The organism is Maritalea sp., from assembly GCF_047634455.1.
Lineage (GTDB): Bacteria > Pseudomonadota > Alphaproteobacteria > Rhizobiales > Devosiaceae > Maritalea.
In genome coordinates this window covers 1-57,671 of record NZ_JBLIAI010000003.1, presented here as the reverse complement: position 1 = coordinate 57,671, position 57,671 = coordinate 1, and the positions used below count along the sequence as shown (strand labels likewise).

At 51.4% G+C, this 57,671-nt stretch carries 51 protein-coding genes (1 of these 51 running past the window's edge); 26 read left to right on the top strand and 25 right to left on the bottom strand.

The annotated features are described in order from the left end of the window. Window positions 1-1,129: the 5' portion of a xanthine dehydrogenase small subunit gene (gene xdhA, locus ACJAZW_RS01885; protein ID WP_415155161.1), read on the bottom strand. 359 nt of this gene lie to the left of the window's left edge; only the first 1,129 of its 1,488 coding nucleotides appear in the window; it begins with the start codon at window positions 1,127-1,129; its stop codon lies beyond the left edge, outside the window. 3 nt (window positions 1,130-1,132) lie between these two features. After that, a complete protein-coding gene (gene uraH, locus ACJAZW_RS01880; protein ID WP_415155160.1) occupies window positions 1,133-1,504 on the bottom strand; it encodes a hydroxyisourate hydrolase in 372 nt (123 codons plus the stop codon). A 216-nt stretch (window positions 1,505-1,720) separates the two neighbouring features. Between uraH and puuE the strand changes: the two genes are divergently transcribed. From puuE to ACJAZW_RS01865, 3 genes are read left to right on the top strand one after another with little or no spacing between them, the layout of a single operon-like run. Then, a complete protein-coding gene (gene puuE / locus ACJAZW_RS01875) occupies window positions 1,721-3,136 on the top strand; it encodes an allantoinase PuuE (RefSeq protein WP_415155236.1) in 1,416 nt (471 codons plus the stop codon). A gap of 1 nt (window position 3,137) precedes the next feature. Further along, window positions 3,138-3,968, top strand: coding sequence for a bifunctional allantoicase/(S)-ureidoglycine aminohydrolase (locus tag ACJAZW_RS01870; protein WP_415155159.1), 831 nt, complete (start codon window positions 3,138-3,140; stop codon window positions 3,966-3,968). A 3-nt stretch (window positions 3,969-3,971) separates the two neighbouring features. Continuing rightward, window positions 3,972-4,466: an ureidoglycolate lyase gene (locus ACJAZW_RS01865; RefSeq protein WP_415155158.1), complete on the top strand. Its 495-nt coding sequence runs from the start codon at window positions 3,972-3,974 to the stop codon at window positions 4,464-4,466. On the opposite strand, the gene ACJAZW_RS01860 is transcribed toward ACJAZW_RS01865, so the two are convergent. Beyond that, window positions 4,467-4,913: an Lrp/AsnC family transcriptional regulator gene (locus tag ACJAZW_RS01860; protein ID WP_415155157.1), complete on the bottom strand. Its 447-nt coding sequence runs from the start codon at window positions 4,911-4,913 to the stop codon at window positions 4,467-4,469. Window positions 4,914-5,151: 238 nt separating this feature from the next. On the opposite strand from ACJAZW_RS01860, the gene ACJAZW_RS01855 reads away from it, so the two are divergent. The 6 genes from ACJAZW_RS01855 (at window position 5,152) to ACJAZW_RS01830 (ending at window position 11,982) form a co-directional block, all read left to right on the top strand. Then, a complete protein-coding gene (locus ACJAZW_RS01855; RefSeq protein ID WP_415155156.1) occupies window positions 5,152-6,267 on the top strand; it encodes a saccharopine dehydrogenase family protein in 1,116 nt (371 codons plus the stop codon). A 459-nt stretch (window positions 6,268-6,726) separates the two neighbouring features. Next, the gene (locus ACJAZW_RS01850) at window positions 6,727-7,506 is read left to right on the top strand and encodes an ABC transporter ATP-binding protein (protein ID WP_415155155.1); all 780 of its coding nucleotides are present in this window, start codon (window positions 6,727-6,729) and stop codon (window positions 7,504-7,506) included. Between the two features lie 52 nt (window positions 7,507-7,558). After that, on the top strand, window positions 7,559-8,284 hold the full coding sequence (locus tag ACJAZW_RS01845; RefSeq protein ID WP_415155154.1) for a transporter substrate-binding domain-containing protein: 726 nt from the start codon (window positions 7,559-7,561) through the stop codon (window positions 8,282-8,284). A gap of 67 nt (window positions 8,285-8,351) precedes the next feature. Continuing rightward, a complete protein-coding gene (locus ACJAZW_RS01840; RefSeq protein ID WP_415155153.1) occupies window positions 8,352-9,236 on the top strand; it encodes an ABC transporter permease in 885 nt (294 codons plus the stop codon). After that, window positions 9,233-10,075: an ABC transporter permease gene (locus ACJAZW_RS01835; protein WP_415155152.1), complete on the top strand. Its 843-nt coding sequence runs from the start codon at window positions 9,233-9,235 to the stop codon at window positions 10,073-10,075. The genes ACJAZW_RS01840 and ACJAZW_RS01835 overlap by 4 nt, the downstream gene beginning before the upstream one ends. A 1,274-nt stretch (window positions 10,076-11,349) precedes the next feature. After that, window positions 11,350-11,982 carry a hypothetical protein gene (locus ACJAZW_RS01830; RefSeq protein ID WP_415155151.1) on the top strand — a complete coding sequence of 211 codons (633 nt, stop codon included), beginning with the start codon at window positions 11,350-11,352 and terminating at the stop codon, window positions 11,980-11,982. 49 nt (window positions 11,983-12,031) lie between these two features. On the opposite strand, the gene ACJAZW_RS01825 is transcribed toward ACJAZW_RS01830, so the two are convergent. After that, on the bottom strand, window positions 12,032-13,261 hold the full coding sequence (locus tag ACJAZW_RS01825) for a pyridoxal phosphate-dependent aminotransferase (protein WP_415155150.1): 1,230 nt from the start codon (window positions 13,259-13,261) through the stop codon (window positions 12,032-12,034). A 32-nt stretch (window positions 13,262-13,293) separates the two neighbouring features. Next, window positions 13,294-14,805 carry an aldehyde dehydrogenase family protein gene (locus ACJAZW_RS01820; RefSeq protein ID WP_415155149.1) on the bottom strand — a complete coding sequence of 504 codons (1,512 nt, stop codon included), beginning with the start codon at window positions 14,803-14,805 and terminating at the stop codon, window positions 13,294-13,296. A gap of 206 nt (window positions 14,806-15,011) precedes the next feature. On the opposite strand from ACJAZW_RS01820, the gene ACJAZW_RS01815 reads away from it, so the two are divergent. Then, a complete protein-coding gene (locus tag ACJAZW_RS01815; protein ID WP_415155235.1) occupies window positions 15,012-15,929 on the top strand; it encodes a LysR family transcriptional regulator in 918 nt (305 codons plus the stop codon). A 22-nt stretch (window positions 15,930-15,951) separates the two neighbouring features. Here ACJAZW_RS01815 and ACJAZW_RS01810 read toward each other — a convergent pair whose 3' ends face one another. Together ACJAZW_RS01810 and ACJAZW_RS01805 are read right to left on the bottom strand one after the other, a co-directional pair. Beyond that, on the bottom strand, window positions 15,952-16,320 hold the full coding sequence (locus tag ACJAZW_RS01810) for a hypothetical protein (protein ID WP_415155148.1): 369 nt from the start codon (window positions 16,318-16,320) through the stop codon (window positions 15,952-15,954). A gap of 116 nt (window positions 16,321-16,436) precedes the next feature. Further along, window positions 16,437-17,003, bottom strand: a complete 567-nt coding sequence (locus tag ACJAZW_RS01805; RefSeq protein WP_415155147.1) for a LuxR C-terminal-related transcriptional regulator — start codon at window positions 17,001-17,003, stop codon at window positions 16,437-16,439. Window positions 17,004-17,112: 109 nt separating this feature from the next. Here ACJAZW_RS01805 and ACJAZW_RS01800 point away from each other — a divergent pair, with 109 nt between their 5' ends. Genes ACJAZW_RS01800 through ACJAZW_RS01790 form a run of 3 tightly spaced genes read left to right on the top strand, consistent with a single transcriptional unit; the run spans window position 17,113 to window position 19,647 of the window. Next, complete coding sequence (locus ACJAZW_RS01800) at window positions 17,113-18,291, top strand: acetyl-CoA C-acetyltransferase (protein ID WP_415155146.1); 1,179 nt, start codon at window positions 17,113-17,115, stop codon at window positions 18,289-18,291. Window positions 18,292-18,321: 30 nt separating this feature from the next. Next, the gene (locus ACJAZW_RS01795) at window positions 18,322-19,017 is read left to right on the top strand and encodes a CoA transferase subunit A (RefSeq protein WP_415155145.1); all 696 of its coding nucleotides are present in this window, start codon (window positions 18,322-18,324) and stop codon (window positions 19,015-19,017) included. Next, entirely contained in the window at window positions 19,018-19,647 is a 630-nt protein-coding gene (locus tag ACJAZW_RS01790; RefSeq protein WP_415155144.1) for a CoA transferase subunit B, read from the top strand. 749 nt (window positions 19,648-20,396) lie between these two features. Here the strand turns inward: ACJAZW_RS01790 and ACJAZW_RS01785 are convergent. The 9 genes from ACJAZW_RS01785 to hutI all read right to left on the bottom strand — a co-directional run bounded on the left by ACJAZW_RS01785 (window position 20,397) and on the right by hutI (window position 32,632). Next, window positions 20,397-21,491, bottom strand: coding sequence for a M24 family metallopeptidase (locus tag ACJAZW_RS01785; protein WP_415155143.1), 1,095 nt, complete (start codon window positions 21,489-21,491; stop codon window positions 20,397-20,399). Between the two features lie 130 nt (window positions 21,492-21,621). Continuing rightward, window positions 21,622-24,072, bottom strand: a complete 2,451-nt coding sequence (locus ACJAZW_RS01780; RefSeq protein ID WP_415155142.1) for a hypothetical protein — start codon at window positions 24,070-24,072, stop codon at window positions 21,622-21,624. Window positions 24,073-24,178: 106 nt separating this feature from the next. Continuing rightward, window positions 24,179-25,729, bottom strand: coding sequence for a TRAP transporter large permease (locus tag ACJAZW_RS01775; RefSeq protein ID WP_415155141.1), 1,551 nt, complete (start codon window positions 25,727-25,729; stop codon window positions 24,179-24,181). Then, window positions 25,730-26,227: a TRAP transporter small permease subunit gene (locus ACJAZW_RS01770; protein WP_415155140.1), complete on the bottom strand. Its 498-nt coding sequence runs from the start codon at window positions 26,225-26,227 to the stop codon at window positions 25,730-25,732. A gap of 65 nt (window positions 26,228-26,292) precedes the next feature. Then, window positions 26,293-27,378, bottom strand: a complete 1,086-nt coding sequence (locus ACJAZW_RS01765; protein WP_415155139.1) for a TRAP transporter substrate-binding protein — start codon at window positions 27,376-27,378, stop codon at window positions 26,293-26,295. A gap of 25 nt (window positions 27,379-27,403) precedes the next feature. Then, on the bottom strand, window positions 27,404-29,074 hold the full coding sequence (gene hutU, locus ACJAZW_RS01760) for a urocanate hydratase (protein ID WP_415155138.1): 1,671 nt from the start codon (window positions 29,072-29,074) through the stop codon (window positions 27,404-27,406). 11 nt (window positions 29,075-29,085) lie between these two features. Continuing rightward, the gene (gene hutG / locus ACJAZW_RS01755) at window positions 29,086-29,886 is read right to left on the bottom strand and encodes an N-formylglutamate deformylase (protein WP_415155137.1); all 801 of its coding nucleotides are present in this window, start codon (window positions 29,884-29,886) and stop codon (window positions 29,086-29,088) included. Continuing rightward, window positions 29,886-31,412: a histidine ammonia-lyase gene (gene hutH, locus ACJAZW_RS01750; RefSeq protein WP_415155136.1), complete on the bottom strand. Its 1,527-nt coding sequence runs from the start codon at window positions 31,410-31,412 to the stop codon at window positions 29,886-29,888. Before hutH ends, hutG begins: the two co-directional genes overlap by 1 nt. Then, entirely contained in the window at window positions 31,412-32,632 is a 1,221-nt protein-coding gene (hutI, locus tag ACJAZW_RS01745; RefSeq protein WP_415155135.1) for an imidazolonepropionase, read from the bottom strand. Before hutI ends, hutH begins: the two co-directional genes overlap by 1 nt. A gap of 118 nt (window positions 32,633-32,750) precedes the next feature. Here hutI and ACJAZW_RS01740 point away from each other — a divergent pair, with 118 nt between their 5' ends. The 6 genes from ACJAZW_RS01740 to ACJAZW_RS01715 all read left to right on the top strand — a co-directional run bounded on the left by ACJAZW_RS01740 (window position 32,751) and on the right by ACJAZW_RS01715 (window position 39,591). Further along, a complete protein-coding gene (locus ACJAZW_RS01740; protein ID WP_415155134.1) occupies window positions 32,751-34,121 on the top strand; it encodes a formimidoylglutamate deiminase in 1,371 nt (456 codons plus the stop codon). Window positions 34,122-34,124: 3 nt separating this feature from the next. Beyond that, window positions 34,125-34,850, top strand: a complete 726-nt coding sequence (locus ACJAZW_RS01735; RefSeq protein ID WP_415155133.1) for a UTRA domain-containing protein — start codon at window positions 34,125-34,127, stop codon at window positions 34,848-34,850. Window positions 34,851-34,942: 92 nt separating this feature from the next. Further along, complete coding sequence (locus ACJAZW_RS01730) at window positions 34,943-35,560, top strand: hypothetical protein (RefSeq protein WP_415155132.1); 618 nt, start codon at window positions 34,943-34,945, stop codon at window positions 35,558-35,560. A 107-nt stretch (window positions 35,561-35,667) separates the two neighbouring features. After that, the gene (locus ACJAZW_RS01725) at window positions 35,668-37,818 is read left to right on the top strand and encodes a methyl-accepting chemotaxis protein (protein WP_415155131.1); all 2,151 of its coding nucleotides are present in this window, start codon (window positions 35,668-35,670) and stop codon (window positions 37,816-37,818) included. Window positions 37,819-37,942: 124 nt separating this feature from the next. After that, the gene (locus ACJAZW_RS01720; RefSeq protein ID WP_415155130.1) at window positions 37,943-39,115 is read left to right on the top strand and encodes an MFS transporter; all 1,173 of its coding nucleotides are present in this window, start codon (window positions 37,943-37,945) and stop codon (window positions 39,113-39,115) included. Continuing rightward, window positions 39,112-39,591 (top strand): MmcB family DNA repair protein, encoded by a 480-nt coding sequence (locus tag ACJAZW_RS01715; protein WP_415155129.1) that lies wholly within the window; start codon window positions 39,112-39,114, stop codon window positions 39,589-39,591. The genes ACJAZW_RS01720 and ACJAZW_RS01715 overlap by 4 nt, the downstream gene beginning before the upstream one ends. 25 nt (window positions 39,592-39,616) lie before the next feature. Here the strand turns inward: ACJAZW_RS01715 and ACJAZW_RS01710 are convergent, their stop codons facing one another. The 3 genes from ACJAZW_RS01710 to ACJAZW_RS01700 form a co-directional block, all read right to left on the bottom strand. Further along, a complete protein-coding gene (locus tag ACJAZW_RS01710; protein WP_415155128.1) occupies window positions 39,617-40,585 on the bottom strand; it encodes a hypothetical protein in 969 nt (322 codons plus the stop codon). Between the two features lie 153 nt (window positions 40,586-40,738). Continuing rightward, complete coding sequence (locus ACJAZW_RS01705) at window positions 40,739-41,293, bottom strand: ActR/PrrA/RegA family redox response regulator transcription factor (RefSeq protein ID WP_415155127.1); 555 nt, start codon at window positions 41,291-41,293, stop codon at window positions 40,739-40,741. Window positions 41,294-41,348: 55 nt separating this feature from the next. Next, window positions 41,349-42,683: an ActS/PrrB/RegB family redox-sensitive histidine kinase gene (locus ACJAZW_RS01700; protein ID WP_415155126.1), complete on the bottom strand. Its 1,335-nt coding sequence runs from the start codon at window positions 42,681-42,683 to the stop codon at window positions 41,349-41,351. Between the two features lie 191 nt (window positions 42,684-42,874). Here ACJAZW_RS01700 and ACJAZW_RS01695 point away from each other — a divergent pair, with 191 nt between their 5' ends. Beyond that, on the top strand, window positions 42,875-43,327 hold the full coding sequence (locus tag ACJAZW_RS01695; RefSeq protein WP_415155125.1) for a DUF2852 domain-containing protein: 453 nt from the start codon (window positions 42,875-42,877) through the stop codon (window positions 43,325-43,327). Window positions 43,328-43,492: 165 nt separating this feature from the next. Continuing rightward, window positions 43,493-44,224, top strand: a complete 732-nt coding sequence (locus ACJAZW_RS01690) for a M48 family metallopeptidase (protein ID WP_415155124.1) — start codon at window positions 43,493-43,495, stop codon at window positions 44,222-44,224. A gap of 6 nt (window positions 44,225-44,230) precedes the next feature. Here the strand turns inward: ACJAZW_RS01690 and ACJAZW_RS01685 are convergent, their stop codons facing one another. Continuing rightward, window positions 44,231-44,767 (bottom strand): peroxiredoxin-like family protein, encoded by a 537-nt coding sequence (locus ACJAZW_RS01685; protein ID WP_415155123.1) that lies wholly within the window; start codon window positions 44,765-44,767, stop codon window positions 44,231-44,233. Window positions 44,768-44,854: 87 nt separating this feature from the next. On the opposite strand from ACJAZW_RS01685, the gene ACJAZW_RS01680 reads away from it, so the two are divergent. The 3 genes from ACJAZW_RS01680 to ACJAZW_RS01670 all read left to right on the top strand — a co-directional run bounded on the left by ACJAZW_RS01680 (window position 44,855) and on the right by ACJAZW_RS01670 (window position 47,188). Next, window positions 44,855-45,598 (top strand): AraC family transcriptional regulator, encoded by a 744-nt coding sequence (locus ACJAZW_RS01680; RefSeq protein ID WP_415155122.1) that lies wholly within the window; start codon window positions 44,855-44,857, stop codon window positions 45,596-45,598. Between the two features lie 348 nt (window positions 45,599-45,946). After that, window positions 45,947-46,495, top strand: a complete 549-nt coding sequence (locus tag ACJAZW_RS01675) for a TetR/AcrR family transcriptional regulator (protein ID WP_415155121.1) — start codon at window positions 45,947-45,949, stop codon at window positions 46,493-46,495. Next, window positions 46,496-47,188 (top strand): DUF1295 domain-containing protein, encoded by a 693-nt coding sequence (locus tag ACJAZW_RS01670; RefSeq protein WP_415155120.1) that lies wholly within the window; start codon window positions 46,496-46,498, stop codon window positions 47,186-47,188. Between the two features lie 2 nt (window positions 47,189-47,190). On the opposite strand, the gene ACJAZW_RS01665 is transcribed toward ACJAZW_RS01670, so the two are convergent. From ACJAZW_RS01665 to dnaN, 4 genes are all read right to left on the bottom strand, one after another. After that, window positions 47,191-49,260 (bottom strand): transglycosylase domain-containing protein, encoded by a 2,070-nt coding sequence (locus ACJAZW_RS01665; RefSeq protein WP_415155119.1) that lies wholly within the window; start codon window positions 49,258-49,260, stop codon window positions 47,191-47,193. A gap of 2,029 nt (window positions 49,261-51,289) precedes the next feature. Beyond that, window positions 51,290-53,719, bottom strand: a complete 2,430-nt coding sequence (gene gyrB, locus ACJAZW_RS01660; protein WP_415155118.1) for a DNA topoisomerase (ATP-hydrolyzing) subunit B — start codon at window positions 53,717-53,719, stop codon at window positions 51,290-51,292. Window positions 53,720-53,838: 119 nt separating this feature from the next. Continuing rightward, window positions 53,839-54,978: a DNA replication/repair protein RecF gene (recF, locus tag ACJAZW_RS01655; protein ID WP_415155117.1), complete on the bottom strand. Its 1,140-nt coding sequence runs from the start codon at window positions 54,976-54,978 to the stop codon at window positions 53,839-53,841. 33 nt (window positions 54,979-55,011) lie between these two features. Beyond that, on the bottom strand, window positions 55,012-56,133 hold the full coding sequence (dnaN, locus tag ACJAZW_RS01650; RefSeq protein WP_415155116.1) for a DNA polymerase III subunit beta: 1,122 nt from the start codon (window positions 56,131-56,133) through the stop codon (window positions 55,012-55,014). A 226-nt stretch (window positions 56,134-56,359) separates the two neighbouring features. On the opposite strand from dnaN, the gene ACJAZW_RS01645 reads away from it, so the two are divergent. Beyond that, window positions 56,360-57,241, top strand: coding sequence for an SPFH domain-containing protein (locus ACJAZW_RS01645; protein WP_415155115.1), 882 nt, complete (start codon window positions 56,360-56,362; stop codon window positions 57,239-57,241). A 9-nt stretch (window positions 57,242-57,250) separates the two neighbouring features. Continuing rightward, window positions 57,251-57,445, top strand: coding sequence for an Arc family DNA-binding protein (locus ACJAZW_RS01640; protein ID WP_415155114.1), 195 nt, complete (start codon window positions 57,251-57,253; stop codon window positions 57,443-57,445). Between the two features lie 78 nt (window positions 57,446-57,523). Here ACJAZW_RS01640 and ACJAZW_RS01635 read toward each other — a convergent pair. After that, on the bottom strand, window positions 57,524-57,671 hold a 148-nt coding region (locus ACJAZW_RS01635), incomplete at its 5' end, for a helix-turn-helix domain-containing protein (protein WP_415155234.1).

Below are 57,671 nucleotides of genomic sequence, written 5' to 3'. Positions count from 1 at the left end.
TCTTGTAGGTGGCAAATATTTGATCGTCTGGGGGCAATGGGATGTGAATCTGTTCAACGAATTCACCCTGCGCTCGGTCTTGTTTGCCATAAGCAACAAAATATTTTTCAAGCTCGATTGTCCGGCGCTCATTGGCTTTGCGCAATGTTATTGTTGCTTTAAGCGCAATCAGCGGCGGAGGCGTATCGCCGATTGGAGAACCATTGGCGATGTTGCCGCCAACCGTCCCCATATTGCGCACCTGTTCGCCGCCAATGCGCCGCCAGAACTGGGAGAGCTGGGGCAGATAATTATCAATTGTCGCCAGCATGTCGGTGTAACTCGCGCCGCCGTAGACAATAATCGCGTCGTCGGTAACTTTGATTTTGCGGAAATCGTTGAGGCGGGAAGTAAAGATCACCGGTGAAATATCGCGCATAAATTTGGTCACCCACAGCCCCACATCGGTGGAGCCAGCGACGATTGTCGCCTTAGGATTTTTCGCATAGAGCATAGCGAACTGATCAAGCGTGGCTGGCGCGTAAAACATTTCGCTACCGCTTTCAACTTCCAACATTTGATCGTCTTGCAGATTGGACAGTTGCTCAATTATTTGGTCACGCTCTGCAATCAGATAATCTTCGTGCAGTTTGCCGTGCGCGCCAATATCCCGCGCCGCTTTGATGATTGGCTCGTAGCCAGTGCAACGGCATAGGTTGCCCTGCAAATAGCGTTCGATGGTGGCCACATCTGGCTCAAATTCGCTCATCCACATGGCATAAAGCGACATCACAAACCCGGGTGTGCAAAAACCGCATTGGGAGCCGTGATGTTCAACCATCGCTTGTTGGATTGGGTGCGGCGCACCGTCTTTGCCTTTTAAGTGCTCAATCGTGATCACATGACAGCCATCAAGCGATCCGACAAATCGGATGCATGAATTTACGCTCTCATATGTCAGCTCGTCGCCAGCAAGCCGCCCAACCAGCACAGTGCATGCCCCACAATCGCCTTCCGCACAGCCTTCTTTGGTGCCGCGCAAGGTTTGATTGAGCCGCAAGAAATCCAACAGGGTTTCAGTGGCGAGCACATCATTTGTTTCAATCAATTGATCGTTGAGCAGAAATTTTAGCGTGTGGCGCGTGGTCACGAATTAGCTCCCGCGGTAAGTTGAATAGCTGTAGGGCGAAACCAGCAGCGGCACATGATAATGAGCGGTATCATCTGCTACGACGAATTGGATCGGCACGACATCCAGAAACTGGCCGTTTTCAAGGACCGTGTTTTGCGCTGTGAAATAGTCTGAAACGTGAAAGCGCAATTCATAGCGCCCTTTGCGTAGCGTGTTCGCGTCTCGCATGGGCGCTTCGCATCGGCCATCTGCATTAGTGACAGTGCTCACAAGTGGAACATCACTAGCGACATCAAGATCAAACAGTTCGATTTTCATACCTGCCGCCGGACAGCCACGGGCTGTGTCCAAAACGTGCGTTGTCAGCTTCCCGCTGGAATTATTGTTGGCCATCAACTCCCCCTGTTGTTCGCTATTTCCTTCAAATGATGGGTCAAAGTCAAGAAATTTTAACAAATGGTCAAAAATTTGAAAGTGTAATATGTTCGTATCCGCGTAGTTGCGCGATTGACCAAATCAGGCGCGCACTACATCTTAGCAAATAGATTTCACTTTGGCGCACATTTCGCCAAGGCACAGAATAGCAGGCAGACCATTGTGACAAAATCAATTCGATATGACCGCGACATGCTGGGCTATGGCGCCAATCCGCCAGCAGCCAATTGGCCAAATGACGCGAAAATTGCCGTGCAATTTGTCGTAAACTACGAAGAAGGCGGCGAGAACTGCGTGCTGCATGGTGATGCGGCATCGGAAGCCTTTTTGTCAGAAATCGTTGGCGCGCAGCAATGGGTTGGGCAACGCCACTGGAACATGGAAAGCATATATGAATATGGATCGCGCGCTGGGTTTTGGCGACTGCATCGCCTGTTCACGGCGCTAGACGTCCCGGTCACCGTCTATGGTGTCGCGACAGCCCTTGCCCGGTCGCCCGAACAAGTCGCCGCCATGCAAGATGCGAATTGGGAAATTGCTTCACATGGGTTGAAATGGATTGAATATAAAGACTTCTCTCGCGACGATGAGGCTGCGCATATGCGCGACGCCATCCAGCTCCATTATGAAGTGACGGGTGATTATCCAAAAGGATGGTACACGGGACGATGCTCGGCCAACACGGTTGATCTGGCCAGTGAAATTGGCGAATTCGCCTATGTGTCCGACAGCTATGCCGATGATTTACCCTATTGGTATGATGGGGGCGACAAAGCCCAGCTGGTCATTCCCTATACGCTGGATACCAACGATATGCGGTTTGCCGCTATCCAAGGGTTTAACTCTGGCGATCAGTTCTATTGCTATTTGAAAGACAGTTTTGACAGTCTTTATGCTGAGGGTGTGGCGGACGCGCCCAAAATGCTCAATATCGGATTGCACTGTCGGCTGGTCGGTCGCCCCGGACGAATCGCTGCGCTAAAGCGTTTCATCGAATATGTGCAAAGCCATGATGATGTGTGGATCGCCAAACGGATTGAAATTGCTGACCATTGGGCGAAGACCAATCCGTTTGAAAAATTTGAAGGGCGTCCATCCACCCTGACCAAACCGCTGTTTGTGGAAAAATTTGGTGGAGTGTTCGAGCATTCACCGTGGATCGCCAAACGCGCCTATGAACGAGAATTCGGCGCGGCGCACGATACAGCGATTGGCGTGCATTCTTTGCTGGCGGCTGAGTTTCGCAAGGCGAGCAACGATGAGCGATTAAGCGTTTTGCGCGCCCACCCAGACCTCGCTGGCAAGCTGGCAACGGCGAAAAGACTGACCGCAGAATCAACGTCCGAACAGGCTTCGGCTGGCTTAGACGCGCTAACCGACAACGAGCGTGCGCGGTTTAGCGAACTCAATTCTGCTTATGTTGACAAGCACGGATTTCCCTTCATCATCGCAGTAAAGGGCCTAAACAAAGCCGACATCCTTGCGCAGTTTGAAAAGCGCATCCACAATGACAGTGAAACCGAATTCTTGACCGCCTGCAAACAGGTGGAGCGGATTGCATTGCTGCGATTAAAGGACATGTTGACTTAAAATGAGCCATTCGAAGTATTACGCCCCCACCGGCGGCTTGCCGCCACAAAGTCAATTGATGACGGGACGCGCGATTTTTACCGACGCCTATGCGATGATCCCAAAAGGGGTGATGAGTGACATCGTAACGTCATATTTGCCACATTGGGACGATAGTCGCGCGTGGATTATCGCTCGACCTTTGTCTGGTTTTGCCGAAACCTTTGCGCAATATATTGTTGAAGTGGCCCCCGGCGGTGGTTCAAACCGACCTGAACCCGACCCAAAAGCTGAGGCGGTTTTGTTTGTGGTTGAAGGCGAATTGGACCTTGAAATTGATGGTGCCAAGCACCGCATGGCCGAGGGTGGCTATGCTTACATTCCCCCATCTGCTGATTGGTCCGTCTTTAATCACACAGATCACCCGACAAAATTCCATTGGATCCGCAAACAATATGAGGCGGTGGAAGGGATCGACCACCCAGTCGCCTTTGTGACCAATGAAAAGCTTACCCCCGCCAATCCAATGCCTGACACCAATGGTGCCTGGGCAACCACACGTTTTGTTCAGCCAGACGATTTGCGGCACGACATGCATGTGAACATTGTCACGTTTGAGCCGGGTGGCGTGATCCCGTTTGAAGAAACCCACGTGATGGAACACGGGCTTTATGTCTTAGAGGGCAAAGCGGTCTATAAACTCAATTCAGATTGGGTTGAGGTTGAAGCGGGTGATTTTATGTGGCTACGCGCTTTTTGCCCACAAGCCTGCTATGCGGGCGGACCCGGTAAATTCCGCTATTTGCTGTATAAAGACGTCAATCGACATCCCAAGCTCAGCTTGGGGGGCTAGGCTATGGAACGCATTGAAATTATCCCGTTGACCGAAGAGCTGTTCGCGCCATTTGGCGAAGTTATCGATTTGAACAAAGCCGAGAACTACCCAATCAACAATGGCATGTGCACCCGGTTCAACGATTTAGCCACCATCGAATTGGGCGGCAAAGACGCCCGTCCGCTTGTGAATGTTTTTCGCGGCAAGCCATATGACTTACCACTGCACTTGAAAATGGTGGAACGGCATCCGCTAGGTTCCCAAGCTTTTATCCCGATGACCAAACGGCCATTTTTGGTCATTGTGGCTCCGGACACCGACGGTGTGCCTGGTAAACCCCTGGCGTTTCTCACCAAACCCGGACATGGCGTCAATATTGGGCAAAATGTCTGGCATGGTGTGTTGACCCCTTTGGGCGAACAGAGTGATTTCGTGGTGATCGATCGCGGTGGACGTGGCGAAAACTTAGAAGAGCATTTCTTCGAAAATGGCTTTATTGTTGACTTTGCGGAGTAGTTAGCGCCGATCCAATTTCCGGCCCAACACAAGCGAGCTTTGGGTGCGGCGCACGCCGGGGATCAAGGCAATTTCGTCAATCACTTCGTCGATATCTTCGAGTTGTGGCGCTTCGATGGAAACCAAAAGGTCAAATTCACCACTGATCGCCAAACTCAATTTCACTTCGGGGAAACTGGCGAGTTTTTGATTGATCTGCTTGTTTTGTTGCTGCAGCACTTCGATCAATACAAAGGCCTCGACCATTTGTTGACCCGGGTCTTGGGCAAGTTTGACGGTGTAGCCGGTGATATAGCCTAAGCGCTCGAGCCTTGTAATCCGCTCATGCACCGTGGTGCGGGCAATGCCGAGTTTTTTGGCAATGTCCGAGGTTTTGGCGCGCGCATTGGCTTGCAGCAACGCCACAAGTTCACGATCCAAATCATCCCGCAACGCCTTATAGCCCAAAACATCCTCCTTGGTATTTTGGCGATTATCCGACAAAATGACGAAATAGTCCAATATTATTTTGTGCCGACATTTCAAGAGGTTTAAGGTTAATCAAATCCTAATGACTGACAAAATGTCGGAATTTCGATGAAATATCCGTCATTATAACGGGGTTTTGGCTTTTGCGCTTCTGTTATCCGACATTCAAATCCGGCACAATTGTCCTCAATACAGTTTTCCAACTTGAGGAATAGATATGAATTGGGAAGTTTTGATTGTTGGCGGCGGAAATATCGGCCGTATGGTGGCAGTAATTTTGCAGAGCGCGCCTGAGTTTAACGTTACCATTGCCGACGCAGATGACAAGATGCTTGAGCAAGTTGCTGCGTTGGGCATTGCCACAAAAAAGGTCGATGTGGGTAACGAGGCCGAACTTTTAGCGGCATTAGCAGGCAAAAACGCAGTTTTAAGCGCTGCGCCCTATTTCTTGACGCCTGCAATCGCAACGGCGGCTAAAAAAGCTGGTGCGAATTATTTCGACCTCACCGAGGATGTGAAATCCACCAAATTTGTGATGGATTTGGCCAAAGACGCCAAATCAGCCTTTATGCCACAATGCGGTTTGGCCCCCGGATTTGTCGGCATTGCGGGCTACCACCTCGCCAAACAGTTTGACACAATTGAAGACCTTTCCATGCGTGTTGGCGCGCTACCGCGTTACCCAACAAATGCGCTGAAATACAATCTGACCTGGTCAACCGAAGGCTTAGTCAATGAATATTGCAACCCGTGCGAAGCCTTGGTTGATGGTCAACTCAAAGAAGTGGCCCCGCTTGAAAACCTTGAGAACTTCTCCCTGGATGGCATTGACTACGAGGCGTTCAACACATCGGGCGGTTTGGGCACCTTGTGCGATACGCTGGCGGGCCGCGCGCAGAACGTTTCCTACCGTTCGATCCGCTATCCGGGTCACCGCGATATTCTCAACATTCTATTGAATGATTTGAAATTGAATAAGCGCCAAGACTTGATGTGCGAAATTTTCGAGAACGGGCTGCCACGCACCCGTCAGGACCAAGTGACCGTGTTTTGCACGGCAACGGGCATGGTTGATGGGCAATTTGAAGAGCGCTCGTTCGTCAACGTTTCAACAGCCATGGATGTGGCTGGCCACAATTGGAGCGCCATTCAAATCACCACCGCTGCCGGCGTTACCGCGGCAATGGATTTGATGCGTCTTGGCCGTTTGCCACAAGCGGGCTTTGTGCGGCAAGAACAAATTGACCTGGACGCATTTTTGGCCAACCGTTTCGGGGCGCTTTATCTGGGTAAACCGTTCGAAACGGAACATACAACATCAAAAGCGGCGTAAACCGCAGCCCCAGACGATATGTGCATTATGTAAAATCTACATGCACAATATGTAACAAGGAGGGTCACTTTTGAGCAATTATTTGACTATTCAAACGATTGCTGACCCTTCATAATCAGAATTCGCAATGTCGGCCAAGCGCTGACATTGCGATGGTCACGCAAAAGGGTGATCAGTTTTTGGTTGGAGGGCCAAAAACAAATGCACTTGGTTCTTTGGGTATAGAATCTGTGCAAATGGAGGGAGGAAGATGGCAAGCTTTTCAAGCCAGTTGTGGGCACACCACATATTGGACGCCATGCATTTTGTTGCGTGCCGCGCTTATGTACGTCTTGTACACAACCAAAAAACCAGACTGAACAAAGATATGGACGATTTTGTTCAATTGCGGGCAGTTACGCCTTTGCAGTTGCGTTAAAATATGCCTAATCTTTGATCAAACAGTTTAAGAAAGTAAGCATGGCAGAAAACCAAATACCGGTCATCGAAATACGCGATCTACACAAGAGTTATGGTGATCTTGAAGTCTTGAAGGGCGTTGATATCGTCGCCAACAAAGGCGACGTGGTGAGCCTAATTGGTTCATCCGGTTCAGGCAAATCCACTTTGCTGCGGTGTGCAAACTTGCTCGAAGACAGCCAGCAAGGTGAAATTTTGTTTGATGGTACCCCCATCCAGTGGAAGGGGAAAAGCCATAACCGGCATCCGTCTGACAAAGCGCAAGTGATCGCGGTGCGCACCAACCTGTCGATGGTGTTCCAACAGTTCAATCTTTGGTCGCATATGACGATTTTACAAAATGTCATGGAGGCACCGCTGACCGTTTTGCGACAGCCGGTTGAAGAGGTTGAGGCGCGGGCTCGTATGCTGCTCGACAAGGTTGGTATTGGCGACAAATGCGATGTGTTCCCGGCAATGCTTTCGGGCGGTCAACAACAACGCGCAGCGATTGCGCGCGCCTTGGCGATGGAACCTGAAGCCTTATTGTTCGACGAACCCACTTCCGCGCTTGACCCTGAACTTGAGCAAGAAGTGGTGAAAGTTATCAAGGATTTGGCCAAGGAAGGGCGCACCATGCTGTTGGTCACCCATGATATGAAGTTGGCCGCCGATGTTTCTGACCATGTTGTATTTTTGCATCTGGGTAAGATTGAAGAACAAGGACCACCAATCGAGCTATTTGGCAATCCAAAAACCAAGCGGTTACAACAATTCCTCAGCGCGGGTACTGCTGATTAAGTGCTGAGGCAATAACAAAACAAATAATATTAGCTTTATAAGGGAGAACAAAATGAAGAAAATCATCATCGCAGTCGCCGCATTGGCGATGGGCACAAGCTTTGCAATGGCGCAGACAGTTCGCATGGGTACTGAGGGCGCATATCCGCCCTATAACTTTATCAACGACGCTGGCGAAGTTGACGGTTTTGAGCGCGAGTTGGGCGATGAGCTTTGCAAGCGCGCAGAATTGACCTGCGAGTGGGTAACCAACGAATGGGATTCAATCATCCCGAACTTGGTTTCTGGCAACTATGATACCATCGTTGCGGGCATGTCGATCACAGACGAGCGGGATGAAGTTATCGACTTCACGCAAGACTATATTCCGCCGAGCCCATCAGCGATTGTTGCCATGTCAGATGACATAGATTTGGCGACAGGCATCATAGCTGCCCAAACCGGTACGATTCAAGCGGCATATGTTGCAGAATCTGGCGCGACTTTGGTTGAGTTTGCAACACCAGACGAAACCATTGCAGCGGTTCGAAACGGCGAAGCAGATGCCGTTCTTGCGGACAAAGATTTCCTTGTTCCAATCGTTGCCGAATCAAATGGCGAACTGATGTTTACCGGTCCAAACGTTTCTATTGGCGGTGGCGTTGGCATGGGTGTTCGTGAATCTGACGGCGAAATGCGCACAAAGTTCAACACAGCGATTTCTTCAATGAAAGCTGACGGTACGTTGAACACAATGCTTAAAAAGTGGTTCGGCGACGAAATCGCAACTTACGAGTAAGCAAATCTGAAAATATTAATGGGGCCGCTTGTTGTCGGCCCCATTAATGCCAACACATTGAGTATCCATGTTTTCTTTTTGCGCAGAACCAAAGACACTTGAAGGAGCAACTTGGCTCGCCTGTTATCTCACCACGGGAAAACAATTCGCGTTCTACGGCTCTTTCATCACCGTCATGGTATTAATTACCATAACTGCGCCAATCGCATTGCTTTTTGGGTTTGGTGGGGCGACAGCGGCACGCTCTACAATCGCCCCATTGCGATGGTTCGGCAAAGGTTACACCGCAATTGTGCGCGGCATTCCTGACATTGCGTTCTTTTTGTTTTTTGTGATCGCACTTGATCAAGCCTTTGAATATGTGCGCCAAAAAGTTCTCTGTCCCGAATGGACTGAGCCCATTCGTCAGGGCAATGACTTTGTTGTCTGTGCGGCAGCAAAATTACCTTTATCTTCATCGCCGCAATGGATCCACGAAACGTACGGGTTTTTGTTGGCGGTGTTGACCTTTTCTATCGTTTTTGGCGCCTTTGCGGCCAATGTTCTATATGGCGGCATGGGTGCCGTGCCGCGCGGCCAGCTGGAAACAGCCGAGGCTTATGGCATGTCGCGCCGACAAACATTCTGGCGCATTTTGGTGCCGCAAATGTGGGTTTATGCACTGCCGGGCCTCTCCAATCTTTGGATGATTTTGATTAAGGCGACACCGCTTTTGTTTCTGCTTGGCGTCGAGGACATTGTTTATTGGGCCCGCGAGCTTGGCGGTTCTAAGACACAAATATTCGACTATCCGCACGGCGACTGGCGCTTGTATTATTTCCTTGGGCTACTGGTTTTTTACTTATCGCTGACAAAAGTGAGCGAAATTGCGCTTGGCAAATTGATGGCTAAACTGACAAACGGGCAAGCCACACTGGGTGGTGAATCCCAACGCAAGGCGGTCGCATCATGAACGATTGCCTTCAAACCATCTCCGATTATGGGTTACGCTCTATTGGTATTGGCGCACGCCTGTTGCCTAAAACAGACTTTACCCTTTGCCAACAATTCACTTTGATTGGTTCTGGGATGATCTGGAATATCTATTTCGGATTGATCGCGCTGGTCACAGGCTTCTTTTTGGCCACCGCGGTTGCAGTCGCTAAAAACTCAAATAGTTATTGGGTCCGCAAGCCTGCGGAATGGTTCATATTTTTGTTCCGCGGCTCGCCATTATTTATCCAGTTTTTCTTGGCCTATGAAATCTTTGTGCAACTCCCTAAGCTGGGGATCGACATCAATCTTGGTTTCGCGGAAATTACCGCCGAAACCCGCTGGCTAACCAAAGCGTGGATGGGAGCGGCAATTGTTTTGTTCCTCAACACCGCTGCATATTCGGGCGAAATCTTTTATGGCGCGCTCCGGTCCGTCCCCAGAGGCGACGTGGAGGCGGCAGATGCCTACGGGTTAAGCGGTTGGCCACGCTTTAAGCGGGTGATTTGGCCGACGATGCTGCGTTTGGCTTGGCCCGCTTACACCAACGAAGCCATCTTTTTGTTCCACGCAACAACCTTGGTGTTTTTCTCCGGCTTCCCCGCCTGGCAACAACGCGGCGACGCGCTTTATTACGCCAGCTATTTTGCGGACAAAACCTTCAACCCGTTTGTGCCCTATCCAATTTTGGGAATGTATTTCATCATCCTCACGCTTTGCGTGATCGGGGTCTATGCACTGATCAACAAACGGCTTAACAGGCACCTGCCGGCAAACCAGCGGCAACGCATTAAGTTCAAACCGCAAATTATTCGCTAAGTCACCCCACCCTTAATCCCTCCCCATCAAGGGGAGGGAGATAGTTCTTTGGTAACATCTTAGTATGGGCTTCCCCGGACTTGATCCGAGGCCATACTTTCTTTCGCTCCGCCCTTGGTTTCTATCCAAAGCCCTCGCCACACTCCCTCCTCATCCTGAACTTGTCGAAGGACCGTGGGTTGTGCGCTACACTCACGGTTCGCCCTTCGACAAGCTCAGGGTGAGGTTCACCATAAGGGACGTAGACTTATTGTTTCGCCCGATTGATCCTGGATCAGCCTGCGTGGCGTGAGCGCCACTTCTTTGTCCGGGAATGCCTCGTGGGGAAAAATCAACCTCTCTTCATGGCCTCCCCGGACTTGATCCGGAGCGCTTAACTTTATTGCAAAGGTCGCCCCCCACCTTAATCCCTCCCCACTTGGGGGAGGGAAATGTTTTTTGCGCCGCCGTTGGTCGTTCCGGTCGCATTTTGTTGCGCTCGCGCCGCAAAGGCTGGCCCGGCACCCCCGGGCATTTTTCATGCCGCCGGTTGGTGCCGAACATAGCGACATTCTCTGCTGTCATCCTCGCGAAAGCGGGGATCCAGTGCAACACAGGCAAGAGCCGCAAGCGCTAGCATTTTTGGACATTCCGGCCTGGATCCCTGCCTGCGCAGGGATGACAATGGTGGATATGCGGCAAGACATTTCAACTCAGCGTTTCCCTCCCCCTTGTGGGGAGGGAGCAAGGGTGGGGGGATGTGCATATCTCCCCTACTCCTCATCCTGGGCCTGCCGAAGGGTAAAAGCTCATGCACTTCATTCATGGAGTCACAGGCTCCCCATAAGGTGGGTGAATGTTGCTCGCACAGTTTAGACCCCGCATCACGTGCGGGCGGCCACAGGATATGTGGTCCAGCACCGTTGCGGCATTCCCGGACAACTGGATGGCGCTCGCGCCGTCACCCCGGACTACATACGGGGTGACGGTAGGGGTTTATGGCATAGCAATTGCGCACCATCGTCGCCCTCGCGCTTGACCCGAGCACTCATGAGAAAAATCATAACAATCGCGAACGCCAAAATCAGAGATAGCAACTGCAAAATGCAACAGAGTTGATGACGAGAGATGAAAGCAGCCTCATGCTGAACGTGTCGAACCAAAATGGTTGCGTCCACCCTTCGACAAGCTCAGGGTGACGCTTGCTCCAATGGTAGACGTAACAATAATTTGGATTATTGACAGAAATCGCTATTCAGTATATTACTGAGATAATCTACTGAAGGACTTTTATTATGCTTCTTACATTCTCTATGGTCAACTCACTCGGATCAGGCACCTGGATTGCGCCACTTTCTCCTTTTGAAGCGAGACGTTTTGGACAAAATCCACTTGTGAAAGGTGGGCGAAGCATAATCGCTGTAAGCTCCCCTGAATACGATGTCGAAACTAGGACACTTACCGTCAATTACGATGGAGTGCTTACGCTAAACATAGGTGAAATCGAGGAAGCGGTGCTTGTTGATCTGAACCCACAAGATGTCCTCAAAGCGCAGCGGCAAGACACTGACGTATTGCATCCATCGGCAGCAGATATTGATTTTATCGCGGCCTGCAAATCTCATCTCGATGAGGGTATGACTAGAATAATCCAGCAAGTCTTGAGCGGGGTGAGAAAACACCACGATGATACACTAATCGAAGGCGAAGGGCGGAAGTGGATCGCTAGTCCACACAATTTCATGGCAATTACAATTCAAAACCGGAACAAACAATTTCTAGTTTCCGTAAAAGCTAGACCTGAACAAAAGTCGTTCAGGCACATTCACTTGAAGCAAAGCCGTCCGCCATACTGGGAATTTCACTTGAACTCGCCATCGCAAATTGAAGAAACGATACAGGCCATCTTAGATTCGGCTAATTATTGATAGACACCAAACAAAACATATTTGTCGTCCAGTCGCCTTTTAACAACCCCTATCCCAATTCCCCACAAGCCTGCTGAATCCGCGTAATCGCTTCTTCCAGCTCAGGCTTCGCCGCCGCGTAGGATATCCGGAAATAGGGTGACAACCCGAACGCAGAACCTGGCACAATGGCCACATGGGCGGTCTCCAAAATGTAGCGGCAGAAGTCGCTGTCAGTGTTGATTTTGGTGCCGTCGGGGGCGGTCTTGCCAATCAGGTCTTCGCAGGACGAAAACGTGTAAAACGCGCCTTCTGGGGTGCGGCAGTGAACGCCGTCAATGGCGTTCAGGCCGGCGACGACCAGATCCCGGCGCTCTTGGAAAGAGGCGGCGCGGGCTTTGAGGAAGGTTTCGTCACCATCCAGCGCTTCAATGGCGGCGGCTTGGGAAATTGACGAAGGGCAAGAGGTGGCTTGGCTTTGAATGACCGCCATGGCACGGATCAATTCTTCAGGGCCCGCACCAAAGCCGAGCCGCCAACCCGTCATGGCATGAGATTTAGAAACCCCATTAATGACCAAGGCACGGTCTTTAAGGCGCGGTTCCACTTGCACGGGCGTGACGAATTGAAAATCATCATAAATGATGTGTTCGTAAATATCGTCGCTCATCAACCACACATGGGGATGTTTGAGCAACACGTCGGTGAGGGCTTGCAGCTCATCGGCTTTGTAGGCCGCGCCCGTGGGGTTTGATGGAGAATTCAACAAAAGCCATCGGGTTTTGTCGGTGATCGCTTCTTCGAGCTGCTCGGGTTGTAGTTTAAAACCCGCCTCGCCCGGGCATTGCACCAGCACTGGCACACCACCGCAAATGCGCACGATATCGGCATAAGTGGTCCAAAATGGTGTCGGGATCACCACCTCATCACCGTGGTTCAGCGTGGCCATGAAGGCGTTATAGAGAACTTGTTTCGCGCCCGCAGAAACCGAAATGTTTTTTGGCTCATATTTGAGGCCATTGCCGCGGGCCAATTTGCGGCACACGGCAAGTTTGAGTTCAGGCGTACCATCGAGCGGGGTATATTTGGTCATCCCCGCATCGATGGCTTTGTGGGCTGCATCTTTAACATGGTCTGGCGTGTCAAAATCTGGCTCGCCAGCGCCCAAAATAATCACCGGATAACCTTGTGCCTTCAACTCGCGGGCGCGGGTTGAAATTTTGATGATCTCTGACACCGAAATGTCAGAAATCCGGTTGGCGCGTCGAAAGACAGACGGTGAGTTGGCTGGGGCGTTCATATCAAGATGCTCGTTTGAAGTTGGTTTGCTCTTTAAATATCGAAAGATACGCCCTGGGCCAATGGCAATTCAGTGCCATAATTCACGGTGTTGGTTGCGCGGCGCATATAGGCTTTCCACGCATCCGATCCACTTTCGCGGCCGCCGCCGGTTTCTTTTTCACCGCCGAATGCGCCGCCGATTTCAGCGCCTGATGTGCCGATATTGACGTTAGCGATGCCGCAATCTGAACCTGAGGCTGACAAGAAGTTTTCCGCTTCGCGCACATTCAACGTAAAGATCATAGACGACAGACCCGCACCAACAGCGTTTTGCATGTCGATGGCATCATCAAAGTCTGTATATTTTACCACATACAGAATTGGCGCGAATGTTTCTTCAAACATCGGGCCAGATTGCTCAGCCATCTCAACAATCGCAGGGCGGTAATAGTAAGCGTCTTGGTTGCCTTCCACGTCCACGCGTTCACCACCAACCACTTTGCCGCCAGAAGCTTTGGCCGCAACCAAAGCATTTTCCATGTTGGAGGCTGCGTCTTTATCGATCAACGGGCCAACCAGGGCGTTTGAGGTCAATGGATTGCCGATAGACACGCCTGCATAGGCTTTTTTGAGTTGAGGCACGAGTGTGTCGTAAACGCTTTCATGCACAAACAAGCGACGTGTTGACGTGCAACGTTGACCGGCTGTACCCATGGCGCCAAACGCAATGGCGCGAACCGCCATATCCAAATCAGCAGAGGGGCAAACGATACCCGCATTGTTGCCGCCAAGTTCGAGAATTGAACGGGCGAAACGTTTGGCCAAACGCGGACCAACTTCACGGCCCATGCGGGTTGAACCAGTTGCTGAAACCAGCGCGATTTTTTCGTGATCAACCATCACTTCGCCACCGATCCGGTCAGCCACAAACATTGTGGATAGACCTTCTGGCGCATCGCCGAATTTGGCCAATGCTTTGTTCATGATCGCTTGGCAAGCCAAACCTGTAAGTGGTGTTTTTTCGGAAGGCTTCCAAATCGTGGCGTTGCCGCATACAAGCGCGATTGCAGCATTCCATGACCAAACAGCAACGGGGAAGTTAAACGCTGAAATGATGCCAACAACACCGATTGGGTGCCAGGTTTCCATCATCCGGTGATCGGCGCGTTCTGTCGCAATCGTCAAGCCGTACAATTGACGCGAAAGACCAACCGCGAAATCGCAAATGTCGATCATTTCTTGGACTTCGCCCAACCCTTCGGAAGGGATTTTGCCCGCTTCAATGGAGACCAAACGGCCAAGCTCGGTTTTGTGGGTGCGCAACTCTTCACCCAGCAAACGCACCAATTCGCCACGACGCGGGGCAGGCACTTTGCGCCAAGCTTTGAACGCCAAATGGGCTTTATCAATTTGGGCAGAGATTTGATCGGCGCTGGCCAATTTCACATTGGCGATTGTTTCGCCAGTTGTGGGCGTGCGCACTGCCAACTCGCCGCCTGCAAGGGCAGACACATCCACACCCAGTTTTTGCAACAGGTCTTTGGTTTGATCTTTGACGCTCATGATTGGCTCCAAAACTTTTTCAAATACACCACCCGTCAAAAATTCCTGTCCGGATCGCGTTTATGGTTGAGATTAAGTGACCTTTTGCCTTTTCACCCGTAAGTCGGATGTGCATGGCTCAGCCTTTTAAATTCGTATTTCTCATGATAAAGCAATGAAAGGCCCTAAAGAAGCAATGATTTTTCATTACTTGATGAGGAAAAATGATGCATACTAGCCGTCGCAACTTCCCCTCGATCAACACATTGAGTGCTTTTGAGTGCGCCGCGCGGCATCTCAATTTCACCCGAGCGGCCGAGGAAATGAACCTCACACAAAGCGCAATATCACGGCAAATCCGGGATTTGGAGTTGCAGCTTGGGGTGACATTGTTTGAACGGATCCGCAAGCGGGTGGTTTTAACCGAGGCCGGGGCGCGATTTCTGGTAGATGCCAAATATCTGATTGAACAAACCGAGGGGCTTGTCTACCGCACCATGGCGTCGGCTAAAGCAGACGCGACGTTGTCGGTTGCGACTTTGCCCACGTTCGGGTCGCACTGGCTTGCGCCACGCTTGCCCGAATTTTTGGACAAACATCCAAAATTGGCCGTCAATCTTGAAAGCCGCTGGTCGCCTTTTTCCTTGCAAGAACAATTCTTTGACGTGGCGATCCATTTTGGGCGGCCTATTTGGGCTGGTGCTTCATGTCAGCCGCTTTGCGCTGAATATATGCTGCCCGTAGCTTCTCCCGGTCTGATAGGGGCGCACAAGATACAGCGGGCAGAAAACCTGCCACACGCGCCATTGCTGCATTTGCAATCACGTCCCACCGCATGGCGCGACTGGTTTGAACAGCAAAAAATTGAAAATGATGAACCGTTTCGCGGCCATCGATTTGATCAATTTTCAATGATCATCGAGGCCTGTATAGCCGGACTGGGCGTGGGGTTGTTGCCACAATATCTAATTGAAAGGCAAATCGAATTGGGACGATTGCACGTGATTGATCCTCGGCCGTTGCAAACCGATGATGCCTATTTTTTGGCCATTCCAGACGACAAGGCAGAAAAACCCGGTGTCGTGGAGTTCACAAACTGGATCCGCGCGCAAATAAGCCACCCGGTGGTTGAAACGGCTGATTAAGAGCCGTTTCAATACGTTCGATTTAATCGAATTTGATCTCGTTATCACCAAGATAAACGTTGGATGCCTGACAAACATCAATCGAAATTGGTTCGTCCATCACTTCAGAGCCGTCACCTCCAAGCCAACCCACCTGGAACAATTGATCACAAGCGCCAGTTTCAGCAAAGAATTCAGCGCTGGCCGATTCACCTGGCGACATTTGATCAGCCAGCCAATTTGCACTCCAGCCATTGCCGTCATTGGTATAAAATCCGACCACAACATTGCCTGCTGTGTCGTTAAAAAGTGTAAATTCTCCGCCTGAGCCCGATTGCGCATATGCCGTGGTGCCCAATAGGCTAGCAGCGACAAATCCAGCTACGGCAAAACTGCGTGTTATGATGTTCATATAATTTCTCCCTCAACATGAGAGAAATTACGTAACTTTGCAGGTTTTGGCAAGCGCTTGAATTGCGCTAAGCATTTTGAACAATTGGTAAATTCTTTTTGAACCGTTCATTCACGTTATTCTTGGCTTTGTAAATCAACCGTTGAAAACCACGCCACCAATTCCGCAGAATTTTTCACCCCGATTGCCTTCATGGTGCGGGCTCGATGCGCCTCGATTGTTCGTTTCGAAAGGCCTATTTCTTGTGCGATATCTGTATTGGTTTTGCCCTGCGCCACCAAGGTGATCACTTGCTTTTGCCTGTCCGTCAAATGCTCACTGTTTGGCCGCAATGGCCTGTGCAACGGTTCAAAACAATAAAGCGCGCGCGCAAAAGGATCGTCAGGGCTCATGGACCGTCCACGTACTTTGCACCAAAACTCAGTTTTGTCGGCCCTAAGCATAATGCGCTCATCATAATAACTCACCCCACCGGCAAAATTGGACTTCCACATTTCGCCCGTGCGCACAAAATCGGTGAATTTTGGATAGAGCAAATGAAAGCTGGTGTTGCGCAATTCATCAGGCCTAAAGCCAAATATTGCGGCAAACTCAAAATTGCACTCTTTGATGATCCGGTGTTGAGCAAACACCATTGGCACTGGCATTTCTGCCAATTCAAAGCGGTTTGGCACAGCACTCACTTGGGCTTTTTCAATAGCATTCATTGCGTATAAATACGACTAAACAAATGCAAGGCGCAAGCCTTAACCTTTGCTTTGAGCACAAGATTGCTTTTGTGGAGGAAGCCAAATGTCGATCCAAGATGTTGTTCTGCTTAGCGCCAAGCGCACCCCGATTGGGGTCTTGGCGGGTACATTGTCCACCCACAGCGCGGCCCAATTGGGCACCATTGCGATTAGGGCGGCGGTTGAACAATCTGGTGTGTCAGCGGACCAAATTGATGAGACAATTATGGGGCAAGTGTTAACCGCTGGCGTGGGCATGAACCCTGCCCGCCAAGCCGCCCGCAATGCGGGGTTACCCGACCACTCCCCTGCTATGACCATCAACCAAGTGTGTGGATCGGGCCTAAGGGCTGTGATGCTGGGCGCGCAGCAAATTCAAACTGGTATGGCAAGCTTTGTGGTTGCTGGCGGGCAAGAAAGCATGACCAATGCGCCGCACGTGGCCAACATCCGGCAGGGCAAGAAAGCGGGCAGTCTCGAATTTGTCGACAGCATGATGTTTGATGCCCTAACGGATGCATTTTTCGGCTATCCAATGGGTCAAACGGCGGAAAATGTCGCCAACAAATATAATCTAAGTCGACAAGAACAGGATGAATTCGCGTGTCTTTCGCAGGCCAATGCGGCAGCTGCGCAGGGTGCTGGTTTTTTTGCCAAGGAGATCGTGCCTGTTGAAATTAAAACCCGCAAATCTACGTCCATGTTTGAGGCGGACGAAGCGGTGCGCGCCGACAGCCAGATGGACGTTTTGGGCAAGTTGAGGCCGATTTTTGACGCCGAAGGCTCAGTGACCGCCGCCAACTCCTCGGGCATTAACGACGGCGCGGCAGCGCTGGTGTTGGCGAACGCTGAGCAAGCAAAGAGCAATGGATTATCGCCACTGGCGCGCATCGTTGCTTATGCTCATACCGGACTTGACCCCCACTTCATGGGGCTTGGCCCGATCTCAGCTTCCCGACTGGCCGCCAAACGCGCCGGGTGGTCACTTGATCAGGTGGACCTGTTTGAATTCAACGAAGCGTTTGCGGCGCAAAGTCTGGCCGTGGTGAAAGAGTTGGCGGTGGATGCGAAAAAGGTCAATATTCATGGTGGAGCGATTGCGCTTGGACATCCGGTCGGCATGTCCGGCGCGCGCGTGTTGGGCACATTGGTCTATGCGCTGGAACAACGTGGCGGTGGGCGCGGCATTGCCAGCCTGTGCATTGGTGGCGGCATGGGCATTGCCATGGCGATAGAAGTTTAGAAGCCGCAAAGCGGTTTTAGGGAGAAAAGCATGAACAAAATTTATAGCTCACCAGAAGAGGCCCTGAAAGGCCTTCTGCATGACGATATGTTAATCGCTGCGGGCGGCTTTGGTCTTTGTGGCATTCCTGAGTTGCTGCTCAGCGCGATCCGAACCGACGGCAGCAAAGGTCTTACCTTTGCTTCAAATAATGCCGGTGTGGATGATTTCGGTATTGGCATTTTGCTCCACACAAGACAAGTCAAAAAAATGATCTCGTCTTACGTCGGGGAAAACGCTGAATTTATGCGCCAATATCTGTCTGGTGAACTTGAACTTGAGTTCAATCCGCAAGGCACATTGGCTGAACGCATGCGGGCTGGCGGTGCTGGCATTCCCGGTTTTTATACAAAGACAGGCGTGGGCACCATCATTGCCGAAGGCAAAGATCACCGTGATTTCAATGGTGAAACCTACATTATGGAAGAAGGTATTTTTGCCGATCTGTCGATCGTAAAGGCTTGGAAAGCTGATGAAACGGGGAATGCCATTTTTAGGAAAACCGCGCGCAACTTCAACCCACCCGCAGCGATGTGCGGCAAAGTGTGTGTGATGGAAGTCGAGGAAATCGTGCCCGTTGGGTCTCTGGACCCAGATCAAATTCATCTGCCCGGAATTTATGTGCACCGTATCGTTGAGGGTAGCCACGAAAAACGGATTGAGCAACGTACAGTTAGGGAGGCTTAAATGAGCTGGACAAGAGATCAGATGGCTGCCCGAGCAGCCTTGGAATTGCAAGACGGTACGTATGTTAACCTTGGTATCGGCATTCCAACGATGGTTGCCAATTATATTCCCGATGGGATCAATGTCACTCTTCAATCAGAAAATGGCATGCTGGGTATGGGCCCATTCCCCACCGAAGATCAAATCGACGCTGACTTAATCAACGCAGGCAAGCAGACGATCACCGAACTGCCCCAAACCGCCTATTTTGATAGCGCGACATCTTTTGGCATGATCCGTGGCGGCAAAATTGCGATGGCCATTTTGGGCGCGATGGAAGTTGCCGAGAACGGCGATCTTGCCAATTGGATGATTCCAGGCAAACTCGTCAAAGGGATGGGCGGTGCGATGGACTTGGTTGCGGGTGTTGGCCGAGTTGTGGTTGTTATGGATCATACCAATAAACATGGTGAATCAAAAATACTGAAGCAGTGCTCTCTGCCGCTGACAGGAAAAGCCGTTGTGGACCGGATCATCACCGACTTAGGCGTATTTGATGTCAAACCGGGCGGCTTGGAAATCGTTGAGACAGCCCCGGATGTCACACGAGAAGACATACGAGCAGCAACAGAAGCAAAAATCATAAACTGATCCAGAACTGCTTTGGCCCGGTGCGGGTCGTTCGCTAAGCACCCCACCCTTAATCCCTCCCCATCAAGGGGAGGGAAATATTGTGGCAGGCCCTGTCATCCTATTGTTTGCGCCACAAACTTGTGGCAACCGCTTTCATGAGCCAAGGAGAACCGTGCTGCCCTACCAGGCTCACGACCTGATAAATGGGGGTTGTTACTCTGTCTCCCTCCCCTTGATGGGGAGGGATTAAGGGTGGGGTGGGGCCACAACTCAAAGCCGATGCCCAATTGGTTTATTACACAACAACCAAATCGCGCGGGCGCTCTGACAGAATTTCAGGGCCGTCTGCGCGCAAGATCACGATCTCTTCAAGGCGCACGGCTTGATAAAGAAGTGACGCTAGCCCTCAATTCCCTCCCAGCAAGGGGGGGGAAATATTGTGGCGGGCCCAGTCATCCTATTGTTTGCGCCACAAACTTGTGGCAACCGCTTTCATGAACCAAAGCGAACAGCGTCGCCATAGCGGTCGAACAGCCAATTTTGGCTTGGCCTCCCTCCCCTTAATGGGGAGGAAAAATCTATAGACAGGCTCCAATCGCCACATCCTTTTGGGGGAGAACTTGTGACAATCCGCCTTCATGAGCCAAAGCGAGCATTGCTGCTATAGCGGCCGGACAGCCAGATTTGGCTTGCTCTCCCTCCCCTTGATGGGGAGGGATTAAGGGTGGGGTGGGGCCACAACGCAAAGCCGATGACCAATTGGTTTATTACACAACAACCAAATCGCGCGGGCGCTCTGACAGAATTTCAGGGCCGTCTGCGCGCAAGATCACGATCTCTTCAAGGCGCACGCCAAATTTGCCGGGCAAGTAAATGCCTGGCTCAATTGAAAACACCATACCTTCATCCAGCACCACCTCAGAAGAGGCTGAGATATAGGGTGGCTCGTGGATTTCTATGCCCAGCCCGTGCCCGGCCCGGTGGGTGAAATAGTCCCCATAACCCGCCTTCGCAATGACTGAGCGCGCCGCATCGTCTACGTGCTTTGCTATCACGCCCGGCTTCGCGGCCTTAAGCGCTGCCTGCACCGCAGCATCGACAATCGCGTGCACTTTTTTGTATTCTTCGCTCGGCTCGCCGATTGACACCATACGCGTGATGTCGCTTGGATAACCTTGCTTAAAGCCACCAATATCTACCACGATCGTGTCGCCCTGTTTGAGCGCGCGGTCGCTTGTGTGATGATGCGGAAACGCACCATTTTCGCTCGCGCCAACAATGTCAAAAGCAGGTTTTGCGCCGTGTGAAATGAAGTAGTTCTTTACCACTTCGGCCACATCGTTTTCGGTCACGCCAACTTTTACGGCGTCAGCTGCTGCTTGTTGTGCGCCATCTGCGATTATCGCGTTCATTTTAAGAAGCCTATATTCTGCTTCTGTCTTGCGCATCCGCAAAGCGCCTACACTGTCTTGGGTGAAACAATGATTTGCACCAGGCAGCGCGGCCATTAAATTAAGGGCGAAATCGGCGCGCATGGCGTCATCCAACGACACTATCGCTACATTGCCGTCTGTGGTTTTTTCAAGCGCCCCCAACAGCGCATCAGCATACCCATCTGCATCGGCCCATGTGAAAAACTCAATGTCTGTGTGTTCGCGCACGGCATTGGCGTTAAGAGCCGGCATGACAAAGGCCTGATGCTCTGGCCCGATGAGCAAAAGACACATGCGCTCGTCCGGATAGGGATGATAGCCTAACAACCATTGAATATGTGCGCCGGGGCCTAGTGCCACAAGATCCATTTGGTGCACCTGCATGGTGGCTCTCAATTGCGCTAATTTCTGCGTGACAATCTTATCCATGAATTCCACCCCGGGCATATAAAAGCATGCTTCTATCAAAATTATTTTGATAAGATCAATATATTTGTGGTCACAATGTCAATTGAATAGTTGGGATGGCGACATTTGCCACCATCCCTTAAGGCAAGATTTATCTGGCGACACAATCAAGATTGGGTGTACCAGCGCCACGCAGAACCAATTGCTGGTCACTAATTGTCGCGCTTGTACCACCCCAAACATTTTGGGTTCGGCCCGCCATGCTGACGCGGTGCACGCCATATTGCCCGGCAATAATTGCAAAACCATGGTTTGGCGCGACGAGCACTTGCGCATTGCGCCCACCACATTGATAGGTCTTCACAAAGGCGTCAGGGTCTGCGCGGTCCATATTGTCTTTAATGGAAAACGTCACGTCCTTTGCAGGCGTCGCAAACGTGGCAATGCAGCGACCACCGGGACGGCGCACTTCCCAAGATTGCCCCGCCGGTGCGTCAACCGTCAGCCGAGCGCCAGCGGGGACATCGCGCACCCGCACCCTCTGCCCATTTGGCCGAATTTGAAACAGGTCATAATCGCTCGACCCATTATTGACGAACGAAGATGCGACCTGATTTTGGCCTATTGGCGTTGGCAAATCTATCTCTGAGCAAAAGAAGTCTGGGTTGTTTTGATAGTTTTGCAGCGCTTGTTTGGCCGCAACGCTGACACCGCCAATTTCCACCTTGATCTTGCCGTCGCTTTGGTCTGACAGATTGTTGAAAATATCAACGATTGAGTTGAACACCTGTTCTTCCGCGTTGGGCCGATCCGGCGTTAAATTGTCAATTGGTTCTGGTTCTGGCTCTGGTTCAGGTTGATACGCTCGGCAAGCCGCCACGAACTCACGGACAGGCGCGGCGCTGCCTTTCAGTGAATAGGTACTCATTCGTTGACCATCCATGGCGATGTGCACGACATTGCCGGCCGCCAAGCTTGGCCAGAAATTGTTATTCATGTCCAAATTGGCAACAGGCACGGCACCCCATTCAATGCCTTCAACGGTACGCGTTCTGGCTGTTTCTTTGCCTTGATTGCCTATTGTGTCCCAGAAGATGGAAACATTTCGACCATCAGGCATTTCATTTGGCGCGGACGCGAACATCACTTCTGCAAAGCCAGAGCCTGGTTCGCAGCGCGCCGCCAGACCAATCCGGTCGTTATTGGCATTGCCAAATTCAAGCTGTTGGCCACCATTCGAGATCCGTGTGCGCGACCATTTCAAACTCGCATCATTGCTCACGTCGCCGATAACCGTTGGGCCGTTGAAACGCTGGTTGCACGCGCGGACAAAATCACGAACCGGGCCGGCGCTACCTTTTAACGACAATCGCAAGCGATGCACGTCATCTGCGATGACGGTGAAGGCACTGCCCGCAATCAAGCCATTCCAAAGCCCATGTTGTGTCGAGATGTTAAAAAACGGCGATGCCTTATTTGGTCCATCTGGCGCGCGACCGGCGAAAGCACTTTGTTTGCCCGCGTAGCGACCCGCCCACAATTGCAAGCTCGAGCGGCCAGTTAGTCCCGCCTTGTTGGGGAAGCCGTTGATATAAACATCAACCGAGCGGCTGCCCGGTTCACAAACGGCTGAAAAGCCAAAAGCACCGCTGTTGGAAGCAAATTGCACTCTGGCATGGTCGTTTGCGTTGCGCGGCGCTGTGAAACGCCAAGCAAGCGGGGCTGCAAGGCTGGTGTCGGTGAGATATTGCGGGGTTGGCGTGAGCGTGATATCGAAATTTTTCGCACAGATATCAATTTTGTCAGCTGCTTTGGCACCAGAGGCGAAATCGACTTCGACCGATGCCTCACATTTAAATGCGGCGGCGCCGACAGCCAAACGGGTGCGCACTCCATTTGAAATCCAACGCAAAATCGGCACCTTGCGATCATCAACGCGCACCGTTGAAATACGATCATCATTTACGCTTGAGCGCACGGTGAAGACCTCAAAATATTCTCGCTTGGGCGCTAAATCGAGCACCACTTCATTGTCGTTAGCGCACAGCTCAACTTTGTCTTTAAACGTGTTGCCGTTTGACAGAAGTGCTTCAAGTTCGGTTGTGCATTTATAGCCAGAGGGTCCGCTTTTGAGCGTAAATTCTATCCGATTTGAGTCCATGAAAGCGGTGAAGCTTTGCGGCTTGCCATCCACGGATAGTGAAAAAATCCGCACTGCGGGGTCCGATGGAACGACTAAGATTTGCTTTTGCGATGCACCGGTCGCATCATCCTCAAAACCAACATCTATCTGCCAGACGCTTGCACACAAATCATATTCTTTGCGCAAGAAACGGCCATTTTCGGCGATAATCGAAAGCGTATATTTGCAACCAAAATTATGGGTTTCACCGCGAATTTCGATAAAGGCGTAGCCATTTTGGTTGGAAATAATTTTCGCGCGTTGTCCGTCAACAAATACAGACTGCAGCGTGATATCTGCAGGAGATGTGCGAATGGTCAGTACACGGGTTGATTGCTGGGCTTGCGCGCTCAGCGTGAGCACGGTTAGCGCTACAATGCTCAATAAAAATTTGACTAAAAACAGCTTGGCGTACCGCATGACAGGTTCCCTCAATCGATCGGCGCCCCCGCGCTTTTGTTGCTGAGTATATTCAATCGCGCCAATATGTCTAAATTATGTAGTGAGGAGCATTGCGCGCGCGCTATTAGAACAGAAATGACGGCAGCGCGGTGGCAATTTGTGGCAACAACCAAATGAACACCACCGCAATCGCTTGGATCAAGATGAATGGCATCACGCCTTTATAGATATGGGCTGTTGTGATTTCTTTTGGCGCAGCACCCCGCAAATAGAACAAGGAAAACCCAAAAGGCGGAGTCAAGAAGGAGGTTTGCAGATTAATTGCGATCAATATTGTTAGCATAATGGGATCATGGCCAAGCAAAATCAAACCGGGCACCACCAAGGGCAATACAATTACTGCAATTTCGACAAAATCGAGAAAGAAGCCGAGCACAAATATCATCAGCATCGCAAAGATCAGAGCGCCTGTTGCGCCGCCAGGCATGTTGGACAGGATTTGCGCAACACGGTCCTCACCGCCCAAACCAACAAACACGAGCGAAAACATGCCAGCAGCTAAAATAGTGGCGAAAATCATTGATGTCATGGTTAAAGTCGAGGTGAGCGAGAATTGTAGTATTTTGTGCTTGATAAGGGTCCATACAGCGTAAATCAACGATGCCATTCCGCCTACGGCCAGTACCAAATATACCATACCCAAGGCAAAATCGACGCCAGTCAGATCGTTGCGTTGCAGCCGCACAGGAAAATTAAGGGTAAAAAGCGCCAATAACACAAATAGGCCAACACCAACGCGAAGGACCTGCTTGTTGCTGTCAAGTTTCATTGCGGCCATAAATACAGCGCCAACTGCCCCGACAGCGGCGGCTTCGGTTGGGGTTGCGATGCCGGTCAAAATGGTACCAAGCACTGCAATTATCAAGCCAACTGGCGGCATGATAGAAGACATGATCTCTTGCCAATCAGGACGCCCATCACCCAGCAATGCCGGCGGCATATCGTTGGGGCGTACCAAACCCCGAATGAGAATGTAGGCGATATAAAGCACGACGAGCATCAAGCCGGGCACAAGCGCTGCGGCGAAAACTTGACCCACGGATAGAGTCTCAACCGAAAACTTTCCCTGCTCATATTGAGCTTGCTGAAAGCCATTAGACATCACATCGGACAAAATAATCAGCAAGGTTGAAGGCGGAATGATCTGCCCAAGCGTACCTGCGGTACAAACGGTGCCAGCGGCCAAGGATTTATCGTATCCAGCGCGCAGCATTGCCGGCAAAGCGATCAAACCCATCGCGATTACTGTTGCGCCGACAATGCCTGTGGACGCCGCGAGTAGTGCGCCGACAAGCACCACAGAAATGCCTAAACCACCGCGCAGACCGCCAAAGGTGCGCGCCATGGTTTCCAACAGTTCTTCTGCTATTTTGCTCTTTTCCAAGATCGCACCCATCAGCACGAAAAGCGGAATAGCAATAAGCACATTATTGGTGAGCAAGCCAAAAATACGCTGGCCAGACGCCCCCAAAATACTCACATCCATTGCCCCGGTTACCCAACCAAGATAGGCGAAAATAATCGAAATTCCCGCAATGGAAAAAGCAACAGGAAAACCAATTAAAATGGCTGCGATCAGAGCTACAAACATCAATAGATCAAGATAGGCACCCATCTAACCATTCTCTTTCAAACTGAGAACCAAACGAAGCAGGCAAGACGCAGATTGCACCAAGATCAAAATACAAAATGCCGGGATGAGGGTTTTGAGCAAAAAACTTGCTGGAAGGCCGCCCACTGAAATGGCGCCTTCTCGAATTGCCCAAGCGTTGCGCACGCTTGGCCACGACCAAAAAAGAATGGCCGACATGGATGGAATCAGAAAAAATAGGTGACCAAAAATATCAACTAGATGCCGTCGACGCTCACTTAAGCTTGCGTAGAATATATCGACTCGAACATGGCCATCGATGCTCAAAGTATATGCGGCGCCGAGCATAAAAAACGAGGCGTGCAGGTAAAGCACCAATTCTTGCAAAGCAATAGAATTTACGCCAAATGCATAACGCGACACAACAATCGTAAATTGCAGCAACAGCATGCCCAGTGCTAGCCATCTGACCGTCATTCCTGTCAGGCGTGCAAAAGCATCGATCCGATCGGCAATATTCATATTCGGTTCCCTATAAATGCTGCCGCCACAGTCCCACCAATGCGGCGACAGCCTTTGCGTTTTGCCTAATAGCCAAATATGTCGGCACGGGCATTCATTTGCCCATTGTCGGCATAGGTCATGTAACCACCAACAGAATCGCGATATTCGACAAAGCTTTGGGTAATGTCGCGGACCAATTGGTCATCGTCAGACGCAAGATCTTCGATCACTTCTTTAGCAGCGGCCCCAAAGGCGGCCAACACATCGTCTGGCAGTTTACGCACCTGCACACCATGTTCGGCAACCAAAGTTTTCAGTGCTCGCGCATGTTTGGTCGTATATTCCGTCCAAACTGGATTATAAAGGCTCTCACAAGCGAACCCGACGGCCTGTTTCAAATCATCGGGCAGATCATTAAAGGCGCTCGCATTTATCCCACATTCTTCGGCTGAAGATGGTTCACCAACACCTGACCAGTAATAGTTCTTGGCGACTTGATAATAGCCCAAGGCACTATCCGTCCAAGGCCCAATAAACTCACCCGCATCTAATGCCCCAGTTTGTAAGGCTTGGAACATTGCTGGACCGCTCATAGATTGCACAGACATACCAACCTTAGTGCACATTTCTGACGCCAGACCCGTAGTCCGAAACTTCAAACCCTTGAGATCATCAGCCGAGTGGATTTCATTTTTGAACCAACCTTGCCATTGCGGTCCTGAATTTCCACACAGAAATGGTTTAATGCCAAAGCGGGCATACATTTGGTCATAAAGTGCTTGACCACCGCCATGATAAAGCCAGCCAAACTGCTCATCGGCCCGTAAACCAAAAGGTTGCGATCCGAACAACAAAATACCTTTGGACTTGGAACCCCAATAGGCAGGCACAGCATGATAAAGTTCGGCAGTGCCTTCTGACACGGCGTCAAAAACCCCACGTCCTGGCACAAGTTCGCCCGCAGCATAAAGTTTGACCTTTATCCGATCCCCTGAAAGGGTCTCAATACGATCAGCCAGCGCCTGCGCTGCAACCCCTGGTCCAGGTAAGTTTTTCGGCCAGGCTGTGACCATTTTCCATTGTCGCACATTTTGTGCCAATGCCGGGGCCGCAAGCGCGCTGCCAGCAGCACCTAAAGCACCTACTTTTAGAAATTGACGTCTTTCCATTTTCTTCTCCTCAGTTGAAAATTAGTTACAAAATGCCGGGCAGGTTCAGCCCTTTTTCGCGCGCGCAATCCAGCGCAATGTCATAACCGGCGTCCGCGTGGCGCATAACGCCTGTAGCTGGATCGTTCCACAAGACGCGCTCTAGTCGCTTGGCTGCTTCAGGTGTGCCGTCAGCCACAATCACAACGCCAGAATGTTGTGAATAGCCCATGCCAACGCCACCGCCGTGATGGATCGAGACCCAAGTGGCCCCCGATGCTGTGTTCAAAAGTGCGTTGAGCAACGGCCAATCGGAAACGGCGTCCGAGCCATCTTTCATGCTTTCGGTTTCCCGGTTTGGCGACGCCACCGAACCGCTATCCAAGTGATCGCGACCGATCACGATGGGTGCATCCAGTTCGCCGTTCGCAACCATCTCATTGAATGCCAAACCCAGGCGATGCCGATCACCCAAACCAACCCAGCAAATCCGCGCTGGCAAGCCTTGGAAAGCGATGCGCTCGCGGGCCATATCAAGCCAGTTGTGCAAATGCTTGTTGTCCGGCAGGACTTCTTTGACCTTTTGATCGGTCTTGTAAATGTCTTCTGGGTTGCCAGACAGCGCCGCCCAACGGAACGGTCCTATGCCGCGACAGAACAAGGGGCGAATATATGCGGGCACAAAACCGGGGAAATCAAAAGCGTTTTCGAGGCCCTCGTCCTTGGCCACTTGGCGAATGTTGTTGCCATAATCGACCGTTGGAATGCCTGCCGCATGGAAATCGAGCATGGCTTGCACTTGCACTTTCATGGATGCACGAGCCGCTTTTTCGACGGATTTTGGGTCGCTCTCGCGCTTGTCGCGCCAATCTGCCATTGACCAGCCGATGGGCAAATAGCCGTTGATCGGATCATGGGCCGAGGTTTGATCGGTGACGATATCGGGACGTACGCCACGCTTTACCAATTCAGGGAACACGTCCGCAGCGTTGCCCAACAATCCAACCGATTTGGCTTCGCCCGCTTTTGTCCAGCGCTCAATCATGTCCAGCGCTTCATCAAGGCTTTCGGTTTTCGCGTCGATATAACGGGTGCGCAACCGGAAATCGATGCTTTCAGGGTTGCACTCAACAGCCAAGCAGGAAGCCCCCGCCATAACCGCAGCAAGCGGCTGCGCGCCACCCATGCCACCAAGTCCGCCGGTCAAAATCCATTTGCCATTGAGGCTGCCGCCATAGTGTTGACGCCCAGCTTCGGCAAAAGTCTCATAGGTGCCCTGCACGATGCCCTGTGAGCCGATGTAAATCCATGACCCGGCGGTCATTTGGCCATACATGGCCAAACCCTTTTTATCGAGCTCGTTGAAGTGATCCCAATTGGCCCATTTGGGCACAAGGTTGGAGTTGGCGATCAAAACACGTGGCGCTTCGGAATGGGTTTTGAACACACCAACTGGTTTGCCAGATTGCACCAACAGCGTTTCGTCTGTTTTGAGGGTTTTGAGGGTATCAACGATTTTGTCAAAATCCGCCCATGTGCGCGCTGCGCGGCCAATGCCACCATAAACCACCAATTCATGCGGGTTTTCAGCGACCTCTGGGTCAAGATTATTCATCAACATGCGCATCGGCGCTTCAGTGGTCCAATCGCCACAGATCAAGTCTTGGCCAATGGGTGAGCGCACTGTGCGGGCGTTTTTGCGTGGATTATCGGTCATCATTGTCTCCCTCAGGTGGCGCTTTGTGACAGCGCAAAATCATTCATCATCATTAGAATTTGTGCGAGCACGGGGCGCAGCTTTTCAGCCTTGGTCTCATCGTAAGTCCAAGGCGCTTGTTCATTCGTCAGATAGGCGCTTTGCGCGGTTTCCATTTGAAAAGCATGCACGCCGTTTTGCGGGTCCGCATAATGACGGGTGGTCCAGCCGCCTTTAAATCGACCGTTCAAAACGGTTTTGAAGGCCGATTGGTTGCAAATTTCAATGGCGGCTTTTTCAATTTCCGGCGCGCAGGTTTTACCCTCATTGGTGCCCACATTAAGGTCTGGCAAAGTGCCTTCAAACAGGAACGGCAAGGTCGAACGGATCGAATGGCAATCATAAATCACCACATGAGCATGCTGCTTTTTAAGCCGTTTGATCTCATCTTCAATCGCTTGATGATAGGGCTGATGGAACGATAGGCGGCGCTGTTCCACTTCAGTTTCATCTGGTTCTAACCCCTCACGATAGATCGACTCACCTTCAAAATCCGTGGTCGGGCAAAGTGTTGTGGTGTTTTGTCCCGGATAAAGCGAAACGCCTTTTGGATCGCGGTTTGCATCGATCACATAGCGTGAGAATGTTGCTTTTATGATTGTTACATCATCACGCAAACCCTCATAGAGCTGATCAATATGCCAATCCGTATCTGTAAGCTTTTGCCCCCGCTCATTAAGCTTGGCCAACACCTCACCTGGCACAAATGTGCCCGTATGCGGCAAGCCCAAGATGATCGGGCCGCTGCCCCTTTTGATCTCAACCGGTTGCATTAGCCCATAAGCTCCAAGCTAAGTGCTGCATCGGTTAGCAGGTCTTTATCCAAAACATATTTGCCCGCTTGCACCAATTCTGGTGACATATAGCGATCATCCATCAAGGACGGAATTTGCTGACGCAACGTTGCAATCAAGCCTTCAAGCTTTGGCGATGTTTTGAGCGGTCCGCGCAATTCAACGCCTTGCACCGCACACAAAAGTTCGATGCCAAGGATGTGCGCCAGATTGTCGTTCATGTCCAACAAACGCCGCGCCGCGTGGCAGGCCATGGAAACGTGATCTTCTTGGTTGGCGCTGGTTGGGGTTGAATCCACGGAGCAGGGATTTGCCTTTTGCTTGTTCTCAGACATCAGCGCAGCCGACGTCACTTCTGCAATCATGAACCCAGAATTCAAACCCGGATTTGGGGTGAGAAACGCGGGCAAGCCGAACGACAATGTGGGGTCAACCATCAAAGCGATGCGGCGTTGGGCAATCGCGCCGATTTCCGAAATCGCGAGGGCGGTTTGGTCTGCAGCAAAAGCAACCGGTTCGGCGTGGAAATTGCCGCCTGAAATGATCTCATCATTATCAACAATCAACGGATTGTCGGTGACCGCATTGGCTTCAATATGCAAGGTGTTCGCCACTTGGCGCAAAAGGTCGATACAAGCGCCCATAACCTGGGGCTGGCAGCGCAGGCAATAGGGGTCTTGCACCCGCTCGTCGTCTATCCGATGGCTTTCGCGAATATCAGAGTTTTCCAATAAGTCACGTAGTGTCGCGGCGGCATCAATTTGGCCTTTATGGCCGCGCAAGGCCTGAATTTCAGCGCGGAACGGCGCGTATGACCCCATGGCCGCATCGGTTGAAAGTGCCCCGGTTACAAGCGCTGTTTTGGCCAAACGCCAAGCGTCAAACAGGCCCGCAAGAGCTAGCGCTGTGGAGGTTTGGGTGCCATTGATCATGGCGATGCCCTCTTTGGGGCCAAGTATAATTGGGGTCAGTCCGGCAGCTTTTAGCGCGGCTTTGCCGCTCACCCGTTCGCCATTGTAAAAAGCTTCGCCTTCGCCAATCATCACCGCCGCAAGATGGGCCAATGGGGCCAAATCGCCAGATGCGCCAACAGAGCCTTGGCCCGGTATCAGGGGAACAACACCTGTTTTGAGCATGTCTTGGATTAAGACAATTGTTTCCCATTTGGTGCCGGAGGAGCCGCGCCCGAGCGACAAAAGCTTTAGCGACATCATGAGGCGCACGATATTTTCAGCCAAGGGTTGGCCAACGCCACTTGCGTGCGACAGAATAAGATTGCGCTGTAATTGTTCAGTGTCAGCCACCGCGATCCGGGTTTTGGCGAGTTTGCCAAAGCCCGTATTCACCCCATAAACCGCGTCATTGCCTTTGGCCGCTCTGGCGATAACTTGTTCAGCGCGCTCAACGCCCGCGCGGGCGTCCGGAGAAATTTGAACCGGCGTGCCTTGACGATAAATTTGTTCGAGCTGGCGCATGGTTGCAGCACCGGGGGTAAGAACTAACACTAAATTTGTCCTCCAAAGACGGTATTTTTGAGCGGGTTAAACCCGATGCGGTAAGCGAGTTCGGCTGGTTGTTTGACATTCCAAATCGCAAGGTCGGCGCGTTTGCCCACTTCAATTGAGCCGAGCTGATCAGCCAGTCCTAACGCTTTGGCGGCATTGAGGGTGACGCCGCGCAGTGCCTCTTCTGGCGTCATATGGAAAAGCGTCGCGGCCATATTCATCGCCAAAAGCAAAGACGTGAGGGGCGACGAGCCAGGGTTACTGTCGGTGGCAATGGCGATGGGCACATTGTGGTTACGCAAATGGTCGAGCGGCGGCATTTGAGTTTCGCGCAAGGTATAAAATGCGCCGGGCAATAGCACAGCGACAGTGCCCGATTTTGCGATGGCTTGAACGCCTGCCTCGTCCAAAAACTCCAAATGGTCGACAGACAAAGCCCCATATGACGCGGCCAATGCAGAGCCGCCGAGATTGCTCAATTGCTCGGCATGCAGTTTGATCGGCAGGCCCAGTTTTTTTGCCGCATCAAAAACCACACGCATCTGATCGGGTGAAAAAGCGATATTTTCACAAAACCCATCGACCGCATCCACCAAACCTTCAGCCGCCAAAGTGGGCAACATCTGATGGGCCACATGATCGATGTAATCGTCGTCGCGCCCTTTAAATTCTGGCGGTGTGGCGTGGGCGCCTAAGAATGTGGTTTTGATTTGAACAGGCCGCACTTCAGCAAGCTTTCGCGCCGCCAAAAGCATGTTGCGTTCCGTTGTGAGATCGAGCCCATATCCTGATTTTATTTCTAGGGTTGTAACCCCTTCCGCCAACAGAGCATCAAGCCGCGGCAGCGCCATTTGTGCCAGCTCATCAACGCTTGCGACGCGTGTTGCGGTGACAGTTGAAAGAATGCCACCGCCTGCCCGCGCCACTTCTTCGTAAGTTGCGCCTTCGAGCCGCATTTCAAATTCGTTGGCACGGTTGCCACCGTAAACCAGATGCGTGTGGCAATCGATCAGGCCGGGGGTCACCAGCGCGCCTTCAAGGTCACGACGCGACCAACTGGCATATTGTGCGGGCAGGTTTTCACTTGCACCGACCCATTCAATTCTGCCGTTTTGGACAGCAATTGCGCCATTTTCAATCAAGCCACCATAGCGCGATGTGGACGCATTCATTGGCGCGAGATGGCCGTTAAACAGCACGGAATTGGCGGTGTTTGACATTGGTTTGGCCCTGATATTTTCGACATAGCACTGCATCCAGCGCTTGCCTCTTTTTCAAATATGTATATGCTTATTTCTAATATGTCCATACATATTCAATCTGTCAAATGGAAGATATATGCAGCATCTATTCGCCAAATCCGCCCTGTTGAGTACCGGCTGGGCCAGCAATGTTCGCCTCACTATTGAAGATGGTGTAATCGCAAATATTGAAGTTGAGGCTGCCAAGCAGCCCTCAGATATGGAATTGGGTGAGCAAATATTGTTGCCCGCGGCGTCGAATGTGCACTCCCATTCGTTCCAACGCGCCATGGCAGGCCTTTCCGAACGACGCGGCGCGTCCACCGACAGCTTTTGGACATGGCGTGATGTGATGTATCGATTTTTGGATCATTTGGACGTTGAAGACATCAACGCGATTGCAGCCTTCACATTTATGGAAATGGCCGAAGCTGGATTTGCAGCGGTTGGTGAATTTCATTATGTGCACCATCAAAAGGGCGGAACCCCATACGACAATCCTGCTGAAACCAGCTTGCAGATTATCAACGCTGCGCAGCACGTTGGCTTGGGGTTAACGCACTTGCCGGTGCTTTATCGGTTTGGTAGCGTCAATGAAGAACCGCTTAAGGGCGGGCAATTGCGGTTTGGCAGCGATTTTGATCTGTTCGAAAGAATGGTTGAGGGCGCGAAGATCAGCCTTAAATCCGCGCCAAATGATTACCATTTGGGCGTTGCCCCCCACTCCCTTCGTGCTGTGAACAGCGAACTGTTGAGCAAGGTGACACAGCTGCTACCGGACGCACCCATTCACATGCATATTGCTGAGCAATTGGGTGAAGTTGAAGATGTAAAAGCCCATTTTGGGGCACGGCCGGTTGAGTGGTTGCTGAACAATATCGAGGTCGACAGAAGATGGTGCCTGATCCATTGCACCCATATGACGCCTGAAGAAACCATTGGCCTTGCCAAATCTGGCGCGGTTGCTGGGCTTTGCCCGATCACAGAAGCGAATTTGGGCGACGGGATTTTTGATGGGGTTCGCTATGTGGAACATTCCGGCCATATCGGCATTGGTTCGGATAGCGATTTGCGGATTTCATTGGCCGAAGAACTGCGCACGCTCGAACATTCACAGCGCTATCAAACCAACCAACGCACGGTGCTGGCCAAGCCACACAGATCGAACGCGCAGAACCTGCTGCAAATGGCGACATCTGGCGGCGCACAAGCGCTTGGCCGCCATGCGGGTCGCCTTGAAGTTGGCCGATGGGCCGACATGTTTACCATCGATCCCCAAACCATTTTGGCCGACGGATTGAGCGAGAGTTTGGCGCTTGATTATTGGATGTTTGCCAGCCGAAAAGACAATGTCGAGAACCTGTGGTCAGCCGGACGACATATTGTTAAAGATGGTCACCATATCAATCGCGCCGAATATGAACAGCGTTTCAAACGTTCGTTGCGCAAGTTGCGAGTCCTTTTATAATTCATGACCAAAAGCCTTGAACCTGTTTATCTCAAGATCAAAAATGAATTGTTGGCCCGCATCCGCAATGGCGAGCTGCGGCCCGGCGACAAGGTTGAACATGAACAAATTATCGCCCAGCACTATGATTGCGCCCGGGCAACCGTGCACCGCGCCATTCGGGAGTTAGCTGAAGAAGGATATGTGGAGCGCAAACGGCGCGCGGGTACCCATGTTGCGTCCGCTGGCACACGGGCCACACGCGTCACTATTCCCTTGGTGCGTCAAGAAATTGAAGCGCGCGGTGCCACTTATCGTTTTTCAATGCTCGAACACGAAATTCATCAAGCCTCGTCAGTTCCGGCTGACATTTTGGGCCTTGCTGAGGGCACACATGCATTATTCTTGCGCTCGGTTCATTTTGCCAACGATATTCCTTTTCAATTGGAAGAACGCTGGATCAACCTGGAGGTGGTACCAAGTGCGGAGATTGCCGTTTTCAATGACATCAATCCAAACGAATGGCTGGTTGAAACAGTTCCCTATTCGGAAGCAGAGCACTTCTTTTCTGCCGAGAACGCCAAGCCCGAGCAAGCGCGGATATTGGGGGTAAAGCCAAATGATGCCTTGTTTGTGATTGAGCGGCGCACACACCTTGCAGGCCAGGCGATCACCTACGCTCGGTTGTTCCACCCTGGTGCAAGCTATCGAATGACCGCAAAAAACTTCAGCTTTTCGACGAAAAATTAACAATTTTTCTCTAGGGTAGCTCTTTGTATTTCGCGATTTTGTTAAATTAACTTATTCATTAGTTTATTGGTCGTCAGTGCTGAGTAGTCAAAGTGATAAATTTCGATTTCGCCACAAATATGGGAAGCAGCCCCAACTCTGTCGCCTTAATTGGCGACATTGCGGCAGACTTGGAATTTGCGACTGTGCGACCTTATATGGGTTTGAGCGATGCAGAACGACTATCCAAAATAAACCCAATCAACTTCTTTCTGTTTGATTATTCCCCGAATTTCAAAAAATCCATTGCCCAAATCGCTGAAATCCGCGCGAGCAAACAATTGCGTGTGCGCTTTTCGCCCCTGGTTTGCTTTGTTGAAGCGCCCTCAAAAGAATCGATCATTGAATGCGTTAATGCGGGTTTTGATGATATTTTGACCATTCCTTGGGTGGCATATTCGATCAAAGAGAGATTATCCAAACAGGTGAATACAAAAAACGTCTATTTTGAAACCGACAGCTATTTGGGTCCGGATCGCCGACGGTTTAGTCAAGACCCCAAAAAACGGGGCACAACTGCGCCCGCACCAGGCTGTGGATTTAGGCGCTATGAATTTGTGCGCAACAATAGTCTTGGGGTGCAGATCATTCAGGACAAGATAATCGGCACCGCGCCGAGCCGGTTAAGTGCCTCGTCACGTGGCGGCACACAACATCGCATGAGCATTTAGACCGGGTCTTTGTTCGCATGCGCATTTGTGCGTAAGCGCATTAAAAGCGGCGATTAACCAAAAAACGGCAACATTGGTTTGAACCTCCAACCGTTGCGAGCCGCCACATGTTTAAATTTCCTGCATTGAAAATCGCTTACCGCCTTCCGTTAGCCTTTACGGGGTCTGCACTTGCCATTGGGATTGGTCTTGGCGTTGCAAGCTTTATCATCAGCTCCAACACCGTCAGTCAAATGACCCGCACCAAGTTGGAAACCATCGTTGAAAGCCGTGAAGTTGCCCTGAAGAACTATTTTGAGGGCGTGAAATCCGATTTGTTTATCGAAGCGCAAAACCCGGTGGCGATTAACGGCATCAAAGAATTGGGCAAGGCCTGGGCACAAATTGAGGGCAATCCCGAACAGGTCCTGCAAAATGCATATATAAACAGCAACCCTTACCCCTTGGGTGAGCGCCATTTGCTGCAAGGGGCAAAAACGGGCCAATGGTATGACAGCGTGCACGCAAAGTATCATCCCTATTTCACCGCCCTTTTGGAACAGATGGGCTATTATGATGTTTTCTTGTTCAACAATGAGGGGCAGCTCCTGTACACTGTTGCAAAAGAGAATGATTTCGCCACCAATTTTGCGCCAAATGGTGGGCGGTGGGCGTCGAGCGATTTGGGCAAAGCTTACCAGGCCGCGTCGCAAATGCAGCCGGGCGAGTTAAAATTCTTGGATATTTTCCCCTACCCGCCGTCAAATGACGCGCCTGCAAGTTTTATTTCTACGCCGGTATTTGACAAGGGCGAGCGGATCGGGGTTTTGGCCTATCAAATTCCCGTGGACCAGTTCACCAAAATTATGCACGACAAAACGGGACTTGGAACGACCGGCGAGACTTTTATTGTGGGCGCAGACCGGTCATTTCGAAATGATTCTGTGTTCACTGACGAGAACGACATTCTGTCAACAAAACTTGAATATGCGGCCATCGACGATGCCTTGGCAGGCAAATATGGCTACACCGTCACCGACACGTATCGGGGCGAAGAGCTCAATCTGTTAAGTGTACCGTTTGAATTTGCGGGCGTAAACTGGGCCGTCGTTGCGGTGCAGGGCGTTTCAGAAAGCAATTCGCCGGTGGATGGGTTGCGCAATCTGTTGCTCGCCATTGGGTCGGTTATGTTGGGTGTGATTGTTGTTGGCGGGTTCTTGTTTGCCCGCACAATTACCCGACCGATTGCCAACCTTGCTGTGACGATGGCGGATTTGGCGGAAGGAAATCTGGATGTGGATGTTGACGGCACACAGGGCCAGGATGAGCTGGGTGATATGGCCCGGGCGGTAGATGTGTTTAAAGAAAACGCCATCGCCCGTCGTCGCTTGGAAGAAGAAAGCGAGCAAGAGGCAAATGCGCAGCTCACGCGGCAGTCCAAAGTGGAAACCCTGATAAGTCAATTCCGGGGCTCGGTGGGTGAAGCATTAGACACGGTGTCGCGCAATACCAGCCAAATGATGGAGACCGCAAATGTGTTGACCGGCATTGCCACAGACACATCCGGGCAAGCCAATGAAGTCGCTAGCGCATCAAAAGAAGCTTCGGCAAATGTGAAAGCTGTGGCGGCTGCGGCAGAAGAATTGGCCGCCTCAATTGAAGAAATTTCTCGGCAAGTGTCCAAGACCAATTCAATCGTTAATATTGCAGCAGAAGCGGCGCAAAACACCAATACAAAAGTTACCCGCTTGGCCGATGCCGCCCAGCGGATCGGTGATGTGGTGGCGCTCATTCAAGACATTGCGGAACAAACAAACCTGCTGGCGCTAAACACTTCGATTGAAGCCGCGCGAGCCGGCGAAATGGGCAAAGGCTTTGCAGTTGTCGCGACTGAAGTGAAAAGCCTGGCCAATCAAACCGCCAGTGCCACCGAGGAAATCGCCAACCAGATTACAGAAATTCAAGACAGCACGAAAGAAGCTGTGCAAGCCATTGAGCAAATTGCCCAAACAATGGCGGAGGTGACCAGTTACACCACCTCGATTGCATCCGCTGTTGAAGAGCAAGGTGCCGCCACCGCCGAAATCAGCCAAAGCGTCACCCAAGCTGCAACCGGTACCGAGCAAGTGGCAGGCTCAATTAATTTGGTCACCACATCGGCTGGCGAAACCAACCAAAGTGCCAACCAAGTGCTTGTGGCGTCCGAGGATATGGCCAAGCAAGCGCAAACTTTACAATCAACAGTTGATACATTCTTATCTGAAGTTGCGGCGGCTTAGAGACCGGTCTTTCTGGCATTTTGCGCTAAAATGGCCCCGCAGCGAGGGGCCATTTTTTGTTTGCATGCCCAGACATTCTCACCTAGCGTTGAGCGCTCAATTGCCCTTCCATAGAGTTGTTCCCATGGTCAAGCCACAACACCGTATCTACGCGATCTTTTTCTTGTTTTCCTTTGGGCTTGGTTCTTTGTTGTCGCGCCTTGCCGATATTCAAACGCAATTGGATATTCAAGAAGGACAGCTGGGCCTCACCCTCATGTTCAGCTCGTTTGGCATGCTGATATTCTTGACGCTCGGGGCGCCGCTGGTGGAGCGTATGGGCATAAAACGCACCTTCATTCTGGGCAATATCGCCATGGCTGCGCTTTATATTGTTGTGGCTGGTTCGCTAGATTATTGGCTGGTGATCAGCACCATCTTTTTGGGTGGAATGGCGGTTGGTGCGATGGAAATTTCAATAAATGTTGAAGCGGACCGGCTTGAAGCGCAAATTGGCCGCCGTATCATGAACCGGTGCCACGGCTTTTGGAGCTTTGGTTTTTTTGCCGCGGCCCTGATAGGTGGCCTGATGCGCCAATTTGATGTCACCCCGTTCATACATATGCTCATCATTTTCCCTGTCGTGGCTTTTGGAACGATTGCGACGGTTTTCGGTCAACGCATGGCAACAGAAAAGGCGGGGGCCAACACAGAAAAGCAAGCAACTTTTACCCGACCGACGCCCTTCATTTTGGCACTTTGTGCGGTATCGTTTGGCGCTTTGATTGCCGAGGGCGCTGGAATTGACTGGTCGACGATTTATATGCGCGATAGCTTTGAAATTGGCGAATTTGCCCAAAGTGCCAGCTTGATCGCCTTCACGCTGGTGATGGCCCTAACTCGCTTTTTCGCCGATCCGGTGGTTGAAAAGCTCGGCACAGCAAACATGGCCCGCCTTTCTCTTGGCATTACCATTATAGGGGTCACATTGGTTGGGGTTGCGCCAAATTTTTGGTTGGCCATTTTGGGTTTTATGTTGTTGGGCATGGGCTCAAGCATTATTTATCCGCTGGCAGTTTCAGCTGCGGCGAGGCGGCAAGATCGACCCGCGTCGACCAACGTCGCCTCGTTGGCCCAGACTGCATTTTTGGTGTTCTTTTTTGGACCGGCCGCGCTTGGGTTCATCGCTGAAAGCTTTGGCATTCGCATGGCCCTTATGGCACCGTTACCCCTCTTAGTGCTTGGGCTGGTCTTTGCCGGTATTTTGGATGAAGGCCGCTTCCCTGTGGCCAGGAAATCCGTTAAAATTGAGACATGAGCTCGCATCTGGACAATTTACCGCCCATCATTGACGGACGGCAATCGGAAACCGCATTGCGGGTGCAACGGGGCACCATGCGCTTGTTGCGTGAACGGTTTGATTTTTGCTGTTATGCGGAAGTGTCGTTGGCGAACGGACGCCGGGCCGATCTTTTGGGCGTCGGGCCGAAAGGCGATCTCTGGATTATTGAAATAAAATCGAGCCTGCAGGACTATCAAGTCGATAACAAATGGCCCGAATATCATCAGTTTTGTGACCGGTTTTTCTTTGCCAAGCCGCCAGAACTTGATGGTGCAATATTCCCGTCCGACCAGGGCTTAATCGTAGCCGACGGCCATGGCGCAGAGATTTTGCGCAACGCTGACGAAGAAAAATTGCCCGCCGCCCGCCGCAAAGCCATGATGCTGCGGGTCGCCCGCATGGGCGCTGATCGGATTCACCAATTGATGGACCCGGGCCCCAGTGCTGTTTAGGTCTGAACTCAATTGAGTTCAGAACCTAGTACCGTTGCGGGGCATAGTTGCGCCAAAATCTCCACCGATGCGCGGTGATGTCGGGATCGGCGATATTGTTGATCGCGCGCGAAGTTTTAAGGCTAAGATCGGCCAAGTTTGAAACGTGTCGATCAAGCACCAACGCCACCGTTTTCTGTCTCGTTGGACTTTTTGAGGATGATGACATGGTACGGAAATGGGGATTGAAGTTGATCTCGTAGATCTGCGGGCGCCCATCCACCAATCCAAAGTCGGCGCGGCCATATTCAATATTTGCGACCTTGAAGACATTGCCGATCACATCAGAAAAGCTGTTTTGCTCAACCGTTGGCCACTCTTGGGCATAGACGTTTTCATCCACAATGTCGATTTCGCCATTTTTGACCATCCAATTTTTCTCAAAAATCGACCAACTGAGAACTGTTTTTCCCGCCAAATAGTAAGATGAATATTTGCGAAAAATACCGGCTTGTATCGGCTCGGCGCAATATTCGATGATCACCAGGTCATCTAATGGCTCGCCATGGGCGGCGAGTGTTTGCAGTGCATCATCCAGCTCAGTTTGGGTTTGAAGCAGCTCGGTCAGTGGTTGGGTGCTCAGCGAATTGCGGCGAACAAACACGGGGAAATTAGTAGGTTTTGGATTGTTTGAGCCAAGATAGGCATTGAAACGATTGATGCCAGCATCGTGCAAGCCACGCAAAAGCGCATATCGCCCCTTTGCATGGGCTGGGTCGTTCAGCGCCCGAAAGCCAGCGCCTGCGGCATTTATGTGACGATAAATTTTTCCGGCCAAACGCCGCTCGTTGAAATCGAGCCGATCAATGCCTGTGAAAATGTAAGTGGCGGCAGGCAATCGAAAGGTTCGGTAAAGCCAGGTGTAGGTTCGATATTTATAGGGTGGGGCCTTTGGGTGTTCCCCCAATCGCTTGACGTTGCTGCGCTGCCTGTTTGGGCCGATAAATATAATCATGACATCCCCTTTATATCACCAAAAAGGAATATGTCGGATTGTGCACTTTGTCTATCAACCAAGCGATTTAGTGATTGGGGCCTATAACCGATGAAGATGCGTGCGGCGTAAAGTTCATTCAACACCGCAGCGGGCAAGGGGGTGGCTAACCTATCATCGCGGCGCGCGCTTGGCCAATATACGTTGCAATGTGCGGCGGTGCATATTGAGACGACGTGCGGTTTCTGAAACATTGCGGTCGCACAATTCATAGACCCGTTGAATATGTTCCCACCGTACACGGTCAGCAGACATTGGGTTTTCTGGCGGCTCTGCTTTTATCTCGTCATCGGCGGCCATCAATGCTTTAAACACATCATCGGCGTCGGCGGGTTTGGCCAAATAGTCGACGGCCCCTAGTTTCACGGCGGTCACAGCAGTTGCAATATTGCCATAGCCTGTTAGCACCACAACACGCGCGTCTGGTCGCTTTTCGTTGAGGGCGGAAACCACTTGCAATCCGTTGCCGTCTGCAAGTCGCATATCTACAACGGCAAAGGCGGGCGGATCAAATTTTACCTGCGCTATCCCAGCGGCCACACTGTCAGCAACACGCACATCAAACCCGCGTTTCTGCATGGCGCGCTCAAGCCGGGTAAGAAACGGCTTATCGTCATCCACCAACAACAAGGACAAATCCTTGCCCATCAGTTCTTGAACATTCGTCATTGATTTACCTCGCAATCATTTAAGCCTATGCCACACATTGCCGCGCGACAATAGCTCATCTTAACTCCCCGGCGGGGACAATAAACGACTTTTCAATTTCAATCACCTGTCGCGGCCAGCCTATTTTGACGCAGGCGTGACCGTCGGGATCAATATTGGCGAAATCAACTTGCGCGCCAGATCTTTCAAGCAATGTTTTGGCGATAAACACCCCCAGCCCCAGGCCGCCAGGTTCTGTGGGATCATTGTCGACCAAATTGTCTTTTGGCCGGGTGGTGAGATAAGGCTCTCCGAGCCGGCCCAGCATTTCTGGTGCAAACCCTGGTCCATCGTCACAAACATCAATTGAAATACTTTCTTGGGACCAATCCAGGTCAATAGTGACTTGTTGATCCGCGAAATCCACGGCGTTTTCAACAAAATTGCCCAGGCCATATATAAGGCCCGCATTGCGCGCAATCTGGGGTTCAGGGCCTTCACCCTTTTTGTTGATCGCGATATCAACGCCAAAGAAACGGTGTGGTTCAATGACCTCGGCGACAAAGTCGGAAAGCGTCAATTCGCTGAACGGGTTTCCACCGGAATTCAAGTTGCGCAGTTTTTGCAAAATTGCCCGGCAGCGCGTCGCTTGCTCTGAGATCAGTTCCAAATCTTGCCGCACGGATTCTGGATCGCTCATATCCGAAAGCGCTTCTTTTCCGGCCAACGCGATTGTTGCCAATGGGGTGCCCAATTCATGGGCGGCGGCGGCGGCCAAACCATCAAGTGCTGTGATATGGGTTTCCCGCGCTAATACGAGTTCGGTTGCGCTTAACGCATCTGCCAGTTGTCGCGCCTCATGCGCCACCCGGTTTGTATATGCTGAGATGAAACTCACCCCACACACAATTCCAACCCAAATGCCAAAAGTATATAATTGGGGGAGATGCACTGGCAATTGTGGATCCCAGGGCAACGGGAAGTGGAAGAACCCCAATATTGTGGCGACCACCACCACAAGTGCACTCAGCCCAATCGTCCAACGAAATGGCAGTGTGGTGGCAGAAACTGAAATCGGCGCGAGCAACAGGATCGAAAATGGGTTCGACAGCCCCCCCGTCAGATAAAGCAGGCCGCCAAGCTGTATGCAATCATAAGCCAATAGCGCCGCCGTGTGCTGTGACCGAAGCCGATGATTTGCGGGGTATTTGATGAGCAGAATAATGTTGAGCCACACCGACAAGGCAATAAGGGTAAAACTTGGTGCAAGCGGCAATTGGTATTTGAGCACATAGGCGACAACCAATACCCCCACGGTCTGACCACAGACAGCCAACCAGCGCAAGCGCACCAGGGTTTCAAGTCTAAGGCGGCGGTGAGATCCGATTTTTGTTGCTTCAAACGCGTACATTTTGCTCTTCAACTGCCAATTTTGATCTTTTGATACCCAATTGCGGCCCAGATTCCTATGCGAAATACGGCTAAGTCCCCCCGATTGGTTCAACTTTTGCCCATTTCAAGAGGCAATTTACAATTTTTTGACGCTTGAAGCCGCGATTTTGCTCCCCAAATATTGTGTATCGTTGATGAAGGAAGAAAATTATGAGCACAGCAATTGTTAAACCCCATTGGTCTCCACTAAACATCGCCCTGATGGTTTTGGGCTTTGTCTTCTTCTGGCCGCTTGGCCTAGCCATGCTTGCGTACATTTTGTGGGGCGAGCATTACGGAGGCACAAGCGACAAGGCGGAAAAGTGGATGCACAAGCAAAAATGTAAAATGCGCAGCAAGCGTGGCCATTATGGCCGTCACAGCGCAACAGGCAACGCAGCTTTTGACGAATATCGGGAAGCCGAAATCCGTCGCCTTGAAGAAGAGCGTATACGCCTTGAACAAGAACGGTCTGACTTTGAAGACTTCTTGCGCAACTTGCACATGGCCCGCGACCGCGAAGAGTTTGATCGCTTCAAATCTGCACACAAGGCTAAAAGCTTTGACGATGCAGAAGACGTGGCCAAACCAAAAAAGAAAAAGAACGATTCTGACGAAGAATAGACCATTTGCATCGCCTCCCCGGGCGATGCTGACATTTCTCTCTCCCCCCGCCGGTTGACCCTGGTACCCCTGCGAAAGCGCTCGTTCATAAATTGAACGGGTGCTTTTTGGGTTTGTGCCGATTTGGCACTTGCCTTTCTTAGGCCGATGCGCAAAATCCATCCTATGTTGTTTTCCCGCAAATCCGATCCCATTCCTGACAGCACTGCCATACAGATTGATGGTGAACGCCAACAGATTATTGTGCGACAGAATAATCGCGCCCGCCGCTACAGAATAACATTGGACAGTCGGCAGGGGATAATTCTGACCATTCCAAAATCGGGAAATTGGCGTGATGCGGAGAAATTCTTACAAACACAACATAACTGGCTCGCAGCCCGCCAGCATCATGTGATGACCCCTGTGCTGATTGGGCTTGGCGCAACGATCCCCTTGCGCGGTGTCAATTCACTCATCCAAAGCACTGGCAAATTGCGCGGTGTGCCAAGGGTTGAACAAGCTGAGGATGCGCAGATTTTGCACGTTCCCGGGGCGCCTGAGCATGTTGGTCGACGCACCATTGATTGGCTGAAACGCGAAGCAAAGGCTGATTTGACCGAGAGAGTGGCCGTGCACACTGTTCGGCTTGGTGTGCGTCACAAAGCGATCAGCATGCGCGATCAATCCACGCGCTGGGGGTCTTGTTCGTCTGCTGGTCACCTCAATTTCAACTGGCGGCTCATTCTTGCGCCGCCTTTTGTGCTCGATTATGTCGCCGCGCACGAAGTGGCACATTTGATCGAAATGAACCACAGTCAAGCATTTTGGGATCAAGTGGTGCGCACTTTGCCCGACATGGCACGTGGCCGCACCTGGCTCAAAGCCCATGGCCGTACGCTGTTTGCTTATCAGTAGTTCACCTTAAACTTCACCACCATATTCGCCACGTGCTGGATAGTTGTTTTTGATCGCAAAATCCAATGCGCCAACCAGCTCTGAGAAATGGGGACGTACAAATGGCATGGTTTGAACGGACCCATAATAAAGGGTTTGCTCTGGTGTCACAAGGAACAGGCCTGGTTCAGAAAACAGCGCCGGTTCTTCCACACCAATTGACGTTTTTCCCCGAGACGTCGAAATGTACAATCCCCATTTCCGTGCTTCTTTGAGCGAAAAGTCATAGCCAAAACGCAGGTTTGTTGCGCCGATTTTGTCGGCCATTGCGCGTGCACGTTCTTCCCCATCAGAACTGATCGCTATGGTTTTAACCCCGCGTTCAGCAAAGTCAGCGACGCGCTTTTCAAGTTCGGTGAGGTATGTTGCGCAGATCGGGCAATGATATCCACGGTAAAAGCAGATCACGGTTCCTCGCTCTGACTTGTCTGATGCAAGATCGAAATCACCGTGATCGAGAGTTTTCAGCTTCAGGTTTGGTGTTTTTTGGCGCGGCATAAGCATTTGTCTGGTCCACTTCTGTTTGTAGGTTTTCACACATTATCGCAGTTATGGATAGAGTTTGCCGAATAAACCGACTATAACCCCGATATGAAAGAATTTGATCGCCTTACGACATTGATGGAACGGTTTAACTTGAAGGTGCAAATGGTCCCCCTTGCGCAGGCGCACTTGGTGGTAACAAAATCTGATCAAGGTGCGCCTCAACAGGTTTTACTCAATACAGGCGGTGTTGGTTTTGCAATCAATGACACTCAAATATTACTCTGTGCATCAATCGATTGGGGTGGCGATGCCAACCCGCTATTTTCGGCGTTGCCCCCGATTATCGACATTCGTTTTGAGGATGGTGATGACTTTGTTGCCTTGATCAATCTCATTCATCACGAACTTGAATTGCAGCGTTGCGGCTCAGATTCAGTTGTAAATCGATTGTGCGAAATCCTTGTTGTTAAAATTCTGCGTGCCAAAATTGAGCAAGGCGACGCCGAACCCGGTTTGCTTGCGGGGCTTTGTGACCCCCGGTTGAGCCGCGCGATTGTTGTGATGCATGATCAGCCATCCAAGGATTGGGATAACCAACAACTCGCCCACATCGCCGGTTTATCGCTTAGCCGATTTGCCGAATTGTTTTCGCAACAAGTCGGGGTTAGTCCCTCTGCCTATCTTCGGCGGTGGCGCATGGTGCTTGCCCGGCAAGACATTCGCGGCGGAGCACGAATTTCGGCGGTTGCCCGGCGCTATGGCTACCAAACCAGCGAAGGTTTTTCGCGCGCGTTTAACAAACAGTTCGGCACCAACCCGATGCAACAAAGATTTCAATCTCAAGTTTGACCTCTCTCTTAACCGGGCATTTTGCATCACCTTTGCATCTTGCTTGCCACGCCCAACGCTCCTAACTGGTTTTTCTGGCGCTTGCCCTTGACGTCGCGCCCCCATACGCCTATTTGTTAAAAACAGACCGAACGTTCGGTCCGCTGCTGATTGCTCTGTCCCTATTTGGGCAGATTAAAATTTGAATATCGGGTATCGGGTATCGGGTATCGGGTATCGGGTATCGGGTATCGGGTATCGGGTATCGGGTATCGGGTATCGGGTATCGGGTATCGGGTATCGGGTATCGGAATGTCGTTAAATCGCCTGTGCCTTTTTGGCAAGGGTAGCAAAAAAGGAGCTGAAACCTTGAAGATTGACGCATTGGACAAATTGGGTGCCAAACAAAGAATATTGTTTTCAGCCTTTCAACTGTTCTTACAGCATGGCGTTGATGGCACCAGCATTGACGAAATTGTGCGTGTAGCTGCTGTATCGCGCGGTGGGCTCTACCACCATTTCGGGTCCAAGGATGTTCTTTACGATGAAGTACTGGAACATTACTTTGTGCGGGGGTTTTCTGAGTTTGACCAATCTGTATTCTGCGACCTTTCGTTTGATAGCCAAAGGGCAACCCTGATCGATTTATTGGGTGCGATGTTTGAAGATGTCGCGCACCAATATGGTGTCGACAAAGCCCGCTATTTTGCGCTGTTCTTTGATAGTTTAAGCCGTTCCTCAAAATTCAAACGCACCATCCAAAACCATTACCAAGACCTTATCGAGGCGATGAACGCCAAAGCACCAAGCGCCACGCATGCGCAAAATTTCTTGCGGCAAATCGAGGGGGAGATTTATCTCGCCACCATTTTTGATCGCCCCCCTGATTTTACAACACTTGACCCCCGCGAGGATTAAATGCTCGATCTTTACGCAAATAAGAGCGCGGCCCTGCCGCAGAAATTGACCATAACCGGATTGGAAGTGCTGTTTATTGGCCTTTCCTATTTCATTCTGTTTGGCGGTGGGGACATTTTGTTGATGCAGACATTTGGTTGGCCTGGGCTCGGCGCAACACTTGAACGTCGTTCGGTGATTTTTCTGTTTAACATTATCATTCTGGCCCGGATGGGGGTGATGATGTTTGTGTTTATGAGACGCACAATCCCTTGGTCTGAAGCGTTCAGCGTACCGGTGGCGTTTGCACTTTATTATGTGGGATTTGCAGTTTTGGTGCTGGCGAACACCAATCCGCTTGGGTGGGTGGATTGGCTGGCGGTTGGTCTATTTGTTTTGGGTTGCTACTTGAATACGGGTTCTGAATTAGAACGCCACATATTCAAGTTGGATGTCAATAATAGGGGCAAGATTTATACGGGAGGGCTGTTCCAATGGTCGATGCACATCAATTTTTTTGGCGACGTGGTGTGGGTTCTAGCCTATGGGCTGATCGCAATGCATTGGGTTGGATTTTTGTTGCCTCTTATGCTGTTGGCGATGTTCATGTTCTTTAATGTGCCAAAGCTTGATGCCTATTTGGCTATGCGTTACGGCCAACCGTTCAAAGACTATGCGGCGACAACCAAGCGGTTGATTCCATTTGTTTGGTAACCCTAGCGCCCAAACAAGTTGGAGATCAAATCACCAATTGACCGGCGCTGCGGTTCACCTTGTGCTTGTTGGCTAATAGGAGCGGCTGGCGCTTGATCAAAACGGCCATCGCCGCCAGGTAGCTGAGCCACGCCCCAATCGCTATGCGCTTTTTTCATAAATTCTCGCCACACTTCAACCGGAAAAGAGCCGCCACCAACCCGTTTGGTTGGACTGCCATCGTCGTTGCCCAGCCAAACCCCGGCGATCAATCGCGCTGAATAACCGACAAATACCGCATCGCGATAATTTTGCGACGTGCCAGTTTTGCCCCCTAGTGGCCAATTGCCAAATGCGGCTTTGCGGCCGGTTCCCACTTCAATTGCTCGGGACAGCATGTCATTCATTTTGCCGACCGCGTCGGGTGTCACCACTTGGCCGGGACCTGACGGGATATGCGAGTAGAGCACACGACCATCTGGCGTTTCAATGCTTGAAATCACGTGTGCGATAATACCTTGGCCGCCATTGGAAAATGGCGCATAGGCGGCGGTCAATTCCAACAGCGAAATCTCTGATGTACCCAAAGCGATTGATGGCAGCGGTTTAATGTTGGATGAAATTCCCAATCTATAGGCCGTGTTGGCCACATTTTGCGGGCCCAGCTCAATTGTCAATTTGGCCGCCACAAGATTGGAGGACCGGGCCAGCGCGTCACGCAATTCCATACGGCCTTTGAAGTTTCCAGAGGCATTTTCTGGTGCCCATCCTTTGTAAGTGAACGGGCTATCGTCAACCATGGTGTTGGGTGTATAGCCATTTTCAAGTGCTGTGAGATAGACAAATGGCTTAAACGCTGAACCGGTTTGGCGTTTGGCGGTAATCGCCCGGTTATATTGGCTTTTGGTGTAATCGGTGCCACCAACAACCGCTTGTACCGCGCCGTCCGGCAGCATGGCCACCAGCGCCCCTTGGCTGAATTCGCGTTCCTCACCGTTTTCGCGAATAATCTCCTTAATCAAGAACTCGGCTTCTTTTTGCAGCTCCCAATCAATGGTGGTGCGCACGATCACATCTTCTTCAACCACCCCGAGATAGGAATCCATCAAGGCTTCGACCCAGTCGGCCACATAATATTCGGTGCCGGTTATGCGGGTGCGGATCCGCTTGTTCGGGTCAATCGCAGCGGCTTGCGCTTCTTTTGCTGAAATAAAGCCCTCTTCGGCCATGGCATTGAGTACAAGGCGGGCGCGCTCTGCGGCCCCTTCTGGATTGCTGTTTGGCGCGAGCCTTGATGGGGCCTTTAAAACGCCGGCCAAAATTGCGGCCTCCCCCAAAGAAAGGTTGCGCGCAGATTTACCAAAATAGCGCTGCGTCGCCGCTTCTATACCGTAAGTTCCTGCCCCGAAATAAACGCGGTTGAGATAGAGCTCTAACAGTTCGGTTTTTGAATAGTTTTGCTCCAGCCAAACAGCGAGCAATACTTCTTGAATTTTACGGCCATAGTTTTGATCTGGAGTTAGAAACAGATTTTTCGCCAATTGCTGGGTGATGGTTGAGCCGCCACCCGTGATGCGTCCGCTGACAACATTGTTGACAAAGGCACGCGCAATGCCAATGGGATCGATGCCGAAATGATCGTAAAAACGCCGGTCTTCAATGGCCAAAACGGCGTTCGGCACATAGTGGGGCAACTCATATATAGCGACAGCTTCGCCGCCCATTTTGCCGCGATTGGATATCAAACGGCCGTCTGCCGCGACGATGCGGATATTTGCCGGACGGTCAGGAACGGCCCATGTATCGGATGAGGGCAATTGCATGCCGTAATAGATTACGATACCCGAAACCGCAATTGTGGCCCAAACACCTAAGACGACACCCCAATAGAACAGCTTTTTGAATAGCCACCAAAACGTGAAATTTTGTGGCTTTTTTTGCGCACGACTTTTGCGGGCTGTCATTTTGGGTTTTGGGGGATTTGCACGCGCGGATTTGGCCGCCGGTTTTTTGGTGGTTTTTTTGCCGCCGCCGACACGATCTTTTTGGGTCAAACGCATGTCCGCGTTTTTGCTAGCAGGTCGCTTTGCCAAATTTGATGCTCACTAGAAAGGGTTTGCAAACTGTCACGTTCAGTTTTGCTCTTATATCCAACTTAAATGTGGCCGGTTTATGGGCCGTAAATTTTGCAACACGAATAAGGCACATAGCGTGTGCTAAGTACCTTTTGGCGTCGTTTTCGGGGCACGAGACAATAATCGAAGACTCAATGCGCAAAAAATGTGGGGCGAGCCTTCAAAAAAGTCTCGTGCCATTGATCGGTGGCCATGATCATTAATTGCCCCGGGGAGCTAACCCTTCTATCCCCTTTACATGCACTCCATCAAAGCTGTTCGAACTCTATGGTTCGCTTGATGATATTGGGAAACAGCACCCAATAAGCGGCTTACAGATGCCCTCGGCGTCAGGCTGGACAATCGACAATCATGTGCCGCCAAAATGCGACCATTTTGGCAGATCAAACTTTCACGACATTTCCTTTTACAAAAATGCTCCATTGCCCGTCAGCAACCGATGGAATGTGAAAGCGCAATGATGATAACGCGATCAGGATGGACGAGGATAAGTTTTTTTATTTTTCCCGCGTTTTGGCGTCAGAATGCCCGCTCACAAGCGCGGACAGACGAGACGCGCAAGCACGTGTGCGGGGATAAGTTCTTGCTCGGTGCCTATATTTGGCGTGACCCCGGCTCAAGGCCGGGGATGCCCCGTGGGGATCAACGGCATTTCCTTTTGGCTTCCCCGGACTCGATCCGGGGTCTCCTTATCATACCCCCCACCCTTAATCCCTCCCCACCAGGGGGAGGGAGATTAGGTTCGTCTGTTAGCATATTTTAGATGCCTACTATGGTCGGCATACGAGTTAGGCACTTGATCTCGGCTTCAATGCCGGGAATGTCCCTGAGGTGCGGCACAGCGTCGTCTCCCTCCCCCTGGTGGGGAGGGAAACTGAAGTTTGGCGTTGAGGACGCCGCTCGTAAGCAAGGACAGGCGTGGAGTGCAAGCATGGTGTGCGGGGATAAGTTCTTGCTCGGTGCCTGTATTTGGCGTGACCCCGGCTCAAGGCCGGGGATGCCCCGTGGGGATCAACGGCATTTCCTTTTGGCTTCCCCGGACTCGATCCGGGACCAACTCTTAACAGCCCCCCCCACCCTTAATCCCTCCCCACCAGGGGGAGGGAAACAAAGGCATTGCCAAGGTAACGTCCCCCCACCGCTGTGCTCTGACGATAGGTGACCCCGGCTCAGCCAGCGTGGCGCGAACGCCACTTAGTTGGCCGGGGATGCTGGGGTCGGCACCATTTAAGAATGTAACGGATAGTGAGGTTCCAAGGATGTAAGGGTGAGGGGTGAAGTTTCAGAACAATCTCTGATTGTTCACGAACTTAATCCGGGACCAAAACAAAGGCACGATCACCCAGCGGCACAAAAGGAATGTCTCCCTCCCCCTGGTGGGGAGGGATTAAGGGTGGGGGCGACGTTACAAACGTCCTTTCCTTCTACCTCATTTTGAGTTTGTGAAACGACGGAGCCGCAACGCACTACATTCATGGTTCGACAGGCTCACCAGGAGGGGCAAGGGACGCGGCTCAGGTCCGAGACTGGCTATAGAGAATATCTGCAGTTCCTATTGGCCACCCCGGACTTGATCTCGGCTTCAATGCCGGGAATGTCCCTGAGGTGCGGCACAGCGTCGTCTCCCTCCCCCCGGTGGGGAGGGATTAAGGGTGGGGGCGACGTTACAAACGTCCTTTCCTTCTACCTCATTTTGAGTTTGTGAAACGACGGAGCCGCAACGCACTACATTCATGGTTCGACAGGCTCACCAGGAGGAGCAAGGGGCGCGGCTCAGGTCCGAGACTGGCTATAGAGAATATTTGCAGTTCCTATTGGCCACCCCGGATTTGATCTCGGCTTCAATGCCGGGAATGTCCCTGAGGTGCGGCACAACGTCGTCTCCCTCCCCCTGGTGGGGAAGGAAACCAAAGGGGTTCTGCTTAATGTGCCACAAAAAAGCCCGGACAAACTGCCCGGGCTTCTATAACGTTATTCAAACCACAGTCTAAGCGTCGATATTGGTGGCGCTGAGGGCGTTTTCTTGGATGAAATCGCGGCGCGGTTCAACCAGATCACCCATTAATTTGGTGAAAGTCTCATCCGCTATGTCGCTTTCCTTCACGTGCACTTGCAACAGTGAGCGCACATTTGGGTCCAGCGTTGTTTCCCACAATTGCTCTGGATTCATTTCGCCCAAGCCCTTATAGCGCTGCATTGAAATGCCTTTGCGGCCAAAGCTGGTGATCGCTTCATACAGGGTGAAGGGGCCGTAAATTTCTTCGGCGTTGCCTTTGCGCTCAAACTTGGCAACACCAACAAATATGTCTGAAATTTCTGCGGCCAAACGCTCCAAATTACGCGCATCGAGCGAATTAATCAGCGCCATATCCACATTGTGGCGTTCTTCAACCCCACGTACGGTGCGTGCAAAGCTATATCCTGTTGCCTCTTCAAAACGACCAGCCCAACCTTGTTCGGTTTCCGCTGAAATGGCGTTAAGGCGTTCAGCAACAGATTGTGCCATGGCGTTCGCTTGTACGTCGTCGGCCAAAACCGTTTGGCTAAGCGCGCCCGAAATCGTACATTGTTCCACGATTTGGCGATTGTAGCGGGCATTGAGAGCATTGATGATGTGCACGATATCGCGGGCTTTGGCAGCCACGTCGGCAAGATCGTTGCTGCCGCGCGCAGCCCCGGCTGCGGTGGTCAGCGTTGAATCTTCAAGCCCAACATTCATCAAATATTCTTCAAGGGCGCGTTCATCTTTTAAATATTGCTCGGATTGGCCGCGCTTGACTTTGTAAAGCGGGGGCTGAGCAATATAAATGTGGCCGCGTTCGACCAGTTCTGGCATTTGCCGATAAAAGAACGTGAGCAACAAAGTTCTAATGTGCGCGCCATCGACGTCCGCATCAGTCATGATGATGATTTTATGGTAGCGTAATTTCTCAATGTTGAACTCTTCGCGACCAATTGAGGTACCAAGCGCCATCACGAGGTTACCAATTTCTTGGCTACCCAACATTTTGTCAAAGCGGGCGCGCTCCACGTTCAAAATCTTACCGCGCAGCGGCAACACAGCCTGTGTGCCACGATCTCGACCTTGCGAAGCTGATCCGCCCGCACTGTCCCCTTCCACCAGGAAGAGTTCTGAAAGGGCGGGGTCTTTTTCCGAGCAATCTTTGAGTTTGCCCGCCAAATAGGACACATCAAGCGAAGATTTGCGGCGGGTGAGTTCGCGGGCTTTGCGCGCAGCTTCACGCGCGGCGGCGGCTTCCACAACTTTTGCGACGATTTGCTTGGCTTCGGCGGGGTGTTCTTCAAACCATTGGTTCAAGCGATCATTGACCACGGATTCGACAACCGGGCGCACTTCTGAAGAAACAAGCTTGTCTTTGGTTTGTGAAGAGAATTTGGGGTCAGGCACTTTCACCGACAAAACGCAGGTCAAACCTTCCCGCGTGTCGTCGCCAGTTGGCGAGACTTTTTCTCTTTTCAACGTGCCGCTTTTGTCGGCATAGCCGATCAATTGCCGGGTCAACCCACCGCGCAAGCCCGCAAGGTGGGTACCGCCATCGCGTTGGGGAATATTGTTGGTAAAGCACAGGACTTTTTCGTGGTAACTATCGTTCCACCACAGCGCGAGTTCGACAACAATGTCGTCTTTTTCAGCTGTGATATAAATTGGGGCCGCGATCAGCGAGGTTTTGGCTTTATCGAGATAGCGCACAAATTCTTCCAGGCCGCCGTCATAGTGCAGATCGACCGTCACCTCTTCTGGATGGCGTTTATCGGATAGGATGATCCGAACGCCCGAATTCAAGAATGCAAGCTCACGCAAGCGATGCTCGAGCGTTGCATAATCAAACTCGATCATGGTGAATGTTTCGGTCGAGGGCATAAAGGTCACTTTGGTGCCTTTTTCAGCCCCACAGTCGCCGACCTTTGCCAAAGAGGCATCCGGTACGCCGTGTGTGAAAGTCATTCGGTGAATTTCGCCGTCGCGCTTGATCTCAAGTTCAAGCCGAGATGACAGCGCATTCACAACGGAAACGCCCACACCGTGCAAACCACCGGATACTTTGTAGGAATTAGAATCAAATTTGCCGCCCGCATGGAGCTGCGTCATGATCAATTCGGCAGCAGATACACCTTCTTCGACGTGGATGCCCGTCGGGATGCCACGGCCATTGTCGGTGACCGTAACAGAACCGTCCGCATTGATGGTGACGGTGACATAATCGGCGTGACCCGCTAGCGCCTCATCAATTGCGTTATCGACAACTTCGTAAACCATATGGTGCAAGCCGGAACCATCGTCCGTGTCGCCAATATACATGCCGGGGCGCTTGCGCACCGCATCAAGACCTTTGAGAACCTTGATGCTGTCCGCACCATAATCGCCATTTTCAGGGGCAGTTTTTTCGTCGCTCATTTGGACCGAATCATTTCCAGTTAAAGTAGGTTCATTTCTAAACTTTTTTTGCGCCAAACCAAAGGGCTCAAGCCCGATTTCAACCATTGGAAGGGGATTAGGTGCAAATGCAGATGCGATTATGGTTTCAAGGGCGTCAAACAGGCATCTTCAACGTTGAAAAACTGTGCATCACCCGCCAAAGCTTCAAAAAACATCTGGTCTGTGCCGGTCATCCAACATTGGGTGCCCAGCGCATTAAGCAGCGAAAACAAGCTTGCCCGTCGGTCTGCGTCTAAATGAGCCGCAATTTCGTCGAGCAATAGTAAAGGCGACAGCCCGGTCATTTTTTTAACCAGCTGCGCATGCGCCATGACCAAGCCGACAAGCAGCGCTTTTTGCTCGCCAGTGGAGCACATATTGGCGGGCATCTGTTTGTCTATATTGGTGACCAAAATATCGGTGCGATGTGGACCAAGAGTGGTGCGACCCGCCGCGCGATCCAACTGGCGACGCTGTTGCCAAATTCTAATGTACGCTTCTTCTAATTCTGTGGAGGTTTGAAAATCACCGATTTCCGCCTGACCATCAAGTTCAAGATAGGCCGAGGGAAACCCTAAAGCCCCTTCAATCCGCAACAGTTCATTCAGATGCACGATTGTATCTAGCCGCGCGAAATGCATGGCCGAAGCATGGGCCGCCATTTGCGCTTCAATCGCTGACGCCCATGTGGGATCGCCCGATTCATCAAGCAATTTGTTGCGCTGTCGCATAGCTTTTTCAAATTGGGCGACCTGCGCCCCATGGCCTGGAATAAGCGCCAGCACCAGCCGATCAAAGAACCGTCGACGGTCTGCTGCGGGTCCTGCAAAAAGACCATCTTGGGCGGGCGTGAGCCACAGGATGCGCAAATATTCGCCCAACTGTTCCACCGATTTTGCAGGCGCGCCATTAATCCTAACACGACGCCCCGTGCTGCTGCCCGGATCAAGCCCCGTTCCTAAATCGACGCTGCCATATTGGGTTTCAATGCCGGTGGCAACCGCCCAGCCGCCGGTACCATTGTGCAAGGCCAATATTTCAAAATTTACGCGCCGTAGTCCACGCCCAGCAGAGAGCAAAGAAATGGCTTCAAGCAGGTTGGTTTTGCCCGCACCATTTGGCCCAGTGAGCACAATGTGGCGATCATCCAGGTCCAGCGCGGCGCTGACATAATTGCGGAAGTTTGAAAGCCGCAACCGCGAAATATAGTGGCTTGGGGCCTGGCGTGGTGCCGCCATGTAAGAATTACCCCCTAAACGTGATTTCGTGACCTAAACGCGCATCGGCATCAAAACATAAAGCGCATCATCGTCATTGTCAGATTGTACAATGGTTGGCGACCCTGCATCAGAGAGCATGAAAATCGCGGTTTCCGATTTTACCTGATCGATAATGTCGAGCAAATATCGGGCATTGAAGCCGATTTCAAAGCCCTCATCCTCAAAATCAATCGGCAATTCTTCGCGCGCTGTGCCATGATCGGGGTTGGTGACGCTCATTTCGAGCAACCCGTTGCCGATGGCCAGTTTGACGGCTTTGCCGCCCCGATCTGAAGCAATCGTGGATACACGATCTACCGCTTGCTTGAAGCTTGCCGTATCAACGGTAAGTTTCTTGTCGTTATTTTGCGGGATCACGCGTTCATAATCCGGGAAGGTGCCCTCGATCAATTTTGACAGAAGGACAACACCGTTTACTTCGATGCGAATTTTTGTATCAGACAATTCAATCGCCACATCGTCATCGTCGCCGGACAGTAATTTTTGCACTTCAGCAACGGTTTTGCGCGGCACGATGATTGAGGGCATGCCTTGGGACCCTTCAGGGGCATTCACTTGCGCGCGCGCCAAACGGTGACCGTCTGTCGCGACAGCACGCATAATCACGTTTTCACCATCATCCATCGTGTGGAAAAAAATGCCGTTCAAATAATACCGAGTTTCTTCGCTTGAAATGGCAAATTGTGTGCAATCAATCAACTGGCGCAGCGCGCCGGCCTTGATAATGAACTTGTGCGCAAAATCGCCAGATTTGAGATCCGGGAACCCGTCGGCAGCAAGGCAGGTAAGGTTGAATTTTGAGCGGCCTGAGGTGATGGACATCTGTTCGCCAGCGCCATCCACTTCCAAATTCACTTCTGCGCCATCCGATAATTTGCGCACGATTTCATAAAGAGTATGTGCGGGCACTGTTGTTGTGCCCGGTGTGCTGACCATCGCGGGCACGCTTTCGGTCACTTCAATATCCAGGTCGGTTGCCCGCAATTGAAGACCACCCTGATTTGCGTTCAGCAAGACGTTTGACAGAATGGGGTAGGTTGTGCGCCGCTCTACAACACGATGCACATGGCCGAGCGACTTCAACAGGTGATTTCTCTCAAGCGTAACTTTCATTGATGTCTACTCCCGATATCTTTTTCGCCGTTTTTGCACGGTTTTTAGCGTCTTAGCCCCCAGTGGGGACAAGGAAAATGACCTTTTGCCCGCAAAAAGGCAAGGAAAAAGGGCATGATATTCCCATTAATGAAGTCGCCATTTCAATATCGCATCTGCTGCGAACTTGCAATTTCGAAAAACCATACCATATTGATATCATAATGATATCGAGTTGGAGAATATTATGAAAGAAAAACTAGCTTGGTCCATATCGGGCTATCCGATGGTTGGTGTTATATTGATCTGGGCGATTGGCATGCTGTATTTACTGACGTCCGCCATTATTGCAGACGGTGGTCCGGCGCTTATTGTACCGCCGCTGATTGTTGGACCAATTATCGCGGCTTTGCTGATCGCTGGGTTTGTGATGGTGCAACCCAAGCAGTCGCGCGTGTTGGTGTTGTTTGGCGCCTATAATGGCACCCTCAAACAAGAAGGCCTTCGCTGGGTCAACCCATTTAACAGTCCCCGCATTCCAATCTCCCTGCGCCTACGCAACTTCGAGAGTGGCAAGAACAAGGTCAATGACGCGAACGGCAATCCGATTGAAATCGCCGCGATTGTGGTGTGGAAAGTGATCGATACAGCCGAAGCCACATTTGAGGTCGACAATTACCAAGATTTTGTGGCGGTACAATCTGAGGCTGCGGTGCGCACATTGGCCAGCCGCTACGCTTATGACATGAAGGACAGCAAAAACAGTGACGCGGTGTCTTTGCGGGCCAACCCGGCTGAAATATCTGAAATGCTAAAACAAGAAATTCAAGACCGGCTGCAAACAGCGGGCGTTGAAGTCGTGGAAGCCCGGATCAGCCACTTGGCTTATGCCCAAGAAATAGCAGCGGCGATGTTGCAACGCCAACAAGCGAGCGCCATTGTGGATGCACGCGAGATCATTGTTGAAGGGGCTGTGGGCATGGTTGAACTGGCTTTGGCGCAACTCAGTGAGCGGAAAATTGTTGAACTTGACGATGAGCGCAAGGCTGCAATGGTGGGCAATCTGCTGGTTGTGCTTTGTGGCCAACAAGACACCCAACCCGTGGTCAATGCCGGCAGCCTATATTAGAGGACAATTATGCCTTCCAAAAAAGCGTTCGCCTTACGGATATCACCGCAAGTCATGGATGCAATGCAGCGATGGGCTGATGACGATCTGCGCAGCTTAAATGCGCAGATCGAATATGTCTTGCGCGATTCGTTAGTGAAATCTGGTCGCGTAAAACTTGTGCAACGGGCCATCACTGAGGTTGTTGATGCAACGAACGACTAAAAAAAGCCCCTTTGTCCTTTAGACAATGGGGCTTTTGTGTAGACACGCATCCTCATGGAGAATCGCGAGTTTTTGGGTCTAGTCCTCGATCATCCGTTTCAACAAGGACACTTCTTGCGCGAACCCATTGTCTTCGGACATCAATTGCTCAACCTTGCGCACCGCATGCAAAACCGTTGTGTGATCGCGATTACCAAAGCGGCGGCCAATTTCTGGCAGGGACCGC

What these genes read in the sequence shown, in the direction of transcription:
- uraH (WP_415155160.1), bottom strand. Translation starts at nt 1,504, where the DNA reads ATGGCCAACAATAATTCCAGCGGGAAGCTGACAACGCACGTTTTGGAC.
- ACJAZW_RS01870 (WP_415155159.1), top strand. Translation starts at nt 3,138, where the DNA reads ATGAGCCATTCGAAGTATTACGCCCCCACCGGCGGCTTGCCGCCACAA.
- ACJAZW_RS01865 (WP_415155158.1), top strand. Translation starts at nt 3,972, where the DNA reads ATGGAACGCATTGAAATTATCCCGTTGACCGAAGAGCTGTTCGCGCCA.
- ACJAZW_RS01855 (WP_415155156.1), top strand. Translation starts at nt 5,152, where the DNA reads ATGAATTGGGAAGTTTTGATTGTTGGCGGCGGAAATATCGGCCGTATG.
- ACJAZW_RS01850 (WP_415155155.1), top strand. Translation starts at nt 6,727, where the DNA reads ATGGCAGAAAACCAAATACCGGTCATCGAAATACGCGATCTACACAAG.
- ACJAZW_RS01845 (WP_415155154.1), top strand. Translation starts at nt 7,559, where the DNA reads ATGAAGAAAATCATCATCGCAGTCGCCGCATTGGCGATGGGCACAAGC.
- ACJAZW_RS01840 (WP_415155153.1), top strand. Translation starts at nt 8,352, where the DNA reads ATGTTTTCTTTTTGCGCAGAACCAAAGACACTTGAAGGAGCAACTTGG.
- ACJAZW_RS01835 (WP_415155152.1), top strand. Translation starts at nt 9,233, where the DNA reads ATGAACGATTGCCTTCAAACCATCTCCGATTATGGGTTACGCTCTATT.
- ACJAZW_RS01830 (WP_415155151.1), top strand. Translation starts at nt 11,350, where the DNA reads ATGCTTCTTACATTCTCTATGGTCAACTCACTCGGATCAGGCACCTGG.
- ACJAZW_RS01825 (WP_415155150.1), bottom strand. Translation starts at nt 13,261, where the DNA reads ATGAACGCCCCAGCCAACTCACCGTCTGTCTTTCGACGCGCCAACCGG.
- ACJAZW_RS01820 (WP_415155149.1), bottom strand. Translation starts at nt 14,805, where the DNA reads ATGAGCGTCAAAGATCAAACCAAAGACCTGTTGCAAAAACTGGGTGTG.
- ACJAZW_RS01815 (WP_415155235.1), top strand. Translation starts at nt 15,012, where the DNA reads ATGCATACTAGCCGTCGCAACTTCCCCTCGATCAACACATTGAGTGCT.
- ACJAZW_RS01810 (WP_415155148.1), bottom strand. Translation starts at nt 16,320, where the DNA reads ATGAACATCATAACACGCAGTTTTGCCGTAGCTGGATTTGTCGCTGCT.
- ACJAZW_RS01800 (WP_415155146.1), top strand. Translation starts at nt 17,113, where the DNA reads ATGTCGATCCAAGATGTTGTTCTGCTTAGCGCCAAGCGCACCCCGATT.
- ACJAZW_RS01795 (WP_415155145.1), top strand. Translation starts at nt 18,322, where the DNA reads ATGAACAAAATTTATAGCTCACCAGAAGAGGCCCTGAAAGGCCTTCTG.
- ACJAZW_RS01790 (WP_415155144.1), top strand. Translation starts at nt 19,018, where the DNA reads ATGAGCTGGACAAGAGATCAGATGGCTGCCCGAGCAGCCTTGGAATTG.
- ACJAZW_RS01785 (WP_415155143.1), bottom strand. Translation starts at nt 21,491, where the DNA reads ATGGATAAGATTGTCACGCAGAAATTAGCGCAATTGAGAGCCACCATG.
- ACJAZW_RS01780 (WP_415155142.1), bottom strand. Translation starts at nt 24,072, where the DNA reads ATGCGGTACGCCAAGCTGTTTTTAGTCAAATTTTTATTGAGCATTGTA.
- ACJAZW_RS01775 (WP_415155141.1), bottom strand. Translation starts at nt 25,729, where the DNA reads ATGGGTGCCTATCTTGATCTATTGATGTTTGTAGCTCTGATCGCAGCC.
- ACJAZW_RS01770 (WP_415155140.1), bottom strand. Translation starts at nt 26,227, where the DNA reads ATGAATATTGCCGATCGGATCGATGCTTTTGCACGCCTGACAGGAATG.
- ACJAZW_RS01765 (WP_415155139.1), bottom strand. Translation starts at nt 27,378, where the DNA reads ATGGAAAGACGTCAATTTCTAAAAGTAGGTGCTTTAGGTGCTGCTGGC.
- hutU (WP_415155138.1), bottom strand. Translation starts at nt 29,074, where the DNA reads ATGACCGATAATCCACGCAAAAACGCCCGCACAGTGCGCTCACCCATT.
- hutG (WP_415155137.1), bottom strand. Translation starts at nt 29,886, where the DNA reads ATGCAACCGGTTGAGATCAAAAGGGGCAGCGGCCCGATCATCTTGGGC.
- hutI (WP_415155135.1), bottom strand. Translation starts at nt 32,632, where the DNA reads ATGTCAAACACCGCCAATTCCGTGCTGTTTAACGGCCATCTCGCGCCA.
- ACJAZW_RS01740 (WP_415155134.1), top strand. Translation starts at nt 32,751, where the DNA reads ATGCAGCATCTATTCGCCAAATCCGCCCTGTTGAGTACCGGCTGGGCC.
- ACJAZW_RS01735 (WP_415155133.1), top strand. Translation starts at nt 34,125, where the DNA reads ATGACCAAAAGCCTTGAACCTGTTTATCTCAAGATCAAAAATGAATTG.
- ACJAZW_RS01725 (WP_415155131.1), top strand. Translation starts at nt 35,668, where the DNA reads ATGTTTAAATTTCCTGCATTGAAAATCGCTTACCGCCTTCCGTTAGCC.
- ACJAZW_RS01720 (WP_415155130.1), top strand. Translation starts at nt 37,943, where the DNA reads ATGGTCAAGCCACAACACCGTATCTACGCGATCTTTTTCTTGTTTTCC.
- ACJAZW_RS01715 (WP_415155129.1), top strand. Translation starts at nt 39,112, where the DNA reads ATGAGCTCGCATCTGGACAATTTACCGCCCATCATTGACGGACGGCAA.
- ACJAZW_RS01710 (WP_415155128.1), bottom strand. Translation starts at nt 40,585, where the DNA reads ATGATTATATTTATCGGCCCAAACAGGCAGCGCAGCAACGTCAAGCGA.
- ACJAZW_RS01705 (WP_415155127.1), bottom strand. Translation starts at nt 41,293, where the DNA reads ATGACGAATGTTCAAGAACTGATGGGCAAGGATTTGTCCTTGTTGTTG.
- ACJAZW_RS01700 (WP_415155126.1), bottom strand. Translation starts at nt 42,683, where the DNA reads ATGTACGCGTTTGAAGCAACAAAAATCGGATCTCACCGCCGCCTTAGA.
- ACJAZW_RS01695 (WP_415155125.1), top strand. Translation starts at nt 42,875, where the DNA reads ATGAGCACAGCAATTGTTAAACCCCATTGGTCTCCACTAAACATCGCC.
- ACJAZW_RS01690 (WP_415155124.1), top strand. Translation starts at nt 43,493, where the DNA reads ATGTTGTTTTCCCGCAAATCCGATCCCATTCCTGACAGCACTGCCATA.
- ACJAZW_RS01685 (WP_415155123.1), bottom strand. Translation starts at nt 44,767, where the DNA reads ATGCTTATGCCGCGCCAAAAAACACCAAACCTGAAGCTGAAAACTCTC.
- ACJAZW_RS01680 (WP_415155122.1), top strand. Translation starts at nt 44,855, where the DNA reads ATGAAAGAATTTGATCGCCTTACGACATTGATGGAACGGTTTAACTTG.
- ACJAZW_RS01670 (WP_415155120.1), top strand. Translation starts at nt 46,496, where the DNA reads ATGCTCGATCTTTACGCAAATAAGAGCGCGGCCCTGCCGCAGAAATTG.
- gyrB (WP_415155118.1), bottom strand. Translation starts at nt 53,719, where the DNA reads ATGAGCGACGAAAAAACTGCCCCTGAAAATGGCGATTATGGTGCGGAC.
- recF (WP_415155117.1), bottom strand. Translation starts at nt 54,978, where the DNA reads ATGGCGGCACCACGCCAGGCCCCAAGCCACTATATTTCGCGGTTGCGG.
- dnaN (WP_415155116.1), bottom strand. Translation starts at nt 56,133, where the DNA reads ATGAAAGTTACGCTTGAGAGAAATCACCTGTTGAAGTCGCTCGGCCAT.
- ACJAZW_RS01645 (WP_415155115.1), top strand. Translation starts at nt 56,360, where the DNA reads ATGAAAGAAAAACTAGCTTGGTCCATATCGGGCTATCCGATGGTTGGT.
- ACJAZW_RS01640 (WP_415155114.1), top strand. Translation starts at nt 57,251, where the DNA reads ATGCCTTCCAAAAAAGCGTTCGCCTTACGGATATCACCGCAAGTCATG.